Source organism: Lachnospira multipara ATCC 19207 (genome assembly GCF_000424105.1).
In the GTDB taxonomy this organism is placed as follows: domain Bacteria; phylum Bacillota; class Clostridia; order Lachnospirales; family Lachnospiraceae; genus Lachnospira; species Lachnospira multipara.
Map to the genome: position 1 here is coordinate 346,029 of NZ_AUJG01000001.1, position 57,671 is coordinate 403,699.

Annotated in this window: 43 protein-coding genes (1 of these 43 only partly in view); 39 read left to right on the top strand and 4 right to left on the bottom strand. The window is 35.9% G+C overall.

Annotated features, from left to right (window positions below):
• Positions 1–843 precede the first annotated feature (843 nt).
• The 9 genes from G600_RS0101520 to G600_RS13440 all read left to right on the top strand — a co-directional run bounded on the left by G600_RS0101520 (position 844) and on the right by G600_RS13440 (position 16,169).
• Complete coding sequence (locus G600_RS0101520; RefSeq protein ID WP_027430353.1) at positions 844–2,823, top strand: YgiQ family radical SAM protein; 1,980 nt, start codon at positions 844–846, stop codon at positions 2,821–2,823.
• A 292-nt stretch (positions 2,824–3,115) separates the two neighbouring features.
• Complete coding sequence (locus tag G600_RS0101525; RefSeq protein WP_027430354.1) at positions 3,116–5,314, top strand: hypothetical protein; 2,199 nt, start codon at positions 3,116–3,118, stop codon at positions 5,312–5,314.
• A gap of 174 nt (positions 5,315–5,488) precedes the next feature.
• Complete coding sequence (locus tag G600_RS0101530; RefSeq protein WP_027430355.1) at positions 5,489–6,562, top strand: hypothetical protein; 1,074 nt, start codon at positions 5,489–5,491, stop codon at positions 6,560–6,562.
• Between the two features lie 138 nt (positions 6,563–6,700).
• On the top strand, positions 6,701–6,961 hold the full coding sequence (locus G600_RS0101535) for a hypothetical protein (RefSeq protein ID WP_027430356.1): 261 nt from the start codon (positions 6,701–6,703) through the stop codon (positions 6,959–6,961).
• 76 nt (positions 6,962–7,037) lie between these two features.
• The gene (locus G600_RS0101540; protein ID WP_051195305.1) at positions 7,038–8,639 is read left to right on the top strand and encodes a peptide chain release factor 3; all 1,602 of its coding nucleotides are present in this window, start codon (positions 7,038–7,040) and stop codon (positions 8,637–8,639) included.
• 56 nt (positions 8,640–8,695) lie between these two features.
• Positions 8,696–9,706: a glycosyltransferase gene (locus G600_RS14870; RefSeq protein ID WP_051195306.1), complete on the top strand. Its 1,011-nt coding sequence runs from the start codon at positions 8,696–8,698 to the stop codon at positions 9,704–9,706.
• A gap of 300 nt (positions 9,707–10,006) precedes the next feature.
• Positions 10,007–12,082 carry a dockerin type I domain-containing protein gene (locus G600_RS13435; RefSeq protein WP_051195307.1) on the top strand — a complete coding sequence of 692 codons (2,076 nt, stop codon included), beginning with the start codon at positions 10,007–10,009 and terminating at the stop codon, positions 12,080–12,082.
• Between the two features lie 49 nt (positions 12,083–12,131).
• The gene (locus G600_RS0101555; RefSeq protein WP_027430358.1) at positions 12,132–13,304 is read left to right on the top strand and encodes a cadherin-like beta sandwich domain-containing protein; all 1,173 of its coding nucleotides are present in this window, start codon (positions 12,132–12,134) and stop codon (positions 13,302–13,304) included.
• A 336-nt stretch (positions 13,305–13,640) separates the two neighbouring features.
• Entirely contained in the window at positions 13,641–16,169 is a 2,529-nt protein-coding gene (locus tag G600_RS13440) for a glycoside hydrolase family 2 protein (RefSeq protein WP_034245131.1), read from the top strand.
• Positions 16,170–16,272: 103 nt separating this feature from the next.
• Here G600_RS13440 and G600_RS0101565 read toward each other — a convergent pair whose 3' ends face one another.
• The gene (locus G600_RS0101565; RefSeq protein ID WP_027430359.1) at positions 16,273–17,343 is read right to left on the bottom strand and encodes a glycosyltransferase family 2 protein; all 1,071 of its coding nucleotides are present in this window, start codon (positions 17,341–17,343) and stop codon (positions 16,273–16,275) included.
• Positions 17,344–17,495: 152 nt separating this feature from the next.
• On the opposite strand from G600_RS0101565, the gene G600_RS0101570 reads away from it, so the two are divergent.
• From G600_RS0101570 to G600_RS0101675, 22 genes are all read left to right on the top strand, one after another.
• Entirely contained in the window at positions 17,496–20,021 is a 2,526-nt protein-coding gene (locus G600_RS0101570) for an ATP-dependent DNA helicase (protein WP_027430360.1), read from the top strand.
• 118 nt (positions 20,022–20,139) lie between these two features.
• On the top strand, positions 20,140–21,075 hold the full coding sequence (locus tag G600_RS0101575) for a hypothetical protein (protein WP_027430361.1): 936 nt from the start codon (positions 20,140–20,142) through the stop codon (positions 21,073–21,075).
• A gap of 42 nt (positions 21,076–21,117) precedes the next feature.
• A complete protein-coding gene (locus tag G600_RS0101580; protein WP_027430362.1) occupies positions 21,118–22,536 on the top strand; it encodes a DUF342 domain-containing protein in 1,419 nt (472 codons plus the stop codon).
• A gap of 119 nt (positions 22,537–22,655) precedes the next feature.
• Positions 22,656–23,621 (top strand): M14 family metallopeptidase, encoded by a 966-nt coding sequence (locus G600_RS0101585; RefSeq protein ID WP_330361961.1) that lies wholly within the window; start codon positions 22,656–22,658, stop codon positions 23,619–23,621.
• Between the two features lie 9 nt (positions 23,622–23,630).
• Positions 23,631–24,566 carry a M14 family metallopeptidase gene (locus G600_RS0101590; RefSeq protein ID WP_027430364.1) on the top strand — a complete coding sequence of 312 codons (936 nt, stop codon included), beginning with the start codon at positions 23,631–23,633 and terminating at the stop codon, positions 24,564–24,566.
• 195 nt (positions 24,567–24,761) lie between these two features.
• Positions 24,762–28,514: a phosphoribosylformylglycinamidine synthase gene (locus G600_RS0101595; RefSeq protein WP_027430365.1), complete on the top strand. Its 3,753-nt coding sequence runs from the start codon at positions 24,762–24,764 to the stop codon at positions 28,512–28,514.
• A gap of 201 nt (positions 28,515–28,715) precedes the next feature.
• Complete coding sequence (locus G600_RS0101600; protein WP_027430366.1) at positions 28,716–29,093, top strand: heavy-metal-associated domain-containing protein; 378 nt, start codon at positions 28,716–28,718, stop codon at positions 29,091–29,093.
• Between the two features lie 278 nt (positions 29,094–29,371).
• Positions 29,372–29,665 (top strand): DUF2325 domain-containing protein, encoded by a 294-nt coding sequence (locus tag G600_RS0101605; protein ID WP_027430367.1) that lies wholly within the window; start codon positions 29,372–29,374, stop codon positions 29,663–29,665.
• A gap of 63 nt (positions 29,666–29,728) precedes the next feature.
• Positions 29,729–30,358 carry a DUF3793 family protein gene (locus G600_RS0101610; protein ID WP_051195308.1) on the top strand — a complete coding sequence of 210 codons (630 nt, stop codon included), beginning with the start codon at positions 29,729–29,731 and terminating at the stop codon, positions 30,356–30,358.
• Between the two features lie 116 nt (positions 30,359–30,474).
• Positions 30,475–30,900, top strand: a complete 426-nt coding sequence (locus tag G600_RS0101615) for a flavodoxin (RefSeq protein ID WP_027430369.1) — start codon at positions 30,475–30,477, stop codon at positions 30,898–30,900.
• Positions 30,901–31,216: 316 nt separating this feature from the next.
• Positions 31,217–31,426 carry a FeoA family protein gene (locus tag G600_RS0101620; protein ID WP_027430370.1) on the top strand — a complete coding sequence of 70 codons (210 nt, stop codon included), beginning with the start codon at positions 31,217–31,219 and terminating at the stop codon, positions 31,424–31,426.
• A gap of 110 nt (positions 31,427–31,536) precedes the next feature.
• Positions 31,537–31,755: a FeoA family protein gene (locus G600_RS0101625; RefSeq protein WP_027430371.1), complete on the top strand. Its 219-nt coding sequence runs from the start codon at positions 31,537–31,539 to the stop codon at positions 31,753–31,755.
• 98 nt (positions 31,756–31,853) lie between these two features.
• Entirely contained in the window at positions 31,854–34,268 is a 2,415-nt protein-coding gene (feoB, locus tag G600_RS0101630) for a ferrous iron transporter B (RefSeq protein WP_027430372.1), read from the top strand.
• A gap of 51 nt (positions 34,269–34,319) precedes the next feature.
• Positions 34,320–34,460 carry a FeoB-associated Cys-rich membrane protein gene (locus G600_RS13445; protein WP_034245137.1) on the top strand — a complete coding sequence of 47 codons (141 nt, stop codon included), beginning with the start codon at positions 34,320–34,322 and terminating at the stop codon, positions 34,458–34,460.
• 39 nt (positions 34,461–34,499) lie between these two features.
• Positions 34,500–34,964: a transcriptional repressor gene (locus G600_RS0101640; protein WP_027430373.1), complete on the top strand. Its 465-nt coding sequence runs from the start codon at positions 34,500–34,502 to the stop codon at positions 34,962–34,964.
• A gap of 171 nt (positions 34,965–35,135) precedes the next feature.
• A complete protein-coding gene (locus G600_RS0101645; protein ID WP_027430374.1) occupies positions 35,136–36,815 on the top strand; it encodes an EAL domain-containing protein in 1,680 nt (559 codons plus the stop codon).
• 248 nt (positions 36,816–37,063) lie between these two features.
• On the top strand, positions 37,064–37,558 hold the full coding sequence (gene infC / locus G600_RS0101650; RefSeq protein WP_027430375.1) for a translation initiation factor IF-3: 495 nt from the start codon (positions 37,064–37,066) through the stop codon (positions 37,556–37,558).
• A gap of 30 nt (positions 37,559–37,588) precedes the next feature.
• Entirely contained in the window at positions 37,589–37,786 is a 198-nt protein-coding gene (gene rpmI / locus G600_RS0101655) for a 50S ribosomal protein L35 (protein WP_021867234.1), read from the top strand.
• Positions 37,787–37,844: 58 nt separating this feature from the next.
• Positions 37,845–38,201 carry a 50S ribosomal protein L20 gene (rplT, locus tag G600_RS0101660; protein WP_027430376.1) on the top strand — a complete coding sequence of 119 codons (357 nt, stop codon included), beginning with the start codon at positions 37,845–37,847 and terminating at the stop codon, positions 38,199–38,201.
• A gap of 330 nt (positions 38,202–38,531) precedes the next feature.
• The gene (locus G600_RS0101665; protein ID WP_162141490.1) at positions 38,532–39,524 is read left to right on the top strand and encodes a hypothetical protein; all 993 of its coding nucleotides are present in this window, start codon (positions 38,532–38,534) and stop codon (positions 39,522–39,524) included.
• The gene (locus G600_RS0101670) at positions 39,490–40,386 is read left to right on the top strand and encodes an EAL domain-containing protein (protein WP_027430378.1); all 897 of its coding nucleotides are present in this window, start codon (positions 39,490–39,492) and stop codon (positions 40,384–40,386) included. Before G600_RS0101665 ends, G600_RS0101670 begins: the two co-directional genes overlap by 35 nt.
• 169 nt (positions 40,387–40,555) lie before the next feature.
• Positions 40,556–41,611: a trigger factor gene (locus tag G600_RS0101675; protein WP_027430379.1), complete on the top strand. Its 1,056-nt coding sequence runs from the start codon at positions 40,556–40,558 to the stop codon at positions 41,609–41,611.
• Between the two features lie 7 nt (positions 41,612–41,618).
• Here G600_RS0101675 and G600_RS0101680 read toward each other — a convergent pair whose 3' ends face one another.
• The 3 genes from G600_RS0101680 to nrdG all read right to left on the bottom strand — a co-directional run bounded on the left by G600_RS0101680 (position 41,619) and on the right by nrdG (position 43,461).
• Positions 41,619–42,308: an MgtC/SapB family protein gene (locus tag G600_RS0101680; protein ID WP_027430380.1), complete on the bottom strand. Its 690-nt coding sequence runs from the start codon at positions 42,306–42,308 to the stop codon at positions 41,619–41,621.
• Between the two features lie 160 nt (positions 42,309–42,468).
• Positions 42,469–42,933: a dUTP diphosphatase gene (gene dut, locus G600_RS0101685; RefSeq protein WP_034245141.1), complete on the bottom strand. Its 465-nt coding sequence runs from the start codon at positions 42,931–42,933 to the stop codon at positions 42,469–42,471.
• 6 nt (positions 42,934–42,939) lie between these two features.
• Positions 42,940–43,461, bottom strand: coding sequence for an anaerobic ribonucleoside-triphosphate reductase activating protein (gene nrdG / locus G600_RS0101690; RefSeq protein WP_027430382.1), 522 nt, complete (start codon positions 43,459–43,461; stop codon positions 42,940–42,942).
• Positions 43,462–43,689: 228 nt separating this feature from the next.
• On the opposite strand from nrdG, the gene G600_RS0101695 reads away from it, so the two are divergent.
• The 8 genes from G600_RS0101695 to G600_RS0101730 all read left to right on the top strand — a co-directional run.
• Entirely contained in the window at positions 43,690–46,173 is a 2,484-nt protein-coding gene (locus G600_RS0101695; RefSeq protein ID WP_034245144.1) for an exo-rhamnogalacturonan lyase family protein, read from the top strand.
• 42 nt (positions 46,174–46,215) lie between these two features.
• The gene (locus G600_RS0101700; protein ID WP_027430384.1) at positions 46,216–47,076 is read left to right on the top strand and encodes a sugar phosphate isomerase/epimerase family protein; all 861 of its coding nucleotides are present in this window, start codon (positions 46,216–46,218) and stop codon (positions 47,074–47,076) included.
• 136 nt (positions 47,077–47,212) lie between these two features.
• Entirely contained in the window at positions 47,213–49,513 is a 2,301-nt protein-coding gene (locus G600_RS0101705) for a RelA/SpoT family protein (protein WP_034245148.1), read from the top strand.
• Positions 49,514–49,566: 53 nt separating this feature from the next.
• Complete coding sequence (locus G600_RS0101710) at positions 49,567–50,193, top strand: MBL fold metallo-hydrolase (protein WP_027430386.1); 627 nt, start codon at positions 49,567–49,569, stop codon at positions 50,191–50,193.
• A 127-nt stretch (positions 50,194–50,320) separates the two neighbouring features.
• Positions 50,321–51,775 carry a coproporphyrinogen dehydrogenase HemZ gene (gene hemZ / locus G600_RS0101715; RefSeq protein WP_027430387.1) on the top strand — a complete coding sequence of 485 codons (1,455 nt, stop codon included), beginning with the start codon at positions 50,321–50,323 and terminating at the stop codon, positions 51,773–51,775.
• A gap of 498 nt (positions 51,776–52,273) precedes the next feature.
• On the top strand, positions 52,274–55,243 hold the full coding sequence (locus G600_RS0101720) for an insulinase family protein (RefSeq protein ID WP_051195309.1): 2,970 nt from the start codon (positions 52,274–52,276) through the stop codon (positions 55,241–55,243).
• Between the two features lie 55 nt (positions 55,244–55,298).
• Positions 55,299–56,264 (top strand): GTPase Era, encoded by a 966-nt coding sequence (gene era, locus G600_RS0101725; protein ID WP_051195322.1) that lies wholly within the window; start codon positions 55,299–55,301, stop codon positions 56,262–56,264.
• A 125-nt stretch (positions 56,265–56,389) separates the two neighbouring features.
• Positions 56,390–57,671: the 5' portion of a glycine--tRNA ligase gene (locus tag G600_RS0101730; RefSeq protein ID WP_027430390.1), read on the top strand. 107 nt of this gene lie beyond the right edge of the window; only the first 1,282 of its 1,389 coding nucleotides appear in the window; it begins with the start codon at positions 56,390–56,392; its stop codon lies beyond the right edge, outside the window.

The following is a 57,671-nucleotide window of genomic DNA, read 5'->3' on the forward strand; positions in this document are numbered from 1 at the left end:
GAGGAAGATAAGCTAGAAAGATTATTAGATAATCGGCAACTAATAAAAACACCAGTTTTGACACTCCACATGCCTAAAGGCAGGGGATTCTGACTACCTTATTGCAGGGCAACTGAACAGTCGATTTCTCGTAGTTCGCAGTGTCAGATATGGGTGTGCCATCACCCATCCTACAGCAGAACATATAGTTCTGTAGGCAGATGCACTGTTACCATGCATCCCAGTTTTGTTTGAGCGGTGTATATTTTACGCATAGCCCTTTGCTATGCAACCACATATATACAATTATCAAAGAACTGTATTGTGTTGGTATTTATAGTGCAGACGACTTCTACACTCTTAGCGTTTTAAAGACTTGTTCTTGTCTATAATATCAACACCGATATTATACCAAACAATAGTTCGTTACGCAATAAGATGACCGTCTTATATCCCCATAGCTAAAGCGAGGGGCTTTACGGCGACATTTGGTAAGAATGATAACCTATGAAATTTTCTGCATTAGTAGATTGTATGGGTTATTATATTGTAGATAGGTAGACGTATTATAGATGTAAATTGAGTTTGTGTAAGAAAGTTTAGGTTGTAGTTATGTGAGCGAGGGAAAGTTGTATTTAATTAAAAACATTACTAGCTGCCTCGCTCCTTAAAGTTATCAAGTGAAACGAAGATAACTTTTTAGTAGCGCTAGGTAGCTAGATAGCGAAAGCGTGTTTTTAATTAAATAACAACTTCCCGAGCGCAGTAAAGGGAACCCTAATCTCTCTTCACACAAACTTGCATTTACCCTATAATTAGATTAAGATAAACATCTGCAAATCAAGATAGATAAAGAGGATTTTTATGAATACAGGATTTTTACCAATTACAAAACAAGAGATGTTAGAAAGAGGCTGGGATCAGGTGGATTTCGTATACGTTTGTGGCGATGCCTATGTTGACCATCCTTCTTTTGGTGCATCCATTATAACAAGAGTATTAGAGGCTAATGGTTACAAGATTGGTTTTATTGCTCAGCCGGATTGGAAAGATCCTAAATCTATAGATGTATTTGGTAAGCCAAGATTAGGCTTTTTGGTTTCATCAGGAAATATGGATTCTTTGGTTAACCACTATACAGTAGCTAAGAAACATAGAAGTACAGATGCTTTTACACCAGGTGGTGTTATGGGTAAGAGACCAGATAGAGCAGTTATAGTTTATTGTAATCTTATTCGTCAGACTTATAAGAAAGATGCAATCATTATCGGTGGTTTAGAGGCTTCTCTAAGAAGAATGGGTCATTATGATTATTGGTCAGATTCCGTTAGACGTTCCATTTTACTAGAATCAGGTGCTGATATTATTAGTTATGGTATGGGTGAGCATTCAATCGTTGAAATCGCAGATGCCCTAAATTCAGGACTTGATGTAAAGGATGTTACCTTTATTAAGGGAACAGTCTATAAGACAAGGGACGAGGATAGTATATATGATGCTATTAGACTTCCTGATTTTGAGACTATTGAAAATGATAAGAGAGAATATGCTAGAAGCTTTGCCCTTCAATATAAGAATACCGATCCATTTCAAGCAAAGACTATGTATGAGTGTTACGGTGGAAAAACATTTGTAGTACAAAACCCGCCAGCACTACCTCTATCAGAGCTTGAGATGGATGATGTATATAAATTGCCATATATGAGAGCTTATCATCCAAGTTATGAGGCAGCAGGCGGGGTACCAGCTTTACAGGAAATTAAGTTTTCCTTAACTTCTAATAGAGGTTGTTATGGAGAATGTAATTTCTGTGCCTTAACTATGCATGAAGGTAGAATTGTGCAGGCACGAAGTCATGAATCTATTATTACAGAGGCTAAGGAGATGATTGAAGATCCTGACTTTAAGGGATATATTCATGATGTTGGTGGCCCAACAGCTGAGTTTAGAGCACCAGCTTGTTCTAAGCAGATGACTAAAGGCGCTTGTGTTGGCAAACGTTGTCTATATCCTAAGCCATGTATTAATTTAAATGTAGATCATTCCGATTATTTGAGCCTACTTCGTAAATTAAGAAAATTACAGGGCGTTAAGAAAGTATTCGTTCGTTCTGGATTTAGATATGATTTTTTAGTTGCTGATAAGAATAAAGATTTCTTAAAGGAACTATGTCAATATCATGTTAGTGGACAGTTAAGAGTAGCACCAGAGCATATTTCAGATAACGTATTATCTAAAATGGGAAAACCTGGAGTTGAAATCTACAATGAGTTTGTCAAGGAATTTGAGAAGGTAAATGAAGAATTACACTTGAATCAGTTTATTGTTCCTTACCTTATGTCATCTCATCCAGGTTCAAGATTAGAGGATGCTATTATGCTTGCGCAATATTTAAAGAAGCATCATATTAGCCCTGAGCAGGTGCAGGATTTTTATCCAACGCCAGGTACAGTATCAACAACAATGTATTATACAGGACTTGATCCATTTACTCTTGAACCTGTATTTGTTGAACATAATCCGCATAAGAAGGCTATGCAAAGAGCTTTAATTCAATATTGGAAACCGGAAAATTATGATATTGTAAAGGAAGCGTTAAAAGAAGCTGGTAGAGAAGAACTTATTGGTTTTGGTGAGGAATGTCTTATTCCACCACGTAAGATGACTTATACTTATAAATTATCTAAGGGTAAGGATAAAAACAAGAATAATAACGAACATAATAAAGATAAATATAAAGGTAAGGATAAGAGTAAAAATAGCAGTAAAGATAGGGCTAAGCCAGCTAAGATAAATAAAAAAATCAATAATAAAAAGTCTAATGGACATAAGAAAACAAGATAAATTAAGTGACAAATTAGATGATAAATAAGAAGCGAGGTATAACTTTCTAGTTAGCACCTCGTCTTTTTTACATACTAAACTAAGACATAAGTACTAGATTTTAGAAAATCTTCAAAAAAAGTGGTAATAGTACTTGCTATTTTTTTTTTCTTTTGATATACTAAGCCCATGTTAACGACGTGAGAATTTAATACTTAAATCTAGTGTAACTCTTAAATAGGGATTCGTATATTCTAAATTATTCTTATGGAAATTTAGAACAATCCTTGGGCGTGAATTAGGAGGTTGTCTTATGAAAAATTCTTCTTTAAAAATGAAGCGTGTTGTCGGAGTGATTTTAGCCTTTTTAATGGTGTTTAACCTGGTAGTCTTTACAGGTCAAGTTGGAGCATTTGCAGATGGTACAACTTCAAATGATGTTGGTGAATCAAATCAGAATACTTCTGGTGATACAACTTCAAAAGGTTCAATTAAAGTTAATATTTTGACTAACTTTGTGGAGTTAACATCTGTAAGTGAAATTTCAGGTAAAACGGAAATAGCAATGATACCACAAAAATATGGTGCTAATGATGTTATTTTGGGACTTCCCGATGGGTCTGCGTTAGTTAGACCAATTGCATTGGCAAGTGATACAACAACATTAAATAGTATAAAAGTATTTGAAAATTTAGTTTACCCTTCTAATACAGCAAGAGATACTGATATAACAAATGCAGTTGGTAAGGACTATTGTATTGATTATAATAATAAAGATAGTGTTTTTGTTGTACAACCAAGTAAAGGTGGAAAAGGTTTTGATTACTGCCCATATGGTACTATAAAGTACAATGATAATAATAAGGCATGGTATTATAATTGTTGTCGTGGTGGTGTTCGTGGTGCAGGTCCATTCTATATCTACACATATACAACTAAACAGATTGAATACACTTCAGATAATGTAGAAGTAAAATTTAAAGAGAATTTTACTCCACTTAGGTCAGCTGGAACTGTTAATTCTTCATTATTAGAGGCTGTAATTAAATTAGACGGTGATACTACTTATAAAGTACCATCAATTGAATTATCTGATAACAAAGTAAACCCTGAAACAGGGGATGTAACAATAACAGCTAAAGTAGGCGTAGATGGTTCGTATATTGAAAAAGTAATTACAGCTGCAGTTAAAATTGAAGAATCAAGTATATATACAAGATTAAATTCTGACAAATATACAGGCGTTCAAGCTAAGACATTTACTAAGGATGAAATTGCAGTAGGTTACACATTGGATGGTGTAAACCATACAGCTTCATATTTTGAATTAGTAGACCCATATGTAGATCCAAGTAAGGGAGATACTAAGATTACAATTTCATATGGAGGATATACTAAGCAGATTGATGCAGCAACGAAATTAGAGGAATCAGCTATCTTTGCAAGAATAAATGGAGGCAAATATACAGGTGTTCTAGCTAAGACATTTACTAAGGATGATATTGCAGTAGGTTATATATTAGATGGTAAAAGCATTACAGCTTCAGATTTTGAATTAGTAGACCCATATGTAGATCCAAGTAAGGGAGATACTAAGATTACAATTTCATATGGAGGATATACTAAGCAGATTGATGCAGCAAAAGCAATTACAGGAGATGTAAAAGCTAATGGTACTACAGGTGTTAAAGAGTTAGTTACTAAGGTTTCTAATATTACACCTAAGACTCAGAGTGTAATTAATAATAATTCAATCTCAACAGTTGAAGCTGCTATTCAAATTATGGAGACAGAAAAACTTGATAAGTATGTTAATGAAGCTATTGATTTAGGAGATGCTAATGTTGCTGTAAAGCAGGATGGTACAGCTGCTAAATTACAAGCTAAGGTAAATACAGTTGATGCTTCTGTAATTACTAATTCATTAACACCAGAAGAAATTATCAGAGTTTTAGCAGGTGAAAAAGTTGATTTAAGATTAGAAGTTGTAGTTGATGAAACATCAGATGCTAAAGATACTACTGGTGGACAGTTGATTGAAAGCAATTTAAATACTAATGAAAGTGCATATTATTTTACAGCAGATTTATATAAGATTTTCAATGACGATGAAGAAAATAAGTCTTCAATAACAGAATTTAGTGATGCAATTTCATTTACAATTGATATACCAGAAGAAATTAGAAATGAAGGTAGATTATTCACACTTGTTGCAAGTCATGAATTAGCTGATGGAACATTTGAAACATTTGAGTTAGTTGATATTGATGATGATGATGCAACATTTACAGCATCAACAACTAAGCTTTGTACAATGGCTTTAGTATATGCTGATGAAGAAGTTGTAGAGGCACCTGTAATTGAGGCACCTATTATAGAACCAGAAGTTGTATTAAATGACGGAGATGTATCTCCTCAGACTGCAGATCTTAGAAATGTATTATGGACATTTATAATTACTGTAAGTGCAGGAGCAGTATTAGTTGTAGCATTTAGAAAAGAATTCCAATAATAGGGTTACACTAAATTAAAAGGGCAGAGAGACATTTTATATGTCTCTTTGCTCTTTTGTTATATATTCTTTTAGAATAAAATTGACAATATACTAAAAATACTTTAAAATTAAATTAGCAAAGGATGTGAAAAATTAAAGAGATATATGCTGATTTTTTTAGGGGGCGTTATTATGAATAAGCGTACTTATAAAGGAATAATTGGCAGATTAAAAGCATTAATAGGGCTTGTATTAATGCTTAGTTTTGTTGTGCATTTTAATATGTCACGAGCCTACGCTGATACACCTAGCGGCTATGATAAATTAACATCTAGTGATCAAATTAGCGTCGTATTTAAAGACGGTATATCTACTAATCTTGAAGTGAGGGCAATTCTTCCAAAGAACTTGATTGTTTCATACACAATAAATGGGAAAACTACAACAACTACGGATTTTGTAATGGTTGATGATATTGTAGCTCCTTTAAAGGGTGATTATACAATTACTATTAAACTAGGTTCTGTCACTAAAGTTGTTGTTGCAGCCCTTAATATATCTAATAGTGAAAGCTTAGATTTGTATTTAAATGATCAGATTGAAAATGGAAACATTAAATTCCAATTAGATGGAATCACCCTAAATACCACTGAAACTGATTTGATAAAATATGCTCTGACGGAGGATGAAATCCAGAAAGTTCTTGAGGGTAGTAGTCTATCTTTCTTAATTGAAATCGATACAGATAATGATGAAATCAATAGGGAAACTGCTGGTGGAAAGGCAATTCAGGAGTTAATTAATGGTAACAATAAGGCCAGCTATTTTAAGTTAAGTCTTATTAAAGTAATAGATGGAGAGAAAATATATGTAAATGAATTAACAAAAGCTATTAGTATTACATTTGACCTACCAAAAACTTTACTTGAGAAGTCATCTAACTTTAGTATACTTGCCAGTCATACTCTTGAAGATGGAACTATTGAGACATTTGAATTAAAGGATATGGATAGTGAAAATGAGACATATACTATTGTTACTAGTAAATTTTGTACAATGGCTTTTGTCTATGAAGATAGTGAACTAACAAGCTCTGATCTAGTAGTTGATAATTCTTCTAATAATACTTATGCAAATGTTACAAATGAAATAACTTATAACGTACCAGTTACCTTTGATAATAAGTTGGATTTTCATCTTTTACTTGCTGTATCTTTTATCTCTTTATTAGTTGTTATTATTAAATCTAAAGCTAGACTAAGTTAAAATTTTCTTGAATATTAATAAGTGCTGATATATAATTATATACGCGATTATTGGAATTTTAAGAGAATAGTGTATTTTTGCAGCTCACCAATAGTCTTAGAATCGTAAAACTTTAATTAGTTTGGAGGACTAGTAGATATGAAGAGAACATATGCAATTAAAATTAAAAGTTCTAAGCTCTTAAAGACAGAAGAGCAGATTAAAGAAGTAGAAGATAGAATTAAAGAAACAGCTAGCGAGTGTAAGTCTGTTGAATTATCTGATGAAGGTCAGATTGCTACAGTAGAAGTTGAGAAGGTAGAAGATTTCGTTGCTGCTCTTAATGCAGTAGTTAACGTTTTTAGAAAGATTGATGATAAATCTGAAGTTTCATATAAGTTTGGTTTAAATAATAATTAATATAATCAATCTTACTTGATAGATTTTATAAGCCTGCAATCAAAGTTGCAGGCTTTATTTATGAAAGGAAATAACAATGGCTGATAAGAAGTTAATTGAAGAGATTAATAAAAGAAGAACCTTTGCGATTATCTCCCATCCTGATGCTGGTAAGACAACTCTTACAGAGAAGTTCTTGCTTTACGGAGGAGCTATTAATCTTGCAGGTTCAGTAAAGGGTAAGAAAACTGCTAAACATGCAGTTTCTGACTGGATGGAAATTGAAAAGGAAAGAGGTATTTCAGTTACATCTTCTGTTTTGCAGTTTAATTATGATGGTTTCTGCGTAAATATCCTTGATACTCCTGGACATGAGGATTTCTCAGAGGATACATATCGTACACTTATGGCAGCAGATTCTGCGGTCATGGTTATTGATGCATCAAAGGGTGTTGAAAAGCAGACAATTAAGCTTTTCAAGGTTTGTGTTATGAGACATATTCCTATTTTTACTTTTATTAACAAGATGGATAGAGAAGCTAAAGATCCATATGAATTATTAGATGATATTGAAAATGTACTTGGAATCTCTACATGTCCTATTAACTGGCCAATTGGTTGCGGTAAGGAATTTAGAGGTGTATATAGCCGTAAGGAAAGAGAAGTTTCACTTTTTAAGGCTGCTATGAATGGTCAAAAGGAAGTTGAAACAGAAGTGGTTTCTATTGATGATCCAGCTCTTCTTGGCGAAATTGGTGATACTTTTAAGGAAAAGCTTGATGAAGATATTGAACTTTTAGATGGCGCAAGTGCTGAATTTGACATAAAAGAGGTACAGGCAGGTAACTTAACTCCTGTATTCTTTGGTTCAGCCCTTACAAACTTTGGTGTTCAGACATTCCTTGAACATTTCCTTGATATGACAACACCACCACTTGCAAGACATTCTTCAGAAGGTGATATTGACCCTGTTGAAGAAGACTTCTCTGCCTTTGTATTTAAGATTCAGGCTAATATGAATAAGGCTCATAGAGATAGAATTGCCTTTATGAGAATTTGTTCTGGTAAGTATGAAGCAGGTATGGAAGCTAATCATGTTCAGGGTGGTAAGAAGATTCGTCTTTCACAGTCTACTCAGATGATGGCTTCAGAACGTCATATTGTAGAAGAGGCTTATGCCGGAGATATTATTGGTGTATTTGATCCAGGTATTTTCTCAATCGGTGATACAATTTGTAAATCTAATAAGAAGTTTGCATATGATGGTATTCCTACATTTGCTCCAGAACATTTTGCTAGAGTAAGACAGATGGATACTATGAAGAGAAAGCAGTTTATCAAGGGTATTAATCAGATTGCCCAGGAAGGTGCAATTCAGATTTTTCAGGAATATAACACTGGTATGGAAGAAATTATCGTTGGTGTAGTTGGTGTACTTCAGTTTGAAGTTCTTGAATACAGACTTAAGAATGAATATAACGTAGATATTAAGCTTGAGCCACTTCCATATGAATATATTAGATGGATTGAAAACCCAGAAGAAATCAATGTAGATAGAATCGTTGGTACATCTGATATGAAGAAGATTAAGGACTTAAAGGGCAACCCATTACTTGTATTTGCTAATAGCTGGTCTGTTAATATGGTTCTTGAACGTAATGAAGGCCTTAAGTTATCTGAATTTGGAAAGAATAATTAGTTTGGTGCCAAGTCTTGTGAGTTAGACTTTGATTAATGTGTGGCTAGGAGAGAATAATGAGCGAGAATAATAGACTAGTAAGCGTAGTTGTACCAATTTACAATGGCGCTAGCTACATAGATAAATGCGTAACTAACCTTCTTAATCAAACATATAAGAATCTAGAAATTATAATGATTAATGATGGAAGTAGTGACAATAGTTTAGAGCTTTTAAAGGGATATTGTGCGAAATATCCAAACATCAATGTGATCACTAAAGACAATTCGGGAGTGAGTTCTACAAGAAACCTTGGCATTAAGATGGCCAAGGGTGACTATATTTATTTTTATGATGTGGATGATGATATTGAACCAACAACCATTGCAGACAACATGGCCCTCATTGGCGACAAGGACGTGGACATTCTCTACTTTGGTTTCTGGTATCACATCCTATCTGAGAATAGAATAAAAGAGACCAATATTAAATCGGCTTTTGAAGGAAATGGACATGAATTCTTTAATAATGCCTTTACCGATTTAATGCAAAACGAGGTCTTAAATTCACCATGGAACAAACTTTATAACAGGAATTTCCTCATCTGGAATAAGATTAATTTTGATGAAAATTTATCTATATATGAGGACATCCTCTTTAACATAAAGGCTCTCGATAGAGCGAATTACCTTATGGTAAATCCAAGGCCATACTATCATTATATGATTCAGGCTTCAGGAACAGCCCTAACTAGATTTCATGAGAACAACTATGAATCGGTAAAGAAGATTCACATGGCTGGCATCAACTATGCCAAGCACTACAAGGACAATGCAGAGGTCATTGCCCACTATGACAACATGTTTATCGACCAAACCGCTTCGTTTTTAAAACAGCTTGTGAATAAAAAGGACATTGATAATGCAAGCAGAGACAAACTCATGGAAGAAATAATCGATGATGATTATTTCATTGCAATAATCAATTCCGTTGAAAATCTAAATAAAAGAAAGGTCTTTTTAAAGACCTTCAGTAACCACCACATGAAAGGGCTTTTAAAGCTGATGTATAAGGTTACGAATAAATAGGAAAAGAAGGCGAAAGCCTTCTTTTTCTTGTTTTGTGGCGCCAAGTGGCGGGGCGCTAGCTGGGGCGGGGTATTCACAGTACTTTTTCTTGTGCCTAAATTTCTAGCCGGTTGAGAAAAAGTCACACTATGCCCGCCCGTTCTCCACCTAAATCCCACAATTTCTCCATATTCCCCCTTTTCATTTCAAAAATCTTATGTTATTATGAATTTAGAATATATGCGAATAATTTAATATTAAACGAAAACAAGCTTAACACGTACAGTTAGGGGACATTAGAAAGATACGTAGGTGGAGAATATGGAGAAGAAGAGTTTTCAAGCTAAATCGTTAGTAGGATTGGTGATGGCTACTATTTATTTGTCATGTGTGCTATTATCTTGTCTTACTTTTTTTGATGTAGCGAACGCAAAAACAAAGGCCTATGGTGCAAATTCTGTTATTGCCTATGGCCATGTTACCGATGGAGTAACAAATCTAAGGTTTAGATCATCTATGGATACTAGTAATACAAGCAATGTTATTACTAAAGTCAATGGTGGTAAAACCATGGATATTTATGGAACAGAGTCAGATTCAAGCAACTATGAATGGTTATATGTTGCTATGAATATCAATAATTCATACACATATGGATATATTGCTGCAGAGTATGTAACAATCGATTCCTATGTGGAGAATTCTACTCAAACTACTGATGAAAGTTTCGAAGATTATCTAACACGTCAAGGATTTCCAGAAAGTTACAAATCCGCATTAAGACAATTACATGCAAAATATCCTAATTGGGTATTTATTGCAGACAAGACAGGTGTTGATTGGAATACACTTCTTGCCAATGAAAATGTAAAGGGAAGAAGTTTGATTTATTCTTCAGCAGCAAGTTCTTGGAAGTCAACGGCAGAAGGTTGTTATGACTGGAATACTGGTACATATGTGGAACTTGATAGTGGCGGATGGGTTCAGGCCTCACCTGACCTTGTGGCATATGCCCTAGATCCTAGAAATTTCTTAACAAGTAGTTACATTTTCATGTTTGAGAAATTATCATACAATTCAGTTTTACAAACCTCGTCAGGTTTATCAAGCATTATATCAGGAACCTTCATGGAAAATTCAAGTCATGATTTATCCTTTGAAGGAGTTTCTTATAATTATAATGACGCCCTATTTTTAGCGGCAAGAAGATCAGGTGTAAGCCCATATCATTTAGCTTCTAGAATAATTCAGGAACAGGGAACACAAGGAACTGGTTCAAGTATTTCTGGAAACGTTAGCGGATATGGTGGACTATACAATTACTATAATCAAGGCGCTTATAAGACAAGTAGCGCAAGTGCAGTGGTTAACGGACTTATTTATGCTAATAGATCAGATTCAGCAAGTCTTAGACCTTGGAACTCAAGAATGAAATCAATTGTTGGTGGAGCCATTATACTTGGCAAAAATTATATCAATAAGGGACAGGATACTATTTACTATGAAAAATTTGATGTAACTAATTTCTATCATCAGTATATGACAAATATTCTTGGAGCTAGGTCTGAAGCAGTAACTGCTAGCAAGGCATATACAGAGACTATGAAGCAGAATACTAGCCTAGTTTTTGAGATTCCTGTTTATGAAAATATGCCTGAGTCAATCTGTGATTGTCCAGTTGGTAGCGGTAGCGTAAATAACAAGTTAAGCTCCCTTTCAGTTTCAGGTCAGAGCCTAACACCAAGCTTTAATAAGGACACTACAAGCTATTCTGTAATCGTGCCAAACAACGTAGCAAGCGTTGATATTAGTGCACAGGCCATAGATTCAGGAGCAGCAGTAAGTGGAACAGGCACAGTTAGTCTATCTGAAGGAGAGAACAATTTTACAATAAATGTAAGGGCTCAAAACGGAAGTGTAAGGTCTTATTACATAAAGATTGTAAGAGAATCTAGTCAAAGCTCAGGAAGCATCGGAGATACAAGTTATAATACGAGCCTATCCATAAGTAATAGTCGAGTATCGGGAATAGGCATTGGCTCTGATGTTGGAAGTGTGTTAGAAAATGTATCTATAACCGGCGGTTATGGAAAAATTTGTGATAAAAATGGCAACGAGAAGACGGGTAGAGTTGCCACTGGGGACAAATTAAACATTTACGATAACAACGGAAATATCAAGACTTCACTTTGCGTTGTAATTTATGGAGATATTAACGGTGATGGAGTTGTTGATTTGCTTGATATAGTAAGGCTTAAGAAGTACATAGTAGGCAGCATTAGTTTAGACAGTGAGTACTTAGAGGCCGCAGATGCTAATAGAAATGGAAGCTCAGATATATTAGATATTGTTGCTATTAAGAAACACATTACTGGTAGCAAGTATATCGTAGAGTAGCTTCTGCACAATGCAAAACTAGAGGGCTTAAAAAAGAGGGGAGAATAAAATGAGAAAGAGAAAAGGACATACTAGATTATTAAGCACAATAATTGCTTTTTTACTTGTCTTTGTAAGTATATTTGCTGGGCAGAATTTAAAGGATATTAAGGCAGCGCAAACTGCCAACATATCCATTAGTTCAGCCTCAGCCACAGTAGGGGAGAGCGTAACTGTGACATTGACCATCAGTGCAAGTTCTGAGGTTTATGCCACACAGCTCTATCTTTCCTACGACACAAACATTTTGCAATATGTTTCAGGCTCCGCAGATACTAGCGGCGCTGGAACTCTTGGCTTAGTTAATACAGACACTTTCACAAGCAAGAGCTTTAACTTCACCTTTAAGATTGTGGGAGTTGGAATTTCAAGCGTGTCAGTTACTGGAAATACAAGACTTATTGATGGCAACGAAGAGGATATGACAGTTTCAAGCTCAAAGGGCAGTGTTACAGGAAAGGCCGCAGCTAATTATTCATCAGATAACACACTAAAATCTTTAAAGATTAGCCCTGGCGTACTTTCGCCTGCATTTTCATCATCCACAACTTATTACACCACTAGCGTGGATGCAGATGTGGAAACTTTAGTGGTTAATGCTGTTGCAAATGATGCAAATGCCACAGTTTCAGTAAAATACGCAAACCTAGACATGGGCGCTAATGAGACCTATGTAGTAGTTACAGCGCAAAACGGTGACACAAAGACTTACACAATTGCAACTACAAGAGGGGATGCAACGGAAACTGAAAGCACAGCTGAGGAGGAAAGCCAGTCAGAGACCGAGGAAATTGTTGAAGGGGAAGTGTCAATTGACGGCACAATTCAGCTCTATGATGCAAACTCCTTTGTGGCAAGCGATGCAGTGAATCTTTCAAAGGCAGAGGCTAAGGGCATGGTTTCAAAGGTTTATAAGTGGTATTTTTATCTAACACTCTTTTGCCTAGCAGTGGTGCTACTTGCAGCAATAATTATCATAAGCATTCAAAGCGTGAGATTATCAAAGCTTGGTGCTAATAAAGATGAATCTGAAGAAGCAGCCGAGTCTAGTGAAATGGCCGAGTCTAGTGAAGTGGACGAACCTAGTGAAGTGGACGAACCTAGTGAAGTGGACGAACCTAGTGAAGAAGATGAGCCTAGTGAAGAAATCGAATTAACAGAAATCGACAAAGATGAAAAATAAAAAAGTTTCCATCAAAGCCGCATAAATACTGAATTAATTTTATAAAAAAATAAAAGGAAACTGTTTTTATAAAAGCAGTTTCTTTTTTATTTAAAATCATTTATAATCAGCTTAGGGACAAGGGTAGACAATAATTTGAGGCATGTAAAGCGGACATTCGGAATCCGCTTCGCTACTTCCTCATGAACGCAGTGGCACTTTGTGCCACTTGTCAGAAGGGGCTATAACCCCTTCTGACACTAGTAAGCTTTATCCCCCGCTTAAAGCTTACGCTTTTGAAGCGTGGGATTGCTTACACTGCGTTCAAGATATGTTTTGTCTTAATGGAGGTTTTATATGGGTTTAGAAAATATTACAAAGAAAATACCGCTTAATAATGACTGGCAATTTACTAAAAATTACAGTGATGAGCTTTTAGATAGGGACTGTAATCTAGAATTAGAGACAGTTAGAATTCCACATACAGTAGTAGAGACTCCTTTTAATTATTTTGATGAGTCGGTTTATCAGATGCTTAGTGGTTACCGTAAGGTTTTTAGAGCTAAGAAGGAATGGAAGGATAGAAGAGTTAGCCTTAATTTTGCTGGGGCAGGACATAGAGCAAGCGTCTATTTAAACGGTAAATTAATCGGTGAGAACAATTGCGGCTACACTGCATTTTCCTATGACATAACAGATTATCTTGATTATGAGAAGGACAATATCTTAGTTGTAAAACTGGATTCAAGGGAGAGCTTAAACATCCCGCCTTTTGGCTATGTTATTGACTACATGACTTACGGCGGAATTTATAGAGAGGTCTATCTTGAAGTGACAGACAAGCTCTATATTGAGGATGTTTATTTAAAGCCAGAGATTGTGGGTGAGATTGAATTTTTAACGGAAGCCCTTAAACAACAAGAAAAGTTTAAGGCTAGCAAAGCCAAGGCAAGACTAGGTTTTGAGACAGTTATAAAGAATACAAGTAAGACAAATGATGTCTCTTTTTTACATAGCACAATTCTTAGATATGAGATCTTTGATGGGGAGATGCTTTTGAATAAAAAGGACATGAGCCTTTTAGAAACACTTGATGGCGCTTTCCTTATGGATGCTAAAAAAGAGGGTGCAAGCCTAAAGGAATCTCTTGAACTAGACAATATCAATGTCTGGGATGTGACAAATCCTAAGCTTTATAAGGTTAGAGTTAGCCTCCTTGATAAGGACTATGTGCGAGATTTTAAAGAGTATAAGATTGGCTTTAAGAAGGCAGAATTTAGAGATACAGGCTTTTATCTTAATGGCAGAAAGTTAAGAATTAGAGGCCTTAACAGACATCAAAGCTACCCATACGTGGGCTATGCCATGCCAGATAGCATGCAAAGACTTGATGCCAAGATTTTAAGAAAAGAGCTTGGAGTTAACACAGTTCGTACATCTCATTATCCTCAGTCAAAGGCCTTTATTGAGCAGTGTGACGAGCTAGGACTTCTTGTATTTACTGAGATTCCAGGTTGGCAGCACATTGGAGATGAAGACTGGAAGGCTCAGGCAGTGGAAAATGTAAGAAACATGGTGCTTCAGTATCGAAATTATACTTCCATCATTCTTTGGGGCGTGCGAATTAATGAATCTGTGGATGATGACGAGCTTTATACAAAGACTAATAAGCTAGCAAGAGAGCTGGATTCTACAAGAGCAACTGCAGGTGTTAGATATTTAAAGAAGAGTTCTTTCCTTGAGGATGTTTACACTTATAACGACTTCCTCCACGATGGCACTAACGACGGTGTGGATGCCAAGAAGAAGGTGACTTCTGACATGTCAAAGGCCTATATGATTAGTGAGTTTAACGGCCACATGTTTCCAACAAAGTCCTATGACTGCGAGGAGCATAGACTAGACCATGCCCTTAGACACGCAAAGGTCTTGAATGATTTTTATAAAAATGAAGACATTGCCGGAGCTATTGGCTGGTGTATGTTTGATTATAACACTCATAAGGACTTTGGTAGTGGCGATAGAATTTGCTATCACGGAGTTTTAGATATGTTTAGAAATCCAAAGATGGCAGCTTACGTCTATGCTTCAGTGCAGGGTGTAAATCCTGTGCTTGAGATAAGTTCCTCTTTTGATATTGGTGAGCATCCAGCAGGCATGAGAGGTAACACCTACATTTTCACAAACTGTGACAGTGTAAAAATGTATAAAAACGACATTTTTATTAAGGAATACACTCACAAGGATTCAGAATATAAGAATTTGAAAAATGGCCCAATCCTTGTAGATGACTACATTGGTGATGCTTTCATTACTGGAGAAAATTTATCTAAAAAGCAAAGTGATAGCTTAAAGAAATGCTTTAATTATGTGGCAAGATTTGGTATGAATCACATGCCAAAGGAGATTTATCTTGAGGGCATAAAGCTAATTACAATTTATCATCTTAATTATGCTAAGCTTTACGAACTCTATCAGAAGTACGTTGGCAACTGGGGTGGAGAGTCTACTAAGTTTAGATTTGATGGTTATAAGAATGGTGAGCTTGTAATTTCAAGAACAAAATCTACAGCTACAAAGCTTCACCTTGAACTAGATGTTTCAAGCACAGAATTAGTGGATGACGAAACTTATGATGTGGCTGAAATTAGAGTGATTGTAAAGGATGAGAATGGCAATCAGGCAGTGTTCTTTAATGACAATCTTCCAATAACAATTAAGGGAGAAGGTCTTGAAATAATTGGACCTGAAAGTGTAAAGATTCTTGGTGGTATGGGTGGAACTTACCTAAAGACCACAGGAATTAAGGGAAAGGCAGAAGTTACAATAAATATGCCACATGGTTGGGATAAGGATTCTAAGACGGTAGAATTTAGCATTTCCTAATAAAAATAAACAAAACTACAAAACCCATTAAATATAAAAAAGCTACTCTTATTGATTTATCCAATTAAGAGTAGCTTATATTTTTGTAAAAAATTTACCAATCTTAGTCATCCACCTCAGGTAATTTCACATTATCGGCCTGTTCCTCGTATTCCTTAGCAATGTCATTATAGTTGCTAGCCATTTCATCATCCCCATCTTCTTCTGCTTCAAGGGCTAGTTTTTTATAGCATCTTGAAAGAGAGTAGCGTGGGGTATCGGTGCAGGCATGGATATCAATAATGCTTGCAGTTTCATTGGCAGCATTTATAAACCAAAGAATGGCCTGCTCGTAATCTAGATTATCCTCATAGTAGTAGCCAAGCTCAAGACAGGTCTCTGCACTTGGGTTGTCGCAAAGCTCTAAGGATACTAGCTTGAAGAAATTATCAAAATCATTTTCTAGCCTATAGACATGTATTAGCGCCACGCGGATGTACTTTAGAGTGTCCTCTTTATAGTAGTTAGAGCGTGACATTTTCTCCAAATAAGGATGAGCCTTTAGAAAATCCTGACGGTCACCGGAAATAAATAGCTCCTTAATAAACATGCAAAGGGCATAGTCAAGGAAGGTAACCCCAGAATCTAGGGATTTATAGTAAATGTCAAAATCCCTTTTGGAATGATTAGATATAGGCCTATGACTAATGCTTATGTCACTATCAAAAATCACAGGATCAAGGCGCACTGTCTCATGGATTGGCGAAATCCAAGTAAATTGTCGAATGCGCTTATAAAGCTTTGCTCTGCGTTCAGTTTTAAAGTTATAGCTGGTGTTGTATTTTGAGTCGTTGACATAAAGGAAGGTGACCATCTCGATTTCTGGCATCATAACCTCCTTAAGCTTTAATAGCATTTCAAGATTGTCAGGGGTTAGGACCTCATCCGCATCTGCGCTAAAGATGTAGTCACAACTACATTTTGAAAAAGCAAAATTTCTGGCAGCACTAAAGTCGTTGACCCACTTAAAATCATAGATTTTATCAGTATATTCTAGAGCAATTTCTTTTGTAGCGTCTGTGGAACCTGTGTCTACCACGACGATTTCGTCAAAGGCAGGCTTGTAGGAATCAAGACATTCTCTAAGGCATTTCTCTTCATTTTTCACGATTAAACATAGACTAAATGTTGTCATAAAAGACCTCCGAAGAATATTCAGCTTTGTTTACATTTTCTATACTAATTTTATAACAAATATAGAAATTTAACAATATAATTATGTGCTATAATGGTCTAAAACTAGTATGTTAGTATATGTAAATTTGACTTAGAAGATTGGAAATTACTATGTATGTTATTGTAAAAAATGTTCTTAGAATATCAGTAAGAAATCTGGTGGAATTTTTGTGCACCAGTGGAGATATAGACAAGCGAAGTACAGGAATATCAGACGTTCATGCCATGCAGGAGGGCGCAAGAATCCATAGGAAAATTCAGCATGCCGCAGGTTCTGCATATCACGCAGAAGTCCCTCTTAAGATGGAGTTTAATCAGGTGACAAATTTTGGAAATCCTTATGTCATTCAGATTGAGGGAAGAGCAGACGGCATTATTGCTGATATTGTAGAGGATGAGGAGGGCAATAAAACTCCCCTAGGTCCTGTTACTGTGGATGAAATTAAGACTATGCAGTCAGGCATTACAAAACTAAAGGAGCCCGTTTATGTTCATAAGGCACAGGCCATGGTCTATGCCTATATTTATGCTACAAAAAATGAGCTAGATTCCATAACAGTTCAGATGACTTACTGCAATCCAGAGACAGAATTTACAAAAAAATTCGTGGAGGAATATACTTACGAGGACCTTTCTAGCTGGTTTAATAAGCTTTTATTAGATTTTAAAAAATGGACAGACTTCCTTTTAGATGAAAGAGCAAGACGAAATGAATCCATTAGAAATTTATCTTTTCCTTTTGAATATCGCGAGGGTCAAAAGGCCATAATTTCTAGTGTCTATAGAACTATAACAAGTAAAGAGCATATGTATATTCAGGCACCGACAGGTGTTGGTAAGACTATTTCTACAGTTTATCCTTCTGTTCAGGCTATGGGGCGAGACTATATAGATAAGATTTTTTATCTCACTTCTAAGACTATAACTAGAACGGTAGCAGAGGATACCTTTGAGATATTAAGAGATAAGGGCCTTTCCTTTAGGGCAATTACTTTAACTGCTAAGGAAAAGATTTGTCCACTTGATGAGTGTGAATGTAACCCTCAGGTTTGTCCTTATGCTAAGGGGCATTATGACAGAGTTAATATGGCAGTTTATGACATGATTACTCATGAGAAAACCATAACTAGAGATGTGGTTTTACAATATGCTAAGGAGCAGACGGTATGTCCTTTTGAAATGGAACTAGATGCTAGCTACTGGTGTGATGGCATAATTTGTGATTATAACTACGTTTTTGATCCAGATGCTTGCCTTAAGAGATACTTTGCAGAGGGCAATAAGGGGGATTACTGCATCCTTGTGGATGAGGCCCACAACCTAGTGGATAGGGCTAGAGATATGTATAGTGCAAGGCTAATTAAAGAGGACTTCTTAGAGGTTAAAAAGCTACTAAAGGATCCTTCTGAGAAAAAAATTGTGTCTGCTATTAATAAATGTAACAAGGAACTTATTGAGTTAAAGAAAGAGGCCAAGTCCTTTAAAAAGCTAATTTCCTTTGGAAAGTTTAGTTTAGCCCTAGAGCGTCTTGGAGGTGTTCTTATGAAATATTTAGAGCGTCAAAAGGGCAAGCCAGTTTACCCAGAACTACTGGATTTTTACTTTGATATTAGACATTTCTTAGCTATGGAGGATATTGCCGATGAAAAATATGTGCGCTACGTGGAGGAGGATGAAAGGGGAAATTTTGTAATAAATTTATCTTGCATCGACCCTTCAGGAAACATAAGCACTAGACTAGGTCAGGTAAAAAGCGCCATTTTCTTTTCTGCAACCCTACTTCCAATTAATTATTACAAGGAAATGATTACAGGAAAAGTGTCTGATAAGGCGATTTATGCTAACTCTCCATTTGATAAGGATAAGAAGAGAGTTATTGTTGCAAGGGATGTAAGTAGCAGATATTCTAGAAGAAATGAGACAGAGTATCGAAAGATTTGCAGCTATATTGATGGTATGGTTAAGGCAAAACCCGGCAAATACATGGTTTTCTTCCCATCCTTTGCCTTTATGGAAAAGGTTTATGACCTTTACACTAATTACTATCTTAATCCCTTTGACCCTGAGGTTAATGTAATTATGCAGTCTAGCAAGATGTCTGAAATTGAGAGAGAAGAATTTTTAAAAAATTTCACATCTAAGGAAGACTCCCTTTTAAACGTTACATTTGCCTTCTCCTTAGAAGACGGGAAACTAAGTGATGGTCTTAAAGTGGATGATAAATTTGATAGGGCTAATTTAAAGCGAGACATTAAGTCTTTAGTAGGCTTTTGCGTCCTTGGAGGTATATTTTCAGAAGGAATTGACCTAAAAGAGGACAGCCTTATTGGAACCGCCATTGTAGGTACGGGAATTCCTATGATTTGCAGGTCTAGAGACATTATTAAGGACTACTTTAACGACAACAAGAAGGATGGCTATTCCTATGCTTATGTCTATCCTGGTATGAATAAGGTCTTGCAGGCAGCAGGCAGAGTTATTAGAACCGCCGATGATGAGGGGGTTATTTTACTTCTTGATGACAGATTCCTAACCCCTGAGTACGAGGCCCTTTTCCCAAGGGAGTGGGACAAGGTTTATCCTATAAACAAGGATTATTTGGAAAATGTTGTAAAGGACTTCTGGGGCATTAAATAGTTAAAAAACTAGATTATCGTCTATTGTGATAAAATATAAAATATGTTATCATTGTTATAGATTATGGCGTGAAAAAATCTATAAAGACAAGAAAATGATTCTAATGCGAGGAGTTCACATGGAAGATACAGAATTTGAAAAGCTTATTGGGCAATACATCAAGCGTAAGGCCGACAGAAATGAGTGGATGGCACTTGGTTTTGATGAATTCCAATGTATGGAAATTAATAGGGGTTTGGAAAATGGAGTAGATGTATCGATTTATTGCAATCCGGAATTTAACGCGGCTAGCATGAAATCTCTTAGACTAGGTCTTGAAGAAGGGATGGATGTTCGCCCTTTTGCTGCGCCTGAGTTTGACTACATGCAAATGGAGGAAATAAAGGAAGCAATTAGAGCAGGAATCGATATTGAAGATGTGTGTAATCCACATTACTCGAATTCAGTTATTAGAGAAATTCGTCTAGCTAGAAAGATTGGCTATGACATTTCTAGGTTTGCAAAATCTGGTTATTCTGGCGAGGTTTTAAGGCAGATTAGAATGGCAAAGAAAGACGATTTAGATATTGATTTTTTTGTAAAGGACAATTACGATGCCTTTCAGCTTAACGAACTGCGACTAGGTATAAAGTCTTGCGTAGATGTGACGAAATATATGTTGCATGAATACACTGGCGAGCAAATGGAGCAGTTAAGAATAGGCCTTGAAAATGGTATCGATATCGAAGTTTATAATCAGTTAGGGTTCTCATCCGGCCAAATGAAGGAAATTAGGCTGGGTCTTGAAGCGGGAATAGATGTTGCATCTTATGCTGATCCTTTTTATGATGCAGTTACCATGAGGGAAAAAAGAGAACAATTAGAGCGAGGAGATTCTAAAGAAGAACCTACTCTTAATGATTTGCAAAGTCAAGAAATACTACTTGGACTTACTAGTGGTGTGGACGTCAGTTTATATGCGGATGCAAGATATAGCTTTAAACAGATGGAAGCCATTAGATTGCGTTTAGAAAGAGGCGAGGATGCTTCAGATCTTTTGATTTATGCAAATTAGTTTTCTTATAACCTTTAGTGTGTATGTAAAGGGGGTGAGCAGGTGGACGATACAATTGAAAATGTAGAGAATGGTAAAGATATTCAAATAAAGTTATCTGACGATAGAATGGAGGCTGCAATTCAATTATCTAAGCCTGACTCAAAAGAAAGCGATTATACCCGCGATGAGGTTTTAAATAAGCTTGCGGAAGTGGGTATAAAAACTGGAATTGACGAGGAAAAGATACTTGAAATTGTAAGCCAAAAAAAATTTGGACAATTTTTCATAATCGCAACAGGTAGACCAGTGGAAGCCGGCGAAGATGGTTTTTATGACTATTTTTTTGATGTAGATATGGCTGGAAATGGCGGTAGCAAGCCTACTGTTAGAGAGGATGGATCAATAGATTTCTTTACTAACACTCTTTTTGTTAAGGTTAAGGAAGGAGATTTGCTATGTAAATATCACGAGCCAACAAAGGGTAACTTTGGCTTTGATGTTTTAGGTAAGTTACTGGTTCCAAAGCCTGGAAAACCAGCACCAAGAATTAGAGGCAAGGGCTTTATAGTTTCTGAGGATGGCCTCGATTACTATGCTGCAAAGACGGGTAAGGTTGAATTTAGAAACTATGATTTAAATATTAGTGATGTCCTTGATATTAGCGGAGATGTGGACTTAAGCGTTGGTAATATTGACTTTGACGGGGATATTAATATTTCTGGTGGAGTAAGATCTGGTGTTAATATTAATGCCATGGGAAATATTTATATTAGCGGCTTTGTTGAGGGTGCTAATATTAAGTCTAAGAAGGACATTATAATTAAGGATGGCTGTAATACTAAGGGGATTGGTAAGATCGTGGCAGATGGCTGCGTTCAGGCTAGATTCTTTGAAAATACATCGGTATTTTGTAAGGGTGACATAAAGGCAGATTACATTCTTAATTCCACAGCCGTAGCTTATGGAAAGGTCTATGTTTCAGGTAACAGAGGTTCTATTATTGGTGGTGATGTCACAGGGGTTTTAGGCGTTGAGATGGAGGAATGCGGACACGAGACTAATGCTAAGACTGTTGTTAGAGTTGGCGCCACTAAGGAAATTAGGCATGAATATGCGGAATGCATTATGAAAATAAAAGAGATAGATTCAGCTATAGATACCTTTGATCAGGCCCTTGAAAAGATTGCTCTTTTAAAGGAAGCTGAATCAGACAAATATAATAAGGATATGGAGACTAGAATTTTCCAATCTAAGATTGTAAAGAAAGCGGAGAAGTCAAAGGCAGAGGTGAGAAGTAAAGAGCTCTTTTCAATGATTAGAGAGTCGGAAAGATCAGTGGTTAAGATAAAGAAGAACTGTTATCCAGGCTGTCGAATTATTATGGATGATAAGAGTTATATTCCAACTACCGTTTTTGAACACATTTTAGTAAAGAAATCGCAAAATGCTATTAAGTTAATAGATTATGATGATGATTGATAGTAAGCGTGTTTTGTAACATTTTACAAGAATAACTTTAGAAATTTAGAAAACCACTAGTTGAGAATGCTAGTGGTTTTTTTTAAGGCCTAAAAGTAGTATTATTATAGATGTAAAAAATGAAATCTGAAGGAGTAATGATGATTGAGAACATAGTATCTATCGAGCTTCCAGTGCATGAAAAGCTTGTAATTAAGAAGAGACGTCTACAGCCTGAAGGGCTTAGCAAAAAGGAGCTATCAAAGCTTCCTAGATTCTCTTTAGTTACTGGAATTCATGGGGATGAGCTTGATGGACAGTATATTATTTTTGAATTAATAAGACATATTAAAATGCATGAGGACAAACTAAAGGGTATCATTGACATTTACCCATGTGTTAATCCTTTAGGACTTGATAGTGGATACCGCGGAATTCCTATGTTTGACCTAGATATGAATAGGGTGTTTCCTGGTATGAGTAATGGCGCTTTTGCAGAATATGCAGCTGCAAATCTAGTTAATGACATTATAGGGTCTGACATGTGCCTTGATATTCACTCAAGTAATAAATTCGTAAAGGAAATGTTACAGGTTCGTCTAAATGATGATAACGAGGAGAAGTTACTTCCTTTCGCAAAGTCACTAAATGCTGACTTTGTCTGGGTTTATTCTTCCCTTCCAGTAAGAGAGGCAACCCTTTCTTATTCCTTAAATCATCTTGGGGTGCCAACTATGGTAGTTGAGATGGGCGTTGGTAATAGAATTAGTAAGAGCTACTGTAAGCAGCTTTTTGAAGGTGTACTAAACTTACTTAAGCAAGTAGGTGTCTGGGATGGGGATACTAAGCCGGTTAAGGAACCTATTGTTTCTAAAGAGGGTGAGGTTACCTTTATTAGTGCTCTAGAATCTGGACTTTTTGTGCCTAATATGGAAAATCTTGGAGAGATTTCTATTGGCAGTCACATAGGAGATATTATTGAACCTATTGAAGGACGCATTTTACAGCATTTAGAGTCGCCGGTGGATGGAATTATATTTACTATTAGAGAGCATCCGGTAGTTTATAAGGGTGCGCTACTTTGCAGAATTTATCATAAGGATTAGGGAAAATTAATGGTTAAAGAAACAGTTTTTAGCTTAAAAGGCTTATATCGTGAAGATTTTAAAATCGAGGCTTATCGTTTCGGACAGGGAGAGAAATCTGCGGCCATTGTAGGGGCTCTTCGTGGAAATGAAATGCAGCAGCTCTACATTTGCTCACAGCTTATTAAGACTTTAAAGTACTTAGAGGCTCACGGGGCAATTACTCACAATCATGAAATTGTTGTGATTCCAAGCGCTAACAGCTTTTCCATGAACATCGAGAAGAGATTTTGGGCTATTGATAATCAGGATATAAATAGACAGTTCCCAGGAGATGAAACTGGGGATACTACAAAGCAGATTGCAGCTGCTATTTTTAATAGAGTAAAGGGTTATAGTTATGGCATTCAGTTTGCATCCTTTTACATGCCGGGAGATTTTATTCCTCATGTAAGACTTATGGATACTGGCCATCAAAATGCTTCTCTTGCCAACCTTTTTGGCCTTCCTTATGTAATTATTCGAAAGCCAAAGCCTATGGATACAGTAACTCTAAATTATAATTGGCAAATGCAGGGCACGAATGCATTTTCAATATACACTAATAGCACTGACTTAATTGATGAAACTTCGGCAAGACAGGCAGTTTCCTCTGTGCTTAGATTCTTAACTAGAATGGGTATCTTAAAATATAACAACCATTCCGGTTTTATTGCTAGTATCACTAATGAAGAGGATTTAATGGCTGTAAAGTCTGAGACTGCAGGCTTTTATAAAAGACTTAAAAATCCAGGAGATTTCTGCTCTCATGAGGAGGTCATAGCACAAATTCTTGACCCACACGAAGGGGAAATAAAGGCAGAAATTAAGTCTCCTACAGAGGGCATCGTATTCTTTGCCCACACAGCTCCTATGGTTTTAGGGGATGAGGTAGTTTATAAAATTCTTAGAAGAATGCATGAATAGATGTTTGAGTTTTATCGACTTTGATTGTGTGTGTGAAACTTAAAAAAATAATCTTTTTTGCCTAGTTAATGAATTGATTTACTTATTTTGCTGTGTTAAAATTGAGACCTGTTGAGTGTATTCTCAACGGGTCTTTTTTGGTAGCGTTTACCTTTAGAGGCGAGGAATGATTTATTAAATATTTAGGAGGACGACATGAGCAACGTTAAACGTGTTTTTGTTGAAAAGAAGAAGGATTTTGCGATGAACGCGAAGTCGCTTGAGAATGAGATTATTGGCTATCTAGGTATTAAAACTGTTAGCAATGTCAGGGTTTTAATACGATATGATGTGGAAAACCTATCCGAGGAAACTTATAAGAAGGCGTTAACAACAGTATTTTCTGAGCCTCCTGTAGACAATGTTTATGAAGGCACATTTACTAAAAACGATGATGATTTTGTATTTTCTGTAGAATATTTACCAGGTCAGTTTGATCAGAGAGCTGATTCTGCCGAACAGTGCGTTAAGTTCTTTAACGAAAATGAAACTCCAGTTATTAAAACAGCAACTACCTATGTTATTTCAGGTAAGTTAACAAAAGAAGAAAAGGAAAAGATTAAGGAAAACTGCATAAATCCAGTAGATTCTAGAGAAGCTCTTGAAACAGTTCCAGAGACTTTAGTTACTGAGTTTAAGACTCCAGCTGACGTTAAGATTTTTGACGGCTTTACAGCTATGAATGAGGCAGATTTAAAGGATCTTTATGATTCCCTTGGTCTTGCTATGACATTTAATGACTTTAAGTTCATTCAGGAACATTTCGCTGCAGAAGAGAAGCGTGACCCATCAATGACTGAAATCAGAGTACTTGATACATACTGGTCAGATCACTGCCGTCACACAACATTTGCTACAGAATTAAAGGATATTAAGTTTGACGAGGGTAAGTACAAGGCTCCAATCGAAGCTACATTTAAGAAGTACTTAGCTGATAGAGAATCTGTTTATGCAGGTCGCAAGGATAAGTTTATCTGTCTTATGGATCTTGGCACACTTGCTGCTAAGAAGCTTAAGAAGATGGGCTTACTTGATGATCAGGAAGAATCAGAAGAAATTAATGCTTGTTCAATTGTTGTCCCAGTTGAAATAGATGGAAAGACAGAAGAATGGTTAGTAAACTTCAAGAATGAAACTCATAACCATCCTACTGAAATCGAACCTTTCGGTGGCGCTGCAACATGTCTTGGTGGTGCAATTCGTGATCCACTTTCAGGACGTACTTACGTTTACCAGGCTATGAGAATTACAGGTGCTGCAGATCCTACAGTTCCAGTATCTGAGACAATGCATGGTAAGCTTCCACAAAGAAAGTTAGTTACAGGTGCTGCTCATGGTTATTCTTCATACGGTAACCAGATTGGTCTTGCAACAGGTTATGTTAAGGAATTATATCATCCAGATTACGTAGCTAAGAGAATGGAAATCGGTGCTGTTATGGCCGCTGCTCCAAGAGCTGCAGTTAAGAGAGAAAGTTCAGATCCAGGAGATATCATTATCTTACTTGGTGGTAGAACAGGACGTGATGGCTGTGGTGGTGCTACAGGTTCATCTAAGGTTCATACAGAGAAGTCTATTGAAGAGTGTGGCGCAGAAGTTCAGAAGGGTAATGCACCTACTGAAAGAAAGATGCAGAGACTCTTTAGAAGACCAGAAGTTACAAAGCTTATTAAGAAGTGTAACGATTTTGGTGCTGGCGGCGTTTCAGTTGCTATTGGTGAATTAGCTGATGGTTTAAGAGTTGATCTTGATAAGGTTCCAAAGAAGTATGAAGGTCTTGATGGTACAGAACTTTCAATTTCAGAATCACAGGAAAGAATGGCTGTTGTAGTTGATCCTAAGGATGTTAAGGAATTCTTAGCTTATTCAGCAGAAGAAAACTTAGAGGCTATTGAAGTTGCTGTTGTTACAGAGGAACCAAGACTTGTACTTACATGGAGAGGTAAGGATATCGTTAATATTTCAAGAGCTTTCCTTGATACTAACGGTGCTCACCAGGAAACTTGCGTAGAAGTTGAGATGCCTGTTGAAGAAGAAAATGTATTAACTCCTGTAGAAGTAGAAGATGTTAGAGCTAGCTGGCTTAAGGTTTTAGGTGACTTAAATGAATGCTCTCAGAAGGGTCTTGTAGAAAGATTTGACTCTTCAATCGGTGCAGGCACAGTAACAATGCCTTATGGTGGTAAGTATCAGCTTACAGAAACACAGGCTATGGTTGCTAAGTTACCAGTTCTTAAGGGTAAGTGCGATACAGTAACAATGATGTCTTATGGTTTTGATCCATTCCTTTCAAAGTGGAGCCCATACCATGGCGCTATGTATGCTGTAGTTGATTCAGTTGCTAAGATCGTTGCAACTGGTGGTGATTATAAGAAGATTAGATTTACATTCCAGGAATACTTTAGAAGAATGAGCGAAGATCCTAAGAGATGGAGTCAGCCTTTTGCAGCACTTCTTGGTGCTTACGAGGCTCAGATGGAATTCGGTCTTCCATCAATTGGTGGTAAGGATAGTATGTCAGGTACATTTGAAGATATCGATGTTCCACCAACACTTTGTTCTTTCGCTATTGATATTGCTAAGGAATCAGACATTGTCACTCCTGAATTAAAGGCAGCAGGTAATGTCTTAGTTAGATTTGATATTGCTAAGGATCAGTATGATCTTCCTAACTTTACACAGCTTAAGGAGATGTATTCAGCTATCCATGAGCTTACATTATCAAAGGCTATTGTTTCAGCTTATGTTCTTGATGCTAAGGGTCTTGTACCAGCAGTATCTAAGATGGCATTTGGTAACAAGTTAGGTGTAGCATTAGATGAAAGCTTAGCTAAGAAGGATTTATTCTCTCCAAGCTATGGCTGCATCGTTGCAGAAGTTCCTGCAGATAGATTAGCTGATATTAAGGTTGCTTATACTAAGGTTGGTGAGGTAACTGCTGAAGCTAAGTTTACATATAAGAATGTTTCAATTAATCTTGAAGAAGCTCTTAGCGTTTGGTCTGACACACTTGAGTCAGTATTCCCAACAAAGGCTTCTAAGGAAACAGATAAGATTGAGGCTATTAGCTACGACGCTAAGGAAATTCACATTTGCAAGAATAAGGTTGCTAAGCCAACAGTATTCATCCCTGTATTCCCAGGTACAAACTGTGAATATGATTCAGCTAGAGCTTTTGAAAATGCTGGCGCAAACACAATCGTTAAGGTATTTAAGAACTTAGATGCTGCAAGCATCAGAGAATCTGTTGATGAATTTAGCAAGGCTATTTCACAGTCACAGATTATCATGTTCCCAGGTGGTTTCTCAGCTGGTGATGAACCAGATGGTTCTGCTAAGTTTTTTGCTACAGCATTTAGAAATGAAAAGATGAAGGAAGAAGTTACAAAGCTTCTTAACGAAAGAGATGGTTTAGCTCTTGGTATCTGTAATGGTTTCCAGGCTCTTATTAAGCTTGGTTTAGTACCAAACGGTGAAATTACAGGTCAGGATTCTAACTCACCAACTCTTACATATAACACAATTAACCGTCATATCTCTAAGATGGCATACATCAGAGTTGCATCTAATAAGAGCCCATGGCTTGCAGGCGCTAAGCTTGGTGGCGTTTATACAAACCCAGCTTCACACGGTGAAGGTAGATTTGTAGCTCCTAAGGAATGGCTTGATAAGCTTATTGCTAACGGACAGGTTGCAACACAGTACTGTGACTTAGATGGAAATGTATCAATGGATGAAGAGTGGAACATCAACGGTTCATATATGGCTATTGAAGGTATTACATCTCCAGATGGTCGTTGCCTTGGTAAGATGGCTCACTCAGAAAGACGTGGCGATTCAGTTGCTATTAACATCTATGGCGAACAGGATCTCAAGATCTTCGAGTCAGGTGTTAAATACTTCTTATAAAAAGTTGCTGTTTGGTTGTAATTTGTTAGTATAATTGATTGTGTAAGTATTTAGAAATAAAAGCTCACCATTTTCTAATAGATATTTATATCTTATTAGTAAATGGTGGGCTTTTTTATTGACTTTTATAATTTCAAATAGTAGTATTTTGACTGTGAGTTAGTCATCACAAACTAAATTTTATATATAGAAGGTGATTTGATGGGATCAGCAATCGTTGTTGTTATTCTTTTAGTAGTTGTAGTATTTGCTTTTATTCAGTCAAGAAAGCATATGAAGGGTGAAGGCGGATGCTGCGGCGGAGGCCAGGATGAAGTTGCTAGCCAGGAAAGAAAAAAACTAGATAATCCAGTAATTGGACGAAAGACATTATCTATTGAGGGCATGCATTGCGACAATTGTAAGAATAGTGTAGAACGTTCAATCAATAGATTAGATGGTGCTTCAGCAGTGGTTGATTTAAAGAAAAATATTGCCATTGTAGATTATGATAGAGAACTAGATGATGCAGCTTTAAAGATAGCTGTTGAAAGACTAGATTTTAAATTACTCTCAATTAAAGATGAAAAGTTGTCTTAAAAGGCTTATTTTCCCAATACTATTATAAACAATAGTATTGGGAAAAGCCCTTGACAAGTGGGTTAGACTGTGCTAACTTATAATTAAGTTAGCGATAGCTAACTAAAAAGGATTTTTTATTCGGGTTATTAAGTAACCCGTTATTTTAAACATATTGGTTAGATTAGTCTAACGTAAGTGAGATGTTTTAAACTTATAGCTATAAGGGGATATGATAATAGAACACTATTTAACTTGACTTAAGTTAGATTAATGGGCGCTAGATTGAGGAGGTAATCATGAGCGTTGTAATTATTGGTGGTAATGAGTGTATGGTGTGCCAGTACGAGAAGATTTGTAAGAAGCATGGTTGTAAGGCTAAGGTTTTCGTTAAGGAAAAGAGCGGATTTAGGGACCGTCTTGGTAGTCCTGATCTCATGATTCTTTTTACAAATACAGTTTCTCATAAGATGGTGCTATCAGCTGTTAGTGAAGCAAAGAAAAATGATATTGAAGTTATTAGAACACATTCTAGTAGTGCTTCTTCATTAAATAACGTGCTCGACGAATATTTTGCAGCTATTGAAGCATAAATGACATGACCTTGGAGAGGGTCTTTAAAAACTACTACGTATGTATTTAAGGGAGTAACAGTCATGGAAGATATCTTAGAACTTAGGAGATGGGTGGATAACAAAATCGAGATGGATTTAATTAGAGAATGTGCCCCAACCTTAGCAGGTTTGAAAACCGCAAATCTTTTCAACTATAAGTTCGATGATCTTACAAATATGCATAAAGAACTTGCCAGAATTAATGGATTATTAAACATTAAGGGCGTATATGTAAGAATTCTTAGAAAGTCCATGACTAGAGCTCTTTTATATGTCTATAGACCGGTAAGACTTGCCAAAGACTTAACCAATCCGCTTGCAGTAAGCCTTTTAAAAAAGGAAGGCTACGGGGATTACATTAAAAAGACAAGCCCTAGAGAATGCAGCATGATTGAGATTTGTGAGAAGGCGATATATTTTCTTACTAGAAGAGTCAATGAATCTGAGTGTTTTCCTCATGAGATTGGATTATTCCTTGGATATCCTGCAGTGGATGTAAAAGGATTTATTGAACAAAAGGGACAGAATTGCAAGTGCTGTGGCTTTTGGAAGGTATATGGTGATGAGGAAAGCTCTAAGATGAAGTTTGAACAGTATAGAAAATGTATCGAGGTCTATAAAAAAGTCTTCCTACAGGGAAGAAGCTTATGTCAGCTTACAGTAAGCGCGTAAGTTTTACATTTTCAAAATCGTTAAAAAACAAGTAATTGTTTTTTATATAACCTATGTACGGGTTAACATGGGTAACACTACTTAATAACCGCATGGCGGGAGAATGGAGGAAAATAATGAGTAAAGTAGCAGTAGTATTCTGGAGCCAGACAGGTAACACAGAAGCTTTAGCAAACGCAGTAGCAGAAGGAGCTAAGTCTGCAGGTGCAGAAGTATCAGTATTAGGATTTGGTGATATTAATTCATCTAATATCGCTTCATATGATGCAATTGCATTTGGTTGTCCAGCAATGGGTGCTGAGCAGCTTGAAGAAACAGAGGTAGATCCTGTATTTACAGAACTTGAATCTTCACTTTCAGGAAAGAAGATTGCCCTCTTTGGTTCATACGGCTGGGGTTCAGGTGAATGGATGGAAGAATGGGAAAATAGAGCAAAGACAGCAGGTGCTAATCTTGCAGGTGCTTCTGTTATTTGTAATGAGGCACCAGATGACGATGCTTTAGCAAATGCTAAGAAGTTAGGTGAAACATTAGCAGCATAATAATCTGTTAATACTTATAACTAAACTCAAACCAAACTAAATAGAAATGTTTTACCCGTGCCTTTTTTAAGACATGAAAATAATTTCCTTTATATTTTCAAAATAGGCACGGGTTTTTTAGCAAATTTATTTAATAGTGTACATTTGTAAAGAATAAATTAAATATTTGTTTAAAAAGTAAATTTCTGAGTTTGATTTTGTTTACGAAATTTAGAAAAAGCTAATAATTATCGTTGACAACTAATTCTTGTTCGATTATACTAACTACGGTTATGAAAATAATTATCAATAAGAATGACATGGAGGTAATATGAGTATGCCATTATCAATGTTAGAAGAAGGAAACAATGGAACAATCGTTAGAGTAGGAGGCCTTGAAGAAACAAGACAGTTTCTTGAGAAGTTAGGTTTTGTTGTAGGAGCTGATGTGGAAGTGGTATCTAAGATGTCAGGTAATGTTATTGTTAACGTAAAGGGGTCAAGAGTTGCTATTGGCAAGGATATGGCCAATAAAATCATGATATAATTATCATTAAAGATAATTTATATATATACTTTCTAGAAGGTTTAACAGAATATGCACTAAATCATGTGTTATTTGATGTTTTAGAGCTAAATTTTAAAGGAGACAGGGAAATGACTTTAAAAGAAGTAAAGACAGGTCAGACAGTTAAAGTTACAAAGCTTAACGGTGAAGGCCCAGTTAAGAGAAGAATTATGGACATGGGTATCACAAAGGGTATCGAAGTTTTCGTAAGAAAGGTTGCACCTTTAGGCGATCCAATTGAGGTTACAGTTCGTGGTTATGAGCTTTCATTACGTAAGGCAGATGCTGCTTTAATAGATGTAGAGTAATTAGAGTTTTTATTAGAGTTTAAAAAGAAGTTTAAGAAAAAAGTTTAATGATGAAGACTAGGTAGAGTAACATTTGCCTAATCAGAAAGAGGTAGGAAATGTCAATTAAGATTGCACTTGCAGGTAATCCAAACTGCGGTAAGACAACTCTCTTTAACGCATTAACAGGATCAAACCAGTACGTAGGTAACTGGCCTGGCGTTACAGTAGAAAAAAAGGAAGGTAAGTATAAGGGCGATAAGAGCGTCGGTATTATCGATCTTCCAGGTGTTTACTCACTTTCTCCATATACAATTGAAGAAGTAGTAGCAAGAAATTATTTAGTAAATGAAAGACCAGATGCAGTAATTAATATTGTTGATGGCACTAATATTGAAAGAAATCTTTATCTTTCAACACAGATTATTGAACTTGGTATTCCAGTAGTTGTTGCAGTTAACATGATGGATATCGTCAATAAGGTTGGTGATAAGATTAATATAAAGAAGCTTAGCGAAGCTATTGGTGCTCCAGTAGTTGAAATCTCAGCTCTTAAGGGAACAGGTATTAAGGAAGTTGTAGATGCAGCTATTAAGGCAGCTAACTCAAAGAAGGCTAACGAACTTGCTCACAAGTTCAATCCTACAGTTGAGGCTGCAATTGAAAGTGTTAAGGCTAAGTTAGGTTCAGATGTTGAAGAAGCTCAAAAGAGATTCTTTGCAATCAAGTTCATTGAAAGAGATGATAAGATTGCTCAGTTAACAGCAACAGCTGTTGATGCTTCAGATGAAATTGCAACTCTTGAAAAAGAGTTTGACGATGATACAGAATCAATCATTACTAATGAAAGATATACTTATATCTCATCTATTATTGATGGTTGTGTAACAAAGAATTCTGCTAGGAAGTTAACAACTTCAGATAAGATCGATAGAATCGTTACAAACAGAATTCTTGCTCTTCCAATCTTTGCAGTTATTATGTTTATTGTTTACTACATTTCAGTAACTACAGTTGGTACATATGTAACTGATTGGACAAACGATGGTTTATTTGGTGATGGTTTCTACCTTTTTGGTAATGGTAGAGCTGCTTATGACGAAGCTATGACAGACTACTACGAAGATAACGTATGGACTGATGAAGTTGTAGCTAATGTAGAAGGTGCTGTTGAAGCTGACATCACAGGTGCTGATGAAATCCTTGCAGCTATTAATGATGAGGATTACGGTGCATTTGATGAAGCTTATGGTTCGTACGGTGCTGAGTTAGATGAAAAGGAAGACGGTACATATTCAATTTCAGAAGTTGTTGATGAAGCAACTGGTGAAGATGCAGAACTTCCAGATAATGCAGATTACGGTACATGGGTTCCAGGTGTTCCAGTATTAGTTGGAAACTTACTTGAAGCTATTAACTGTAATGAATTTTTAACAGGTTTAATCCTTGATGGTATTGTAGCTGGTGTAGGTGCAGTACTTGGTTTCGTTCCACAGATGTTAGTATTATTTATCTTCCTTGCATTCCTTGAGGGATGTGGTTACATGGCAAGAATTGCTTTCATCATGGATAGAATCTTTAGAAAGTTTGGTTTATCAGGTAAGTCATTTATTCCTATCCTTATTGGTACAGGTTGTGGTGTTCCTGGTGTTATGGCTTCAAGAACAATTGAGAATGAAAGAGATCGTCGTATGACAATTATGACAACAACATTCATTCCTTGTGGCGCTAAGCTTCCTATTATTGCTCTTATTTCAGCAGCATTATTTAATAACGCTTGGTGGGTTGCTCCATCAGCATATTTCTTAGGAATTGCTGTAATTATTCTTTCAGGTATAATCCTTAAGAAGACAAAGATTTTTGCTGGCGATCCAGCTCCATTCGTAATGGAACTTCCTTCATACCACTTACCAACAGTAGGTTCTATTTTAAGAAGTATGTGGGAAAGAGGCTGGTCATTCATTAAGAAGGCTGGAACAATTATCTTACTTTCATCAATTCTTATTTGGTTAGGTTCAACATTTGGTTGGACAGACGGTGCATTCGGATGGAATGCAGATATTGAACTTGAAGATTCAATTCTTGGTGCAATTGGTAACGGTCTTAAGTGGATCTTTGCTCCTCTTGGATTTGCTAATGCTACAGCAACAGTTGCAACAGTTATGGGTCTTGTAGCTAAGGAAGAAGTTGTTGGTGTATTTGGTGTCCTTGACTTTGAAGGTCTTGCACCACTTGCAGGTTACTCATTCCTTGCATTTAACTTACTTTGCGCTCCTTGCTTCGCTGCAATCGGTGCAATTAAGAGAGAAATGAACAGTGGAAAGTGGACATGGATTGCAATTGGTTATCAGTGTGTAACAGCTTATATCGTTGCTTACCTTATTTACCAGTTCGGTTTACTTATCTCAGGTTCAGTTAACGTATTAGGTTTAATTATCGCTATTGTTGTATTAGCATTTGTTTTATATCTTATCTTTAGACCATATAAGGAGGCAACAACTCTTAAGGTGGATAAGAAGGTTGCTAATATTTAACTTAATAGAAAATGTAACTTATAGTATATTTATCTTAACAAGGAGGAAAAAATGTTAGGAAGTATTATTACAGGTTTAGTTGTATTGTTAATAGTTTTCTTGGCTGTTAGAAGCCTTGTAAAAGATAAAAAGGCCGGCAAGTCTGTTCAGTGTGGTGTTGATTGTAAGCACTGCAATGGCGGTTGCCACTAATAGAGACGCTTGTTCATTAGGCGGTAAAGAGGTGAAATTATGCTTGACAATCTTGCAAAAAAGAAAGAATTAGAAATGGGTTTTACAAGAACTCAGATGCAAAAAGACATGGTTTTAAGTTTACTTAAAGAACGTGGATGCAGGATCACCAAGCAGCGAAAAATGCTTTTAGATGTAATTCTTGAAGAGAATTGCACTTGCTGTAAAGAAATTTACTACAAAGCATCAAAACGTGATCCAAAGATAGGAAGTGCTACTGTTTATAGAATGGTAAATGTCCTTGAAGAGATAGGTGCCATTAATAGAGGTAACATGTATAAAGTATCATGCGGATCATGCAGCTATGAGAATGCATGCACAATTGAACTGAATGACGCTACAGTTATAAGTTTATCCGCTAAAAAGTGGAACGATATAATAGAAACAGGTCTTAAAGCATGCGGCTATATTACTGAACAAAAAATCAGTAATGTGCAAGCTACACAGCTAGTTTTTGAAAATTAAACATTAAAAGCCTAAGAGGTCACTCCTCTTAGGCTTTTCTTTATTTATACAGTTATATGAAGAGTTATTTGCTAGAGGAAAAGTAGCTTTTTATTGTAAATAAAACTATTCATATGGTATAATATTAGAAGTTAGAGCGTGACTATAATTTTCTAAAAGGAAGATGACAATATGGATAATGAACTTTATAGCAAGAAATTTGAAAAATTTTATGAGAGCTTAACTGCTAACTTTGCTGATACTTCAGATATTCAGAATGTAGTATCTCTAGCAGTACAAGGCATTGCAGAGGATCTAAAAATAGGCATGTTAACAGCAGATGTTAATATTCCTGTATCTGTAAGGGTTCCAAATGGTAAGAATGAGAGATACATTTTATATGATTCAGGTGCACATAGCGAGGAATACAAGGAATTCCAGTATCTAACAGCGGATGGTGGTAGATTAATTTATCAGGTTTATTCTGTCCCAGATTATGAATATGATGTGGAAGATGATAAGATACTTGATTTTGTAATCGGCATTATAGCTTACGTAAGTCGCTATGTAAGAATTGCTGAACATGATGCTATGACTGCATTTACAGATAGCTTAACAGGATGTCTAAATTCTAATGGCGTATCTAGAAATGGTGGCTTATTATTCCTTAAGCATGACATTGCAGATTATGCATCGGTATATTTTAACATTAAGAATTTCTCTTATTTCAATCATGTAGATAGAACAAAGCTAGGTGATGAGATATTAAAGAAGTTTAGTATTGCAGTTAATGCCTACATTCAGAATGAAGAAATCTTTGCAAGACTAGGCGGAGATAGCTTTGTAGCCTTTGTTAAAAAGGAAAGAGTTGATAATTTCGTAGACTTTATTACTAGCATGAATATAAGAGCTAATACCAATCGTGGTCCTAAGGAATTTACGGTAGAGTGTAATGCTGGTTTATATTTTGCAGTACATAAGGATAATATTTCCAATCTAATTAATTACTCAGCTATTGCTTGCAAGTATGCAAGAAACTCAAAGACCTACGACTGCGTATGGTTTAGAGATTACATGATTGATGATAATTTAAGAGAGAAGGAAATTAGCTATAAGTTTCATGACGCTGTATCTGAGGAGAAGTTTGCTGTTTACTATCAGCCTAAGGTAAATCTTGAAGATGGCACTCTAGGTGGTGCTGAGGCCTTAGTTAGATGGGCAGCAAAGGAAAGAATTATTCAGCCAAATGAGTTTATTCCTGTACTTGAAAAAGAGGGCTCTATTAAAGACTTAGATTTCTACATGCTTAAGCATGTTTGTAAAGATATTAGAACTTGGATTGATAAGGGCATTGAGCCAGTTCCTGTATCTATTAATTTCTCAAAGATACACATTTATAATAACAATCTTGCAGAGAGTATTAATAAGATAATTACTGAGTATGGTGTTGATCCAAAGTATATTGAAATCGAAATTACAGAAAAATCTTGCACAGACGATTTCCTTACTTTAAAGGAATTTATGAAGGCTATGCAGGATAGAAATATAAAGACTGCAATTGATGATTTTGGTGATGGCATTTCATCCCTTAATTATCTTCGTGACTTAAGCTTTAACTATATTAAGTTTGACAAGGTATTTATTGATAATGTAGATAATGGAAGTCAGAAAGATGATATAATTGTTACTAGCCTTATTGATATGCTTAACAAGTTAGGAAAATGTGTTGTAGCCGAAGGTGTAGAAACAAAGAAGCAGGCAGACTTCTTAAAGAAGGTTGGCTGTAAGTATGCACAGGGCTATTATTTTGACAGACCTCTTGAAAAAGAAGACTTTGTGGGCAGGCTAAAAAACAAGAAATATGATTATTAATTTCATCAAGAAATATGTTGACAATAGATATTGATGATGTTATTATCTAATAGTTGCAAAACAAAGAAGAGTATCCACTCTCACCTCAGCACGATTAAGTGACTCGGGTTAATATTTAAATCATTTACCGTAAGGTTTTGTTTGAATTAAGTGTGGATAATCAATATTGATTATCCACTTTTTTTGTGGAAACGAGATTTTGCATAACATATAGACGAATATGGAGGTACACGACCATTAGCGAATTAATGATTAATGAACAGATCCGTGACAAGGAAGTAAGAGTCATCGGACAAGAAGGACAACAATTAGGAGTTATGTCATCAAAGGAAGCTCAGGGACTTGCAAGAGAAGCAGGAGTTGATCTTGTTAAGGTAGCTCCGTCAGCCAATCCACCAGTCTGCAGACTTGTAGATTATGGCAAGTACAAGTACGAGTTAATCAGAAAAGAGAAAGAAGCTAAGAAGAAACAGAAAACTGTTGAAGTTAAGGAAGTTAGATTATCACCTAACATCGATACTAACGATCTTAATACTAAGTGTAACTCAGCTAGAAAGTTTATCGAGAAAGGCAACAAGGTTAAGGTCTCTTTAAGATTTAGAGGTAGAGAGATGGCACATATTGATTCAAGTAAGCATATTCTTGAAGAATTTGCTGAGAGACTCTCAGACATCGCCGTAATCGATAAAGCTCCTAAGATGGAAGGTAGGAGTATGACTATGTTTTTAACGGAAAAACGTTAAAAAATTAAGAAGGATTTAGGAGGAACTATTATGCCAAAGGTAAAGACAAAAAGAGCAGCTGCTAAGCGTTTTAAAGTAACTGGAACAGGTAAGTTAAAGAGAATGAAGGCTTACAAGAGCCATATCCTTACTAAGAAGACTACTAAGAGAAAGAGAAATCTTAGACACGCAGCTATGACTGACGCAACTAACGTTAAGACAATGAAGAAGATTATGCCTTATCTTTAATCTGATGATTAAATTTGAGTCTTAACATTTCAAGTTTTTTATAGGAGGAATTATTAAAATGGCAAGAATTAAAGGCGGATTAAACGCAAAGAAGAAGCATAATAAAGTATTAAAGCTCGCTAAGGGTTATAGAGGAGCTAGATCTAAGCAGTACAGAGTTGCAAAGCAGTCTGTAATGAGAGCCCTCACAGAAAGCTACAAGGGTAGAAAGCAGAAGAAGAGACAGTTCAGACAGTTATGGATCGCAAGAATTAACGCTGCTGCAAGACTTAATGGTCTTTCATACAGCAAGTTCATGTTCGGTTTAAAGTCAGCTAACATCGACCTTAATAGAAAGGTTTTAGCTGAAATGGCTGTTAACGATGCTGAAGGTTTTGCAAAGCTTGTTGAAGTTGCAAAGTCTAAGTTAGCTTAATTAGTATTAAGATAAAGTTAATAACGAATTTTAACACCTTATAGATTTATCTATAAGGTGTTTTTTTATGCCAAGCCATAGAAATACTAGGTTTTTACATATGTATTTTTATAAACATAAATATAGATTTTGTTGTAAAGTATAGAAACTTTAGCTATAATAAACGTATGGAAATAATGAGGGACGATTATTTTTATGCGAGGGATTTAACTCAGTCGGAGTACAAGCTCCGACTGAGTTAAACGCTCCGCGAGTCTTGAATTTAAGGGGAGAGAGCTTATGTGGCACTTTGAGTATGTTATACCTATTTTTATGATCTTGGCGGTCATTTTGCTGCACTATTTTACTTCGCAACATATATCTGTTAGGGTACATAAGGTATTTTTTGCGGTATTATATGTTGAATTCTTTACGATACTAATTGATATTGTATCGTCTTATTTTTGCGACCATTTTGAACATTTTTCTTATGAGTTATTAGTATTTATTAATCTTTTATTCTATATTTTATTCTTACTTAGATCCTATGTCTTTTTTATCTATAGCTATGTTTTATCTAATAGGACTATTAGATTAAAAAAAGAGAGAGTCATTTTAGCAACTATTCCATTAATCATATTAGAGGCTTTTGTTATTTCAACTGTAGTTAATAAATATATCTTTTATATTGATGAAAATGGCTTTAATAAGGGTAGATATAATTATGCGATTTATATCTGTCTTTTCTTTTATGTATTTTTATCTATTGTTGTAGCAATTTTTAATAGAAAGAAATTTCATAGAAAGAAATATTTTGCCTACACAATTCTATTTAATATGGTTTTATTTATAGGTGGAATTGTAAGAATTTTATTACCTAATTATTTGATTATGGATACGACCTGCGTACTGACTATTTTGATGATTTATCTATGTTTTGAAAATCCAGAATTATACATTGATAGGAGGACCTCGTCTTTTAATTATTCAGCGCTTAATGCTCTTTTATTTGATGATAGGGCTATTAATAGGACAAGTATTAAGGGCTTTTATCTTAGAAATTACAGGGAGTTTCATGGTTTTATAGAGGATAATTTAGTAGATGAACTTCTTAGAGTTGTAGCAAATGCGGTAAAGATATACGGTAAGACTAGAAACATTTTCTATATAAGAAGGGGAGGCTTTATTGTCTGTTATAAGGAGCAGAAGGACTTTAGTCAGGTTCAAAAAGAAGTGACAAGATATCTAGATGAATATAAAAGGATGCATGACATTAAGATTAGAACAGATCTTGCTATTATTGAGCTTGATGAAGAATTGGCTGGACTTTCCAGTTTCTACTAAGGTAGAGCTTATTAAGGATGTTTATGATAGTCGTTATAATATGGTCGCTTTTGATAGGATTCTTATTAGTGTTGATGATTATAATAAGAGCAAGAGAGAGCTTGAAATTAAGTCTGAAATTGAATGGGCTATTGATAATAATGATGTGGAAATTTATATTCAGCCAATAGTTGAAACTAAGAATAAAAAGGTTGTAGGCGGTGAACTTTTAGCAAGAATTAAAAGGGATAATGGAAGTCTTCTTATGCCAGGAGAATTCATAAGTGTAGCGGAGAGGTATGGGCTTATGAATAAGATAGGCTATATGGTATTTAGTAAGGCTTGTAAGTACATTAAGGAAAATGATTTAAAGGCCGCAGGTATAGAATGGTTAAACTTTAATGTATCTCCTTCGGAATTTTTAGGTGATGATTTATCAAGCAGTTTATGTGAGGTAACTAATAAATACGGGGTGGATAGAAACTTTATTCATATCGAAATTGTAGAGGAGTTTGTGGAGGATTTTCTAAGGTTTAAAAATGAAATTAGCAAGGTTCACAGATTCGACTTTAATTTTGTACTTGATGATTACGGAGTTGGTTATTCTAATCTTATGAGACTTAATGAGATTAACTTTATAAATATTAAGCTTGATAAGTCCTTGGTTAGAGCTTATTGTGACTCAGGTAATTTAATTGTAGCTACTATGATAAAGGCCTTTAAGGAGCTTGGATATGAGCTTACAGCAGAAGGCGTTGAGTCAGAGGATATGGTTAGAAAGATGACGGATTTAGGAGTGGATTATATACAAGGTTTCTACTATTCAAAGGCTGTGCCTGTGGCTAATTTCTTAGATATGGTAAAGGAGATAAATACAAAATAATTTTGTATTTATAAGTCTATGACAATTTTGTGAAAAATATAAAATTTAGGCCTTAAATCTATGAATAAATTGTAAATTGTGGTATATTTATAACCGATGCAAACGAAAGCTGAAAGCTAGATATATGCTTGTGTGCATCCTAAAAAAGAGGAAAAGGATTTAGGGTTATATGAGAAAGAATATATTTAAAAAGGCTCTAGCTAGCACTTTAATTGCAACTACAATCTTAACAACATTTACAGCATGTAATACAAAGATTGATGTTGATTTGGGCTATAAGGCTAGTGACTATGTAACATTGGGAGATTACAAGAATATTAACGTAGAGGTTGATAGAACATCTATCGAGAACGAATTAGTAGAAGAGGCTATTCTTGAAGATCAGGAAGAGAATACAACATATTCAGAAGTTAGCAGAGGAGCTATTGCAACAGATCAAGTTATGTATAATGTAACTTGTGCTTACGCTGGTGTTACAATTTCTGAATTAAGTGCATCAGGTGAGACAATTATCTTAGGTGTAGATGATTTCCCAATTGATATTGATGGCCTTGAAGACATGCTTTATGGCATGACAGCTGGTGAAACTAAGGTTCAGATAGTTACTTTACCAGAAGATTATTCTAATACAGAATATGCTGGTGCTAAGGTAGTATTTGAGATTACAGTTGAAGAGGTTGACCAGGCAAATGTACCTATGATTACAGATGCTTATGTTAGTCAGTACTATGGTTACTCAACTGTAGAAGAATATAGAGAGTCTATTAAGACAGAAGTTGCAAGTGATGTGGATGAGAAGGTTCAGTCAGCTTATGAAGAAGCTGTATTAACAGAACTTACTAATATTTGCGAAGTATCAGATATTCCACAGTCATTATATGATGAAAAGTATGATCAGCTTAATACTAGTATCAATTTCTATGCAACACTTATGAGTAAGTCTAATGATGAGTATTGTGAATATTATTTCAATATGACATTTGACGAATATGTTCGTAAGTCATGTGAACAGAGACTTATCCTTGAAGCAATTATTGAAGCTGAGGATATGACACTTACTGAATATCAGTACAAGGGAGAACTTGATACATTTGCAGAAGACAATGGTTTCTCAACAGGTTCTTTAATGGTTGAGAAGTATGGTAAGGATAAGGTTTGCATCGGTATGTTAGTAGCAAGAGCACAGCAGTTTGTACTTGATAGCGCTACAGCAAACTATATCTAAGACATATTTAATGTCCCATTTCTTCAATTAAGATACAGCCTTCTAGGTTTTTAATATCGTTAATTACTCTGTATCTGTTTTGAGGATCCTTAATTTTAAGAGAGAATAACATGTATCCTGGTAGATTGTTAATGGCAGGATATTGTTCTAAATCGTAGATGGTGTAATCCCTTTCGTGGGTGAAACGAATGAGAGCAGGCATGAATAAGCTATGGTCACATTCCACATAGAGATAGATGTACTTGTTATATTTTATAAAGCTTCTATCAACGAAGGTGAGAACACGCATAATAACTAATACAGCAATTGAGCAGATTATTGCTCCGGAATAAAAGCCTGACCCAATAGCGATACCGATGGTGGCACAACACCAGAGGCCCGCTGCTGTGGTCAGGCCTTTTATTCTACTATTTCTAGTCACAATAATAGTACCAGCACCTAAGAAACCTATACCACTTACAACTTGGGCAGGGATTCTAGCTGGGTCTACATTTTCATAAAGACCAAACATATAGAGATTGGTGATGCAGGTTAGGGTAGCGCCAAGACAAACTACTACATAGGTTCTAAAGCCTGCGGGTCTTTGCTTTTTTTCGCGTTCCATACCCATTAGACCAGAAAGAATCATAGCTAAAATTACACGAAAAGTTATGGAATATAAATTTAAATCCGATAAAATCTTGATATCTTCTAACATATTCAATTCCCCCAAACATATACTTTTATTAATTATATCATATAGATAAAATTTTTTGTATTTTTTAGCTTAAAATTTAGACAAATAAAAAAGGCCTAGTTTTAAATAAAAAACTAGACCTTGTTATTATAGTGTTAAATTGGCTTTAACTTAGTAATTACTACTTTCTACCTGTAGAACCAAAACCGCCCTCACCACGATCAGTATCAGATAAATCCTCAACTTCATTGTAGTTAGCAACGATGTAAGGTGTTAGAACCATCTGAGCTACACGCTCGCCAGTTTCTACAGTCTTCTCTTCGTTAGTATGATTGTGAAGAGCAACAATTATTTCTCCACGATAGTCTGAATCAATAACTCCAACCTTGTTTGCTGGTGCAAGACCTCTCTTGCAAGCCATACCAGAACGAGCATAAATAAGACCTACAAGACCTGTAGGAATCTCCATTGCGATACCTGTGTGAATAAATCTTGTTTCACCTGCAGGAATAACAATGCTTGTTTCCTCTGCTGAGTAAAGGTCAGCACCTGCTGCAAATTCTGAACCGTAGCTTGGAATGACAGCCTTGTCACTAAGCTTTTTTACATTAACTTTTGTATTAGTTATAGATGGTGTAAATTCCATATTATATTAGTCCTCCCATAAAATTACTTCGTTAGCTTTGAGGCTCTTTTTAACGTCAATTAATCTTTGATTAGATGAACCGCGATATTTAAGCATTAAATCCTTTAATTCAAGAACAAATTTACCATCTACTAAAACATCAATATAAGATATCATTTCCTTGGTTTCTGGCCATTTTGGAACCATTTCTTGTAAGATCTGCTTATCAAATAAATAACCTGAAAAGCACCAAATAGACTTATCTGGATGCTTTGCTTTAATCTCTCTTAAGAGTGGAAGTAAACCAATTTGATTAACATGTTCAAAAGGTTCTCCGCCTAAAAGAGTAATACCTGTAATATAGTCAGGCTCTAAGGATTTTACGATCTCATCCATTACTTCCTTAGTAAATTCTAAACCATAGTTAAAATCCCATGCCACCTCGTTAAAACAGCCTTTACAGTGGTGTGTACAACCACTTACAAAAAGAGAGGTACGAACACCAGGACCATTAGCTATATCATTATATTTGATTGTTGCATAATTCATAGATTCTAATCCTCCCGTTTTTATATTTAACATTTTATCAAATTTGGCTAATAAATTAAAGTTCTTAATAGAGGACAAAAACATCTGTACAATATAACTGTAAAAGCTTGTTTTATAGATAATTATTCAAGGGTAAAAAATATGTAAATTTGATAGATTATATTAACAAACTATATTATAATAAAGATATATTGTTTTTAAAAATTTATGTATTAAGGGTGGTATGTTATGATTAATGTGTATTTTGAGAAGCTATATAGATACGAGAGAAAGCAGGAATACGTAGGCGTTGCTATACCTTTTAAGAAGGGCGAATACTTTGACTTGGACAAATTATCAGTAGTTCAAAAGGATAAGAAGTTAGTTCATCAGGCAAAGGTTACAGCAAAGTATGACGATGGAAGTATAAAGTTTGCTTATGTTAGATTTCTTGCTGACCTTGCAGCTAATAAGACTTGTTTTGCAACAGTCCTTACAGGCAAGGAGACAGAGGAAGAATTAAAGGAGGCTACAGGCATCACTAATCTAGATGCCTTGTCTTTAGAAAATGTATCTAAGCTTAGATGTAACGTAAATAAGGAAGCTGGCACAATTTCTGTAGATACAGGTGCTCTAAAGTTTTTACTTTCTAATAATTCTAGTAACATTTTCTCTAAGTTGGAAGATAGCTATAGAGATTACACAAAGGATAACTTTGTAGGACCTAATTTATCAGTTAAGAATAGAACTAGTGAGGATAGCTTTAAGCTTGATAATTACAGCTTTAACATTGATAGCTGGAGAGTGGTTGAGGCAGGAGCTGTTAGTGCGATTTTTGAAGGAAAAGGACATCATGAATTAATTGAAGAGAGTGAGAATGGTGCAAAGCGTATTGACTTTGAACTTAGAATTACTGCAGTTTCTGGAAAGCCTTATTTAGATGTGGCTTATAGAATCATTAACACAAGCGATAATCCTTTAGAGATTAATAGTCTTGAATTCTTTGTTAAGGCAGATGCAAACAAGGCTTGTGATAATGAGTTACTTGATATGGCAAAAGCTCTTCACGAATCAGCAGGTGGCGATTCTACAGGTTGTGGTGATGGTGCAATTGATAATTCAAAGACTAGCGGACCGGTTTTTCATACTAGAGGAATTAACGACTTAGATGATATTTTATCAAGAACACCTGTGGATACTGTTAGAACGGTGGCAGCTAGATCAAACTATAAGACTGATTTCTATATTGGAAGAGATGGCTTTAATGCAAATGTTATCGCAGACGACAAGGGCCTCTTAAAGGAAGGTAACGAGCACTTTGCAGAAGTTTTATATGGTACTTTCTTTGCAGATAGAACTGATGAGAAGTCTGGAGTTTGTGCAACAATTTATCAGGCAATGCAAAATTACCCAAAGGCTATTAAGGCTGATAAGAATGGCATTGGGGTTATGCTTGTGCCAGAGAATATCAATAAAGTTGTGATGCAGTCAGGTATGGCAAGAGAGCAGAGATTCTTGTTACATTTTCATGGACCAGAAGAAAGTATGGTTGAGATTGACAACCGTAGCTTGATTTATCAGATGCCAGACCTTGGAGTTATCAGTCCTGACGTATTTAGAGAGTCAGGGGCTTTAATGGATGTATTCCCAACTAAACTTAATGATGATGTGGAGATTGCTCTTATTAATAGATGTGATGCCCATGATAGAAATTACGGAATGTTAAACTGGGGCGATTCAGTAGATCAGGGCTATACAAAGCAGGGTAGAGCTAATGGAAAGCCAGTTTATAGTAACAACGAATACGACTATCCACATGCTTGTGCTCTTCAGTTTGCAAGAACTGGAACTAGAAGATTTTACGATTACATGGCTAATCACGCTAGCCACTGGATGGACGTGGACGTTTGTCACTATAGCAAGGATCCACTTAGAATCGGTGGTATGTGGGAACACACAGGGGGCCACATTGTAAACGGTATTATGGTTTGCTCTCATGAGTGGGTTGAGGGCCTTATGGACTATTATCATTTTACAGGAGATGAGAGAGGCCTTGAGACTGCCATTGGTATTGGTGAAAATGTACTTCGACTCCTTGATACACCTATGTATGCAGTACCAGGAGAGGCTAACGCTAGAGAAACTGGTTGGGCTCTTAGAGCCTTGATTGCTCTATACGTTGAGACTAATGATAAGAAGTGGTTAAGTAAGTGCGATTGGATATTAGATAGCTTTATTACTTGGGAAAAGCAGTATGGACACTGGCTTGCACCATATACAGATAATACTTTAATTCGTGTTGGCTTTATGATTTCTGTAGCTATTGGTAGTGTAATGCGCTATACAAGAGTTTTCCCAAGACAGGATTTGAAGGACATGCTTATTCGTGCTGTAGATGATTTAGTAGATAACTGCTTACTTGATAATGGCTTGTTCTATTATAAGGAGCTTCCAAGTTTAGCTAGAAATGGCAATAATACTTTACTTTTAGAGTCTTTGGCTATTGCATTTGAGTTGACAGCTGATATAAAATATCTATATCCGGGCTTTAAGACATTTAAGAAAACTATTGGTGAGAATGTCAGAGCGGGAGTTTCAAATAAAACTATAGTTGATGATGCAGTACATGTAGCAGGGGATTCAACTAAGGGCTTTGCTCAAAGCTTCATTCCACTTATTACATACTACAAGGCTTTAACAGAAGCTGGAATCAACTACGAGGATATAAGATAAGACTAGTTATTTAGGCTTTAAAAGAAGGAGGAGAACAATTAAATGAGAATAGGTATTAGAGCACATGACGTGGCTTATGCGCCAATAAATGAATTAATTCCTAACATTCACAAGCAGGGCTTTCACTGCATGCACATCGCCCTAGGTAAGTCTATTAAGGAATTTAATACAGGGGTGGAGGCAATGACTCCAGGACTTGCTATGTACATGAAGGAATTATGTCAGGAGAATAAGGTGGATGTAGCAGTACTTGGCTGTTATTTAAACCTTTGCAATCCTAATCCAGTTAAGCATGCTGAGATAGTTGAAAAGTACAAGGCTCATATCCGATTTGCAAGCATCCTTGGATGTGGCGTTGTAGGAACTGAGACAGGTGCTGTTAATGAAGAATACAAGTATGAAGAGGCTAATCACTCTGAAGAGGCTCTTGAGTGCTTTATTGAAAATTTAAGACCTATCGTTAAGTATGCAGAAAACTTTGGCGTTATCATTGCCATTGAGCCAGTTTGGAAACACATCGTTTATACAGTTGAGAGAGCTAGAAAAGTGCTTGATGCCATTGATTCTCCAAACTTACAGATTATTCTTGACCCAGTTAACCTACTTTATCCAGGTAATATTAAGGATCAGGATGAAATTATAACAAAGGCCTTTGAATTACTTTCTAAGGATATTGCAGTAGTTCACTGTAAGGATTTCATTGATGAAGGCAAGGAAGTAGACTTAAAGAGCGTGGCAGCAGGTAAGGGCGGCCCAGATGGCAAGGGTGGCTTAAACTACCCATTACTTCTTAAGTTAATTAAGGAGCACAAGCCTTATGTACACTGCACTCTTGAGAATACAGTTCCTGAAAATGCAGTAGAGACCCGTGAATTTATGGAAAATCTTTACGCATCGCTATAATTAAAGAATACTAATAGAAATAAAAGTGCACCAGAAAGCTTTCTGGTGCACTTAGTTTCATAAAAAGAGTGACTTTTTTTCTAGTTATGTATATAATGATAGATAATAAAGAATTTTAAAAGACGAGGAGAAGTTTATGCCTGAGAAGATTATACTTGCAGAATCAAATAATGTTAAGACTAATCAGGTGGAGGGAACAACACAGACACCGGCTGATTTTACTGCGCCAGAAGAGTTATATAAGGAGTTAGTAAGAAAGATAAAGGCCTATCACCCATCCACAGATTTGTCTGATATTGAAAGGGCATATAAGGTGGCTTATGAGGCTCATAAGGATCAGAAGAGAAAATCTGGAGAGCCATACATTATCCACCCTCTTTGTGTTGCAATCATACTTGCAGAATTAGAGCTTGATAAAGAGACAATTATAGCGGGTTTATTACATGATGTTGTAGAGGATACAGCCCTTACAAGTGAGGATGTTACAAGAGAGTTTGGTAGTGAAGTAGCCTTACTTGTAGATGGTGTTACTAAGTTAACTCAGTTAAATTACGAGCATGATAAGATAGAGGTTCAGGCTGAAAACCTAAGAAAGATGTTCCTTGCCATGGCAAAGGATATTAGAGTTATCTTAATTAAGCTTGCCGATAGACTTCATAACATGCGTACAATGCAGTATCAAAAGCCTAACAAGCAGATAGAGAAATCAAGAGAAACAATGGAGATTTATTCTCCTATTGCTCATAGACTTGGTATTAGTAAGATTAAGGTTGAATTAGATGATTTAGCCATGCGTTACTTAATGCCAGAAGAATACAACAAATTAGTTGAAGAGGTCAGTGCTAATAGACCCGGCAGAGAAGCATTTATAAAAAGCATAATTAAGGAAGTAGGAATGCATATTAAGAATGCGGATATTGATGCTGAAATCGATGGTCGAGTTAAGCACTTCTTCTCAATCTATCGTAAGATGGTAAGTCAGAATAAGACACTAGACCAGATTTATGATATTTTTGCTGTAAGAATTAAGGTGGATTCCGTTAAGGATTGTTATGCGGCGCTTGGTGTTATTCATGAGATGTATAAGCCAATCCCTGGTCGATTTAAAGACTACATTGCCATGCCAAAGCCTAACAACTATCAGTCCCTTCATACAACTCTAATTGCTTCAAATGGTCAGCCTTTTGAAGTTCAGATTAGAACTTACGAGATGCATAGAATTGCTGAATACGGTATTGCAGCACATTGGAAATATAAGGAAGGTAAGACAGGCGGTAAGGACACTCAGTCTGAGGAGGCTAAGCTTAGCTGGTTAAGACAGATTCTAGAGTGGCAGCGCGACATGTCTGATAATAAGGAGTTCTTATCATCTATTAAGAGCGACTTAGACCTTTTCTCAGATTCTGTATATGCCTTCACTCCATCAGGAGATGTAAAGAATTTACCAGCAGGCTCTTGTCCTATTGATTTTGCTTATAGCATTCACTCTGCTGTAGGTAATAGAATGGTAGGCGCTAGAGTTAACGGTAAGTTAGTTAATATTGATTATAAGATACAAAGTGGCGATAGAATTGAAATTATCACATCCCAGAATTCTAAGGGACCAAGTAGAGATTGGCTATCTATTGTTAAGTCAACACAGGCTAAGAATAAGATTAATCAGTGGTTCAATCAGGAATTAAAGGAAGAGAATATCGTTCGTGGTAAGGAACTTATTTCTAACTACATTAAGGCTAAGGGCTACAAGCAGGAAGAACTTATTAAGCCGGAATTAATAGAGAAGGCTTTAAAGAAGTATGGCTTTAAAAACTGGGATTCCATGCTTGCAACAGTAGGTCATGGTGGCTTAAAAGAAGGCCAGGTAGTTAATAAGCTCTATGATGAGTATCTTAAGAATAAGAAAAATGAAATCACAGACGATTCAGTACTTGAAGAGGTTCTTGCAAATGACCCTAAGGCTAAAATTAAGAAGAATTCCGGTAAGTCTGGCATCATAGTTAAGGGTACACATGATGTGGCAGTTAGATTTTCTAAGTGTTGTAATCCAGTGCCAAACGATGAAATTGTTGGTTTCGTTACAAGAGGTAGAGGTATCTCTATCCATAGAACAGACTGTATTAATATCCTAAACTTCCCAGCAAGTGAGAGAGCAAGACTTATTGAAGCGGAATGGGAAAGCTCAGGAGATAGCACAGAGAAGTACAGTACTGAAATTAATATTTATGCTAATAATAGAAATGGTCTTATTGTTGATATTTCTAAGATATTTACAGAAGCTAACATTTCTATGACAAGCTTGAATTGTAGAACTAATAAGAAGAACATTGCCACAATCAATATTGGATTTACTATTCATACAAAGGATGAGCTTAACAGACTTATTGATAAGCTACAGAAGGTTGAGTCAGTAACTGATATTGAAAGAACAACGGGCTAATATTTATTTTACATATTGTTAATGCTAGACCTTTAGGTTAATTGGGAGGAAAAATGAGCAAACTAGATTGTAGAGTTTTAGGCATGATTAGTACAAATTGTTATTTGTATACTAATGATGCGTTGGCTGAATGTATTATTGTTGACCCAGCAGATAGAGCAGATGTAATTGCTCAAATGGTAGAATCTAGTAAGGCTAAGCCTGTGGCGATTTTACTAACTCACGGGCATTTTGATCACATTGGAGCAGTGGATGAATTAAGAAAGAAATATAATATTAAAGTCTATGCAGCAGATGCAGAAAAAGACTTGCTTGAATCTCCTTATAAGAATCTTTCAAGTGATTATGGTCTTAGTTTTACAATTAAGGCAGATGTTTACTTAAAAGATGGAGAGGAGTTTGAGCTTGCTGGCTTTAAGATAAAGGCTATACATACACCGGGACACACAGAAGGTGGCATGTGCTTTTATTTTCCAGAGGAGTCTATTATGTTTACAGGAGATACCCTCTTTTATGAATCTGTGGGTAGATCAGATTTCCCAACAGGTAGCATGTCTAGCTTAGTTCGTGAAATTAAGAATAAGCTATTTGTTTTACCAGATGAGACTATCTGTTATCCAGGACATGGCCAGGAAACAAGCATTATGCATGAAAAGGCATATAATCCATTTGTTTACTAAAAATACTAACTAGATAATTTTTGTGATATATAGTAGAATTAAGTCTGCTTGTCTTTTGGGACAAGCAGATTTTTGTTTTAGACTGCTTTTATTTGGGAGAGAAATCCCAAGTTTAGAAAGGATCAATATGATTTATATAAATATAGATGATGACGCATTTTACGACGATGCGGTTACAATTGTAAGGAGCTTTTATCCAAGAGTGGATGTAAAGCCTGCAAGACCAATATCTGGAACTTCAGATGTGAATAATCCTGCCACTTTTAATCCTATTAAGGAAGTGACAGTAAAGTTAGAGGAAGGGGATAAGTTAATTGAGATTGAAGCCCCTGATGTAACAGGACTCTCAAAAGCCGATGCCCACGAGAAGTTTAAGGTTAAGCTCTATAAGCAGCTTGAAGAAAAGGAAGGCCACGGTCTTCCATGGGGTAACATGACAGGGGTTCGCCCTAGTAAAATCGCCTATCAGATGATAGTTGAGGGAAAATCAGAAGAAGAGATTATTGACTTTTTTACAAAGGAACATTTTACAAGTCTAGCTAAGGCAAAACTTGCCATTGAGGTGGCTAAAAAGGAAATTTCCCTAGTTTCAAAGCTTGATGTAAAAAATGGATATAGTCTTTATATTGGGATTCCTTTCTGTCCAAGCATCTGCCTTTACTGTTCTTTCTCAGCTTATGCCTACAATGCTTTTAAGGATAGGGTAGAAGCTTACGTGGATGCCTTGATTCATGAGATTACAGAAGTTTCTAAGATGATGAAGGGCAAGCGCCTTGATACAGTTTATTTTGGCGGGGGAACACCTACAACTCTAAGCCCTGCCCAGCTAGACAGGGTACTTACTAAGTTAGAGGAGTGCTTTGATTTAGAAAATGTATTGGAGCTTACAGTGGAAGCTGGTAGACCAGACAGCATCACAAGGGAGAAGTTAGAGGTTTTAAGAGACCACAAGGTAGAGCGAATCTCTATTAATCCTCAGACTATGAATCAGGAAACCCTTGATTTAATTGGTAGAAAGCACAGCGTTGAGGACATTAAGAATGCTTACAAGCTAGCAACAGAGCTAGGTTTTGATAATATCAACATGGATATGATTCTTGGACTTCCAGGGGAAGGACCAGAAGAGGTTAAGAATACCCTTGATACAATTAAGGCCATGAATCCAAGTTCTTTAACTGTACATTCCCTTGCCATTAAGCGTTCTAGTAGACTTAATATCTATAGAGATAGATATAAGAACTTAGATTTTAAGAACACTGAAAGCATTGTGAATATGACAGAAGATTGTGCTAAAGACTTAGGAGTAGAGCCTTATTATATGTATCGCCAGAAGAATATGGCTGGCAATTTTGAAAATGTAGGCTATGCCCGTCCAGGTAAAGAATGCATTTACAATATTCTCATTATGGAGGAAGTACAGACAATCATTGCTTGTGGTGCAGGCGCTAGCACAAAGATTGTAAGCACTAATCCAGTAGACAATTCTAGCCTTATTACTAGAGTTGAGAATGTGAAAAATGTAGATGAGTACATTAATCGTATCGATGAAATGATTGAGAGAAAACGTAAAGAATTAGCCTAAGCTTGTCGTGTTGTTTTATGTGAGTTTTTTTGAACGCAGTGTAAGCAATCCCCCGCTTTACACTTGCAATTCTATTTATTAATGATATAATTTATATATAAAAATTACGTGATATAAATTTACTAGTTTATTTTGAGTTAGTTTTATAAAACTTTCACTATTTATGGCTATACGGTAAGTTTACAACAGGTCTTGTAGTATGTTAAAATTAGCATTTGCAAGGCCTGTTTTATTGTTTTGTAAACTAGTAAATTAGCTATTTTTAACTCAGTCGGAGAAATCCCCCACCTCTAAGCGTTAGCGTAGGTGGGGGTTATGACAAACTATACTCAGTCGGGGTACAAGCTCCGACTGAGTTAAACGCTCCGCGAGGATGCGCACGGATTCGGATAGGAATTTGTCTGCTGAAGCAGACCCGAATCCGGCGCGCAAGACTCGCGAGCGAGTCTTGACTGTATTTGCTTATAGATAAAATTTTAAAAGAAAAGAGGACAGACTATGGATTTAAAAGCACATTTTGACAAGTTAAAAAACTTCAGTCGAGATGATTATGAGACTATTAGTGTTGAACAGTTAGAAGACCTTAATTCAGTAGGTTTATTACTTAAACATAAAAAGAGTGGTGCTAAGATTTGCTTAGTATCTAATGACGATAATAATAAGGTGTTTTCAATTGGCTTTAAGACACCTCCAACTAACGACACTGGAACTCAGCATATTATTGAACATTCAACTCTTTGCGGTTCAAGAAAGTACCCTGTAAAGGATCCTTTTGTTGAATTAGTTAAGGGTTCACTTAATACATTCCTTAATGCCATGACTTACCCAGATAAGACAATTTATCCTGTGGCAAGTTGTAATGACGTGGATTTTAAGAACTTAACTGACGTTTATATGGATGCAGTTTTCTATCCTAACATGTATAAGGAGAAGAAGATCTTTATGCAGGAAGGATGGCATTACGAATTAGAGAGTAAGGATGCACCACTTAAGTTTAACGGCGTTGTATTTAACGAAATGAAGGGTGCATTTTCATCAGCTGATGACGTCCTTGCTAGATATACATTTTCAAGTCTTTTCCCAGATAACAACTATAAGTATGAATCTGGCGGAGACCCAGAGGTTATTCCTGATTTAACTTATGAGGATTTCTTAAAGTATCATGGTGAATATTATCATCCTGTGAATAGCTACATCTATATTTACGGTGACTTTGATATTAATGAAAGACTTGATTACTTAGCTAAGGAATATCTTGATAATTTTGATAAGGCAGATGTTAATATTAACACTGATATTGCCTATCAGAAGGGCTTTGATAAGCCTCTTGATTTAGTAAGAGAATATGCTATTGCTGATGATGAGTCAGAGGAGAATAATACATATTTTTCATATAACACAGTAGTTGGTACAAGTACTGATGATAAGTTATATCTTGCTATGGATATCTTAGATTATGCCTTAGTTCTTGCGCCAGGCGCACCACTAAAGCAGGCTTTAATTGATGCAGGTATTGGTACTGATATTTATTCTGATTTTGAATCTTCAATTTATCAGCCAATTTACTCAATTGTAGCTAAGAATGCTAATGCAGATAAGAAGGACGAATTCGTTAAGGTAGTTAATGAGACTTTAACTAAGCTAAGAGATGAGGGTATTAATCCTAGATTATTACTTGCTGCTCTTAACTATTACGAATTTAAGTATAGAGAGGCAGATTACGGCCCATTCCCTAAGGGACTTATGTACTACCTAAATATGAATGATAGCTGGTTCTATGACGAGACAAAGCCTTTTGTTCATGTTAAGGAAGGCAAGATTTATGCAGAACTAAGAGAAGAGATTGATAAGGGCTATTTTGAAAACTTAATCGACAAGTATTTACTTAACAATAACCACAAGTTAATTCTTACTCTAAATCCTAAGAAGGGCTTAGATGAGGCAAGAAGACAAAAGGAAGCTAAGAGACTTGCAGATTACAAGGCTACTTTAACAGATGAGCAGCTTGAGGAAATCATCAAGTCTACTAAGGAATTAAAGGAATATCAAGATACTCCATCTAGTCAGAAGGACTTAGAGTCAATTCCTATGCTTAAGCTCTCTGATATTGAAAAGAACCCTGAAAAGCTCTACATCGATAAGAGGGAAGTTAACGGAGTAGACGTAGTATTTAGTGATTTATTTACTAATAAGATTGCCTACTCATTACTTTCTTTTGATTGTAAGGATGTACCAGATGAGCTTATTCCATACGTTGGCTTACTTTCAACTGTAATGACATCTATGGATACAAAAAATTACAGCTATCAGGAATTAACTAATGAAATCAATATTAACAGTGGTGGAATTAGAACTGATGGAGCTGCAATTTACTCAGATAAGGACGACTTAGATAAGTTTACAATTAGATATGAGTTAAAGGGCAAGTCCCTTTATAATAAACTAGACTTCATCTTTGATATGTATAAGGAAATCATCTATACAACAAAGTTTGATGACTATAAGAGATTAAAGGAAATCCTTGCTAGAAGTAAGTCAAGACTTGAGGGTTCAATGGTTAGTGCAGGTAACACAGTGGCTGTTATGAATACACTTTCACAGTTCTCAAAGAAGGCTCACTATTCTAATCTTATGAAGGGCTATCAGTATTACAGCTTTATTGAGCACTTAAATGCTAACTTTGACGAGCTTAAGGAAACTATCGTTTCAAAGTTAAATGAGCTTGTTTCATACATTTTCAATAAGGATAATCTTATAGTTCATATTACAGCTGATGATGAGGGCTACGAATTATTTGAGAAGTCTCTTAAGAAGTTCTTAGAGGCTGTTCCTGATAATAAGTATGAAGTCGCTAAGCGTGAATACGTGCCAAAGAAGGTTAAGACTGGCTTTACATCTTCTTCACAGGTGCAGTATGTGGCAATGTGTGGAAATTATATTAAGGAAGGCTATGAATATACTGGCGCCCTAAAGGTATTAAAGGTTATCTTCTCTTATGATTATTTATGGATAAATGTAAGAGTTAAGGGTGGAGCTTATGGCTGTAACAGTAGTTTCCTAAGAAATGGTGATATGTATCTTTCAAGTTATAGAGATCCAAACTTAAAGGAAACTATTGATATCTTTAAAAAGGCTTATGAGTATGTAGAAAACTTTGATGTTTCAGATAGAGATATGTTAAAATATATCATTGGAACAATTAGTGATTTAGACACACCTCTAAATCCTTCAGCTAAGGGTATTAGATCCTTTAGTGCTTACTTAAGCAATGCGGATTACGACACATTTGCAAAGGAAAGAAAGGAAATTCTAGAGTGTGATGTTAAGGCTATTAAGGCCCTTGCACCAATTGTTAAATTAGCAATGGAACAGGATTACTTAAGCGTAGTAGGTAACCAGCAGGTAATCCAGGATAATAAGGAAATCTTTGACGAGGTTAAGCCTCTTATCCTATCTAGTGGAAACTAGAAAAATGGTTATGATGAGATAGTAAGAAAGGAATTAATTAATGAATTTAGACGAAATGCTTGCAGCTAGTGGTATTACAGGAAATGGTGCCACAGTTAATAATGAAAACCTTAAGTCAGGTTTTGTAACATTTATTGGAAGACCAAACGTAGGTAAATCAACACTTATGAACAATATCATAGGTCAGAAGATTGCCATTACTTCTAATAAGCCGCAGACAACAAGAAATAGAATCCAGACAGTTTATACTGATGAGAGAGGACAGATTGTCTTTGTTGATACACCAGGTATTCATAAGGCTAAGAATAAGCTTGGAGAATATATGGTTAATGCAGCTGAGCGAACAATTAAGGATGTGGATCTTATATGTTATTTAGTAGAACCTAAGGCTTTCATAGGGGAAGCAGAATCAAAGATTTTAGAGCGTCTTAAAAATGTTAAGAAGCCTATAATCCTTGTTATTAATAAGATAGATATGGTTAAGAAGGAGGAAATTCTTCCTGTAATTGATATGTATAGAAAGGAACTTGATTTTGATGAAATCGTTCCTGTTTCTGCAAGAAATGGTAACAATGTAGAGGATTTAAAGGAAGCTATCTTTGATTATCTTCCATATGGTCCAATGTATTATGATGCAGATACTGTTACAGATCAGCCAATGCGTCAGATTATTGCTGAACTTATTAGAGAGAAGGCACTTTATTGTCTAGAAGATGAAATTCCTCACGGTATTGCTGTCGAAATCAATATGCTTAAGGAAAGACAGACAACTAATAAAAAGCCTATTACTGATATTGATGCCACAATTATATGTGAAAGAGATTCTCATAAGGGAATTATTATTGGTAAGGGCGGCAATATGCTTAAAAGAATCGGAACTGATGCGCGCTTCGAAATCGAGAAGCAGTTAGAAATGAAGGTTAATTTAAAGCTCTGGGTTAAGGTTAAGAAGGAGTGGAGAGATAGCGATATCTTAATGAAAAACTTCGGCTATGATAAAAAAGATCTTGCAGACAACTAAAAGGCTTAAATTAACAATTGCCAAATTTAATATTATGTTATAAACTAAAAAAGCTAGTTATCTTCTAGATAACTAGCTTTATAAGTAATTAAGTCTAATAGACTATAATAAAAAGGAGTTTCAATATGGAAAAGACAATGGAGAAGATTGTTGCCTTAGCTAAGGCAAGAGGCTTTGTATATCCAGGTTCTGAAATCTATGGTGGTCTTGCTAATACATGGGATTACGGTAATCTTGGTGTTGAGCTTAAGAACAATGTTAAGAGAGCTTGGTGGCAGAAATTTATTCAGGAGAATCCTTACAACGTTGGTGTTGACTGTGCTATTCTTATGAATCCACAGACATGGGTTGCATCAGGTCACTTAGGTGGTTTCTCAGATCCTTTAATGGACTGTAAGGAATGTCATGAAAGATTTAGAGCTGACAAGATCATTGAAGATTGGGCAGCAGACAATAACTACGAACTTGAGTCATCAGTAGATGGTTGGACTCAGGAATATATGAAGAACTTCATCGATGAGCATGAAATAAATTGTCCTTCTTGTGGAAAGCATAACTTCACAGAAATTAGACAGTTTAACCTTATGTTCAAGACTTTCCAGGGTGTTACAGAAGATGCTAAGAATACAGTTTATCTTCGTCCAGAAACAGCTCAGGGTATTTTCGTTAACTTTAAGAACGTTCAGAGAACTTCAAGAAAGAAGGTACCATTTGGTATTGGACAGGTAGGTAAGTCATTCCGTAATGAAATTACTCCTGGTAACTTTACATTTAGAACAAGAGAATTCGAGCAGATGGAATTAGAGTTCTTCTGCAAGCCAGGTACTGACCTTGAATGGTTCCAGTATTGGAGAGGCTTCTGCCGTGATTGGTTACTTTCTCTTGGTATCAAGGAAGATGAAATGAGACTTAGAGATCATGATCCAGAAGAATTAGCATTCTACTCTAAGGGTACAACAGATATCGAATTCTTATTCCCATTTGGTTGGGGCGAATTATGGGGTATCGCTGATAGAACTGATTACGATCTTACTCAGCATCAGACAACATCAGGTGAGGATATGTCTTACTTTGATGATGAAGCTAAGGAAAAGTATGTACCATACGTTATCGAGCCATCACTTGGTGCAGATAGAGTTACACTTGCATTCCTTTGTGCAGCTTATGATGAAGAAGAATTAGAAGGCGGCGACGTAAGAACTGTTCTTCACTTCCATCCAGCACTTGCTCCTGTAAAGATTGGTATTTTACCACTTTCTAAGAAGTTAAACGAAGGCGCAGAGAAGGTATATGCAGAACTTTCTAAGTACTACAACTGCGAATTCGATGATAGAGGAAACATCGGTAAGAGATATAGAAGATTAGATGAAATCGGAACTCCTTACTGTATTACATACGACTTTGATT

Bases quoted from the DNA above. Each gene is read 5' to 3' on its own strand.
- G600_RS0101570 (WP_027430360.1), top strand. From the start codon at position 17,496: ATGTATGTTATTGTAAAAAATGTTCTTAGAATATCAGTAAGAAATCTG.
- rpmI (WP_021867234.1), top strand. From the start codon at position 37,589: ATGCCAAAGGTAAAGACAAAAAGAGCAGCTGCTAAGCGTTTTAAAGTA.
- G600_RS0101700 (WP_027430384.1), top strand. From the start codon at position 46,216: ATGAGAATAGGTATTAGAGCACATGACGTGGCTTATGCGCCAATAAAT.
- nrdG (WP_027430382.1), bottom strand. From the start codon at position 43,461: ATGAATTATGCAACAATCAAATATAATGATATAGCTAATGGTCCTGGT.
- G600_RS0101525 (WP_027430354.1), top strand. From the start codon at position 3,116: ATGAAAAATTCTTCTTTAAAAATGAAGCGTGTTGTCGGAGTGATTTTA.
- G600_RS0101605 (WP_027430367.1), top strand. From the start codon at position 29,372: ATGAGCGTTGTAATTATTGGTGGTAATGAGTGTATGGTGTGCCAGTAC.
- era (WP_051195322.1), top strand. From the start codon at position 55,299: ATGCTTGCAGCTAGTGGTATTACAGGAAATGGTGCCACAGTTAATAAT.
- G600_RS0101640 (WP_027430373.1), top strand. From the start codon at position 34,500: ATGCTTGACAATCTTGCAAAAAAGAAAGAATTAGAAATGGGTTTTACA.
- G600_RS0101565 (WP_027430359.1), bottom strand. From the start codon at position 17,343: ATGACAACATTTAGTCTATGTTTAATCGTGAAAAATGAAGAGAAATGC.
- G600_RS0101675 (WP_027430379.1), top strand. From the start codon at position 40,556: ATGAGAAAGAATATATTTAAAAAGGCTCTAGCTAGCACTTTAATTGCA.
- feoB (WP_027430372.1), top strand. From the start codon at position 31,854: ATGTCAATTAAGATTGCACTTGCAGGTAATCCAAACTGCGGTAAGACA.
- hemZ (WP_027430387.1), top strand. From the start codon at position 50,321: ATGATTTATATAAATATAGATGATGACGCATTTTACGACGATGCGGTT.
- G600_RS0101600 (WP_027430366.1), top strand. From the start codon at position 28,716: ATGGGATCAGCAATCGTTGTTGTTATTCTTTTAGTAGTTGTAGTATTT.
- G600_RS13435 (WP_051195307.1), top strand. From the start codon at position 10,007: ATGGAGAAGAAGAGTTTTCAAGCTAAATCGTTAGTAGGATTGGTGATG.
- rplT (WP_027430376.1), top strand. From the start codon at position 37,845: ATGGCAAGAATTAAAGGCGGATTAAACGCAAAGAAGAAGCATAATAAA.
- G600_RS0101710 (WP_027430386.1), top strand. From the start codon at position 49,567: ATGAGCAAACTAGATTGTAGAGTTTTAGGCATGATTAGTACAAATTGT.
- G600_RS0101590 (WP_027430364.1), top strand. From the start codon at position 23,631: ATGGTTAAAGAAACAGTTTTTAGCTTAAAAGGCTTATATCGTGAAGAT.
- G600_RS0101610 (WP_051195308.1), top strand. From the start codon at position 29,729: ATGGAAGATATCTTAGAACTTAGGAGATGGGTGGATAACAAAATCGAG.
- G600_RS0101585 (WP_330361961.1), top strand. From the start codon at position 22,656: ATGAAATCTGAAGGAGTAATGATGATTGAGAACATAGTATCTATCGAG.
- G600_RS0101615 (WP_027430369.1), top strand. From the start codon at position 30,475: ATGAGTAAAGTAGCAGTAGTATTCTGGAGCCAGACAGGTAACACAGAA.
- G600_RS0101575 (WP_027430361.1), top strand. From the start codon at position 20,140: ATGGAAGATACAGAATTTGAAAAGCTTATTGGGCAATACATCAAGCGT.
- G600_RS0101645 (WP_027430374.1), top strand. From the start codon at position 35,136: ATGGATAATGAACTTTATAGCAAGAAATTTGAAAAATTTTATGAGAGC.
- G600_RS13445 (WP_034245137.1), top strand. From the start codon at position 34,320: ATGTTAGGAAGTATTATTACAGGTTTAGTTGTATTGTTAATAGTTTTC.
- G600_RS0101625 (WP_027430371.1), top strand. From the start codon at position 31,537: ATGACTTTAAAAGAAGTAAAGACAGGTCAGACAGTTAAAGTTACAAAG.
- G600_RS0101535 (WP_027430356.1), top strand. From the start codon at position 6,701: ATGAAGAGAACATATGCAATTAAAATTAAAAGTTCTAAGCTCTTAAAG.
- G600_RS13440 (WP_034245131.1), top strand. From the start codon at position 13,641: ATGGGTTTAGAAAATATTACAAAGAAAATACCGCTTAATAATGACTGG.
- G600_RS0101695 (WP_034245144.1), top strand. From the start codon at position 43,690: ATGATTAATGTGTATTTTGAGAAGCTATATAGATACGAGAGAAAGCAG.
- dut (WP_034245141.1), bottom strand. From the start codon at position 42,933: ATGGAATTTACACCATCTATAACTAATACAAAAGTTAATGTAAAAAAG.
- infC (WP_027430375.1), top strand. From the start codon at position 37,064: ATGATTAATGAACAGATCCGTGACAAGGAAGTAAGAGTCATCGGACAA.
- G600_RS0101670 (WP_027430378.1), top strand. From the start codon at position 39,490: ATGAAGAATTGGCTGGACTTTCCAGTTTCTACTAAGGTAGAGCTTATT.
- G600_RS14870 (WP_051195306.1), top strand. From the start codon at position 8,696: ATGAGCGAGAATAATAGACTAGTAAGCGTAGTTGTACCAATTTACAAT.
- G600_RS0101595 (WP_027430365.1), top strand. From the start codon at position 24,762: ATGAGCAACGTTAAACGTGTTTTTGTTGAAAAGAAGAAGGATTTTGCG.
- G600_RS0101540 (WP_051195305.1), top strand. From the start codon at position 7,038: ATGGCTGATAAGAAGTTAATTGAAGAGATTAATAAAAGAAGAACCTTT.
- G600_RS0101720 (WP_051195309.1), top strand. From the start codon at position 52,274: ATGGATTTAAAAGCACATTTTGACAAGTTAAAAAACTTCAGTCGAGAT.
- G600_RS0101680 (WP_027430380.1), bottom strand. From the start codon at position 42,308: ATGTTAGAAGATATCAAGATTTTATCGGATTTAAATTTATATTCCATA.
- G600_RS0101555 (WP_027430358.1), top strand. From the start codon at position 12,132: ATGAGAAAGAGAAAAGGACATACTAGATTATTAAGCACAATAATTGCT.
- G600_RS0101620 (WP_027430370.1), top strand. From the start codon at position 31,217: ATGCCATTATCAATGTTAGAAGAAGGAAACAATGGAACAATCGTTAGA.
- G600_RS0101705 (WP_034245148.1), top strand. From the start codon at position 47,213: ATGCCTGAGAAGATTATACTTGCAGAATCAAATAATGTTAAGACTAAT.
- G600_RS0101530 (WP_027430355.1), top strand. From the start codon at position 5,489: ATGAATAAGCGTACTTATAAAGGAATAATTGGCAGATTAAAAGCATTA.
- G600_RS0101520 (WP_027430353.1), top strand. From the start codon at position 844: ATGAATACAGGATTTTTACCAATTACAAAACAAGAGATGTTAGAAAGA.